55 protein-coding genes and 2 tRNA genes (2 of these 57 only partly in view) are annotated in these 56,871 nt (G+C 56.5%); 36 read left to right on the top strand and 21 right to left on the bottom strand.

Annotation, left to right across the window (positions count from 1 at the left end):
* The 6 genes from mlaE to murA all read left to right on the top strand — a co-directional run.
* Window positions 1-121 carry the final stretch of a lipid asymmetry maintenance ABC transporter permease subunit MlaE gene (mlaE, locus tag FA92_RS00515; protein ID WP_013359885.1) on the top strand. It extends 662 nt beyond the left edge of the window, so only the last 121 of its 783 coding nucleotides appear in the window; the start codon falls outside the window, past its left edge; it ends in the stop codon at window positions 119-121.
* Between the two features lie 4 nt (window positions 122-125).
* Complete coding sequence (gene mlaD, locus FA92_RS00520; protein ID WP_013359886.1) at window positions 126-671, top strand: outer membrane lipid asymmetry maintenance protein MlaD; 546 nt, start codon at window positions 126-128, stop codon at window positions 669-671.
* 15 nt (window positions 672-686) lie between these two features.
* Window positions 687-1,322: a phospholipid-binding protein MlaC gene (gene mlaC, locus FA92_RS00525; RefSeq protein WP_010251887.1), complete on the top strand. Its 636-nt coding sequence runs from the start codon at window positions 687-689 to the stop codon at window positions 1,320-1,322.
* Entirely contained in the window at window positions 1,322-1,627 is a 306-nt protein-coding gene (mlaB, locus tag FA92_RS00530) for a lipid asymmetry maintenance protein MlaB (protein WP_010251883.1), read from the top strand. Before mlaC ends, mlaB begins: the two co-directional genes overlap by 1 nt.
* 113 nt (window positions 1,628-1,740) lie before the next feature.
* Window positions 1,741-1,998, top strand: coding sequence for a BolA family iron metabolism protein IbaG (ibaG, locus tag FA92_RS00535; RefSeq protein ID WP_003851098.1), 258 nt, complete (start codon window positions 1,741-1,743; stop codon window positions 1,996-1,998).
* 67 nt (window positions 1,999-2,065) lie between these two features.
* On the top strand, window positions 2,066-3,325 hold the full coding sequence (gene murA, locus FA92_RS00540) for a UDP-N-acetylglucosamine 1-carboxyvinyltransferase (RefSeq protein WP_013359888.1): 1,260 nt from the start codon (window positions 2,066-2,068) through the stop codon (window positions 3,323-3,325).
* 71 nt (window positions 3,326-3,396) lie between these two features.
* Here murA and FA92_RS00545 read toward each other — a convergent pair whose 3' ends face one another.
* Both FA92_RS00545 and ispB read right to left on the bottom strand, forming a co-directional pair.
* The gene (locus tag FA92_RS00545; RefSeq protein WP_033781628.1) at window positions 3,397-3,681 is read right to left on the bottom strand and encodes a helix-turn-helix transcriptional regulator; all 285 of its coding nucleotides are present in this window, start codon (window positions 3,679-3,681) and stop codon (window positions 3,397-3,399) included.
* A gap of 237 nt (window positions 3,682-3,918) precedes the next feature.
* Window positions 3,919-4,890, bottom strand: a complete 972-nt coding sequence (gene ispB, locus FA92_RS00550) for an octaprenyl diphosphate synthase (RefSeq protein ID WP_008925415.1) — start codon at window positions 4,888-4,890, stop codon at window positions 3,919-3,921.
* 256 nt (window positions 4,891-5,146) lie between these two features.
* Between ispB and rplU the strand changes: the two genes are divergently transcribed.
* From rplU to cgtA, 3 genes are all read left to right on the top strand, one after another.
* Complete coding sequence (gene rplU, locus FA92_RS00555; RefSeq protein WP_008925416.1) at window positions 5,147-5,458, top strand: 50S ribosomal protein L21; 312 nt, start codon at window positions 5,147-5,149, stop codon at window positions 5,456-5,458.
* A 15-nt stretch (window positions 5,459-5,473) separates the two neighbouring features.
* The gene (rpmA, locus tag FA92_RS00560; RefSeq protein WP_003851093.1) at window positions 5,474-5,731 is read left to right on the top strand and encodes a 50S ribosomal protein L27; all 258 of its coding nucleotides are present in this window, start codon (window positions 5,474-5,476) and stop codon (window positions 5,729-5,731) included.
* A gap of 243 nt (window positions 5,732-5,974) precedes the next feature.
* Window positions 5,975-7,147, top strand: a complete 1,173-nt coding sequence (gene cgtA, locus FA92_RS00565) for an Obg family GTPase CgtA (RefSeq protein ID WP_033781631.1) — start codon at window positions 5,975-5,977, stop codon at window positions 7,145-7,147.
* A 71-nt stretch (window positions 7,148-7,218) separates the two neighbouring features.
* On the opposite strand, the gene FA92_RS00570 is transcribed toward cgtA, so the two are convergent.
* From FA92_RS00570 to FA92_RS00590, 5 genes are read right to left on the bottom strand one after another with little or no spacing between them, the layout of a single operon-like run.
* Complete coding sequence (locus FA92_RS00570) at window positions 7,219-7,638, bottom strand: hotdog fold thioesterase (RefSeq protein WP_033731990.1); 420 nt, start codon at window positions 7,636-7,638, stop codon at window positions 7,219-7,221.
* A 2-nt stretch (window positions 7,639-7,640) separates the two neighbouring features.
* A complete protein-coding gene (dhbA, locus tag FA92_RS00575; RefSeq protein WP_033781632.1) occupies window positions 7,641-8,399 on the bottom strand; it encodes a 2,3-dihydro-2,3-dihydroxybenzoate dehydrogenase in 759 nt (252 codons plus the stop codon).
* Window positions 8,396-9,250, bottom strand: coding sequence for an isochorismatase (locus FA92_RS00580; protein WP_033781634.1), 855 nt, complete (start codon window positions 9,248-9,250; stop codon window positions 8,396-8,398). The genes dhbA and FA92_RS00580 overlap by 4 nt, the downstream gene beginning before the upstream one ends.
* Before the next feature lie 18 nt (window positions 9,251-9,268).
* Entirely contained in the window at window positions 9,269-10,885 is a 1,617-nt protein-coding gene (locus tag FA92_RS00585) for a (2,3-dihydroxybenzoyl)adenylate synthase (RefSeq protein WP_033781636.1), read from the bottom strand.
* A 10-nt stretch (window positions 10,886-10,895) separates the two neighbouring features.
* Window positions 10,896-12,074, bottom strand: coding sequence for an isochorismate synthase (locus FA92_RS00590; RefSeq protein ID WP_013359895.1), 1,179 nt, complete (start codon window positions 12,072-12,074; stop codon window positions 10,896-10,898).
* 176 nt (window positions 12,075-12,250) lie between these two features.
* Here FA92_RS00590 and fepB point away from each other — a divergent pair, with 176 nt between their 5' ends.
* Complete coding sequence (gene fepB / locus FA92_RS00595) at window positions 12,251-13,219, top strand: Fe2+-enterobactin ABC transporter substrate-binding protein (protein ID WP_033781638.1); 969 nt, start codon at window positions 12,251-12,253, stop codon at window positions 13,217-13,219.
* On the opposite strand, the gene entS is transcribed toward fepB, so the two are convergent.
* Window positions 13,214-14,458 carry an enterobactin transporter EntS gene (gene entS, locus FA92_RS00600; RefSeq protein WP_033781640.1) on the bottom strand — a complete coding sequence of 415 codons (1,245 nt, stop codon included), beginning with the start codon at window positions 14,456-14,458 and terminating at the stop codon, window positions 13,214-13,216. The genes fepB and entS overlap by 6 nt on opposite strands.
* A gap of 147 nt (window positions 14,459-14,605) precedes the next feature.
* Here entS and fepD point away from each other — a divergent pair, with 147 nt between their 5' ends.
* The 3 genes from fepD to FA92_RS00615 are packed head-to-tail and all read left to right on the top strand — an operon-like array spanning window position 14,606 to window position 17,357.
* On the top strand, window positions 14,606-15,595 hold the full coding sequence (fepD, locus tag FA92_RS00605; RefSeq protein ID WP_033781642.1) for a Fe(3+)-siderophore ABC transporter permease: 990 nt from the start codon (window positions 14,606-14,608) through the stop codon (window positions 15,593-15,595).
* Entirely contained in the window at window positions 15,592-16,569 is a 978-nt protein-coding gene (gene fepG / locus FA92_RS00610; protein WP_033781644.1) for an iron-enterobactin ABC transporter permease, read from the top strand. The genes fepD and fepG overlap by 4 nt, the downstream gene beginning before the upstream one ends.
* The gene (locus tag FA92_RS00615) at window positions 16,566-17,357 is read left to right on the top strand and encodes an ATP-binding cassette domain-containing protein (protein WP_033781646.1); all 792 of its coding nucleotides are present in this window, start codon (window positions 16,566-16,568) and stop codon (window positions 17,355-17,357) included. The genes fepG and FA92_RS00615 overlap by 4 nt, the downstream gene beginning before the upstream one ends.
* A gap of 42 nt (window positions 17,358-17,399) precedes the next feature.
* On the opposite strand, the gene FA92_RS00620 is transcribed toward FA92_RS00615, so the two are convergent.
* The 3 genes from FA92_RS00620 to fes form a co-directional block, all read right to left on the bottom strand.
* Window positions 17,400-21,329, bottom strand: a complete 3,930-nt coding sequence (locus FA92_RS00620) for an enterobactin synthase subunit F (protein WP_033781648.1) — start codon at window positions 21,327-21,329, stop codon at window positions 17,400-17,402.
* A complete protein-coding gene (locus FA92_RS00625) occupies window positions 21,322-21,543 on the bottom strand; it encodes an MbtH family protein (protein ID WP_033781651.1) in 222 nt (73 codons plus the stop codon). The genes FA92_RS00620 and FA92_RS00625 overlap by 8 nt, the downstream gene beginning before the upstream one ends.
* A gap of 100 nt (window positions 21,544-21,643) precedes the next feature.
* Complete coding sequence (fes, locus tag FA92_RS00630) at window positions 21,644-22,855, bottom strand: enterochelin esterase (protein WP_081917096.1); 1,212 nt, start codon at window positions 22,853-22,855, stop codon at window positions 21,644-21,646.
* Window positions 22,856-23,105: 250 nt separating this feature from the next.
* On the opposite strand from fes, the gene FA92_RS00635 reads away from it, so the two are divergent.
* Entirely contained in the window at window positions 23,106-25,370 is a 2,265-nt protein-coding gene (locus tag FA92_RS00635) for a TonB-dependent siderophore receptor (RefSeq protein ID WP_033781655.1), read from the top strand.
* 63 nt (window positions 25,371-25,433) lie between these two features.
* Here FA92_RS00635 and dacB read toward each other — a convergent pair whose 3' ends face one another.
* Entirely contained in the window at window positions 25,434-26,867 is a 1,434-nt protein-coding gene (gene dacB / locus FA92_RS00640; RefSeq protein ID WP_010251813.1) for a serine-type D-Ala-D-Ala carboxypeptidase, read from the bottom strand.
* Window positions 26,868-27,116: 249 nt separating this feature from the next.
* Between dacB and greA the strand changes: the two genes are divergently transcribed.
* Window positions 27,117-27,593, top strand: coding sequence for a transcription elongation factor GreA (greA, locus tag FA92_RS00645; RefSeq protein WP_010251811.1), 477 nt, complete (start codon window positions 27,117-27,119; stop codon window positions 27,591-27,593).
* Between the two features lie 106 nt (window positions 27,594-27,699).
* Here the strand turns inward: greA and yhbY are convergent, their stop codons facing one another.
* Window positions 27,700-27,993 carry a ribosome assembly RNA-binding protein YhbY gene (gene yhbY, locus FA92_RS00650; protein ID WP_010251809.1) on the bottom strand — a complete coding sequence of 98 codons (294 nt, stop codon included), beginning with the start codon at window positions 27,991-27,993 and terminating at the stop codon, window positions 27,700-27,702.
* Window positions 27,994-28,120: 127 nt separating this feature from the next.
* Here yhbY and rlmE point away from each other — a divergent pair, with 127 nt between their 5' ends.
* The 16 genes from rlmE (at window position 28,121) to FA92_RS00730 (ending at window position 46,113) form a co-directional block, all read left to right on the top strand.
* Window positions 28,121-28,750, top strand: coding sequence for a 23S rRNA (uridine(2552)-2'-O)-methyltransferase RlmE (rlmE, locus tag FA92_RS00655; RefSeq protein WP_013359905.1), 630 nt, complete (start codon window positions 28,121-28,123; stop codon window positions 28,748-28,750).
* A gap of 113 nt (window positions 28,751-28,863) precedes the next feature.
* Window positions 28,864-30,789: an ATP-dependent zinc metalloprotease FtsH gene (ftsH, locus tag FA92_RS00660; RefSeq protein WP_033781657.1), complete on the top strand. Its 1,926-nt coding sequence runs from the start codon at window positions 28,864-28,866 to the stop codon at window positions 30,787-30,789.
* 79 nt (window positions 30,790-30,868) lie between these two features.
* Window positions 30,869-31,708 (top strand): dihydropteroate synthase, encoded by an 840-nt coding sequence (folP, locus tag FA92_RS00665; RefSeq protein WP_013359907.1) that lies wholly within the window; start codon window positions 30,869-30,871, stop codon window positions 31,706-31,708.
* Complete coding sequence (gene glmM, locus FA92_RS00670) at window positions 31,705-33,039, top strand: phosphoglucosamine mutase (RefSeq protein WP_033781660.1); 1,335 nt, start codon at window positions 31,705-31,707, stop codon at window positions 33,037-33,039. The genes folP and glmM overlap by 4 nt, the downstream gene beginning before the upstream one ends.
* A 217-nt stretch (window positions 33,040-33,256) precedes the next feature.
* Entirely contained in the window at window positions 33,257-33,595 is a 339-nt protein-coding gene (secG, locus tag FA92_RS00675) for a preprotein translocase subunit SecG (protein ID WP_003851074.1), read from the top strand.
* Window positions 33,596-33,632: 37 nt separating this feature from the next.
* A tRNA-Leu gene (locus FA92_RS00680) sits at window positions 33,633-33,719 on the top strand.
* Window positions 33,720-33,778: 59 nt separating this feature from the next.
* Window positions 33,779-33,855, top strand: a tRNA-Met gene (locus tag FA92_RS00685).
* A 212-nt stretch (window positions 33,856-34,067) separates the two neighbouring features.
* The gene (gene rimP / locus FA92_RS00690; RefSeq protein ID WP_010251795.1) at window positions 34,068-34,520 is read left to right on the top strand and encodes a ribosome maturation factor RimP; all 453 of its coding nucleotides are present in this window, start codon (window positions 34,068-34,070) and stop codon (window positions 34,518-34,520) included.
* 24 nt (window positions 34,521-34,544) lie between these two features.
* On the top strand, window positions 34,545-36,032 hold the full coding sequence (nusA, locus tag FA92_RS00695) for a transcription termination factor NusA (RefSeq protein ID WP_010251792.1): 1,488 nt from the start codon (window positions 34,545-34,547) through the stop codon (window positions 36,030-36,032).
* 17 nt (window positions 36,033-36,049) lie between these two features.
* On the top strand, window positions 36,050-38,743 hold the full coding sequence (gene infB / locus FA92_RS00700; protein WP_013359910.1) for a translation initiation factor IF-2: 2,694 nt from the start codon (window positions 36,050-36,052) through the stop codon (window positions 38,741-38,743).
* 65 nt (window positions 38,744-38,808) lie between these two features.
* Window positions 38,809-39,216: a 30S ribosome-binding factor RbfA gene (rbfA, locus tag FA92_RS00705; RefSeq protein WP_033731320.1), complete on the top strand. Its 408-nt coding sequence runs from the start codon at window positions 38,809-38,811 to the stop codon at window positions 39,214-39,216.
* Window positions 39,216-40,160 (top strand): tRNA pseudouridine(55) synthase TruB, encoded by a 945-nt coding sequence (gene truB, locus FA92_RS00710; protein ID WP_033781661.1) that lies wholly within the window; start codon window positions 39,216-39,218, stop codon window positions 40,158-40,160. Before rbfA ends, truB begins: the two co-directional genes overlap by 1 nt.
* Window positions 40,161-40,291: 131 nt before the next feature.
* The gene (rpsO, locus tag FA92_RS00715; protein WP_003851063.1) at window positions 40,292-40,561 is read left to right on the top strand and encodes a 30S ribosomal protein S15; all 270 of its coding nucleotides are present in this window, start codon (window positions 40,292-40,294) and stop codon (window positions 40,559-40,561) included.
* A gap of 310 nt (window positions 40,562-40,871) precedes the next feature.
* Window positions 40,872-43,007: a polyribonucleotide nucleotidyltransferase gene (gene pnp / locus FA92_RS00720; protein WP_033781662.1), complete on the top strand. Its 2,136-nt coding sequence runs from the start codon at window positions 40,872-40,874 to the stop codon at window positions 43,005-43,007.
* A 129-nt stretch (window positions 43,008-43,136) separates the two neighbouring features.
* The gene (nlpI, locus tag FA92_RS00725) at window positions 43,137-44,021 is read left to right on the top strand and encodes a lipoprotein NlpI (RefSeq protein WP_010251765.1); all 885 of its coding nucleotides are present in this window, start codon (window positions 43,137-43,139) and stop codon (window positions 44,019-44,021) included.
* Between the two features lie 178 nt (window positions 44,022-44,199).
* Entirely contained in the window at window positions 44,200-46,113 is a 1,914-nt protein-coding gene (locus FA92_RS00730; RefSeq protein ID WP_033781663.1) for a DEAD/DEAH family ATP-dependent RNA helicase, read from the top strand.
* Between the two features lie 55 nt (window positions 46,114-46,168).
* Here FA92_RS00730 and FA92_RS00735 read toward each other — a convergent pair whose 3' ends face one another.
* Window positions 46,169-46,915, bottom strand: a complete 747-nt coding sequence (locus tag FA92_RS00735; RefSeq protein WP_033781664.1) for a glucose 1-dehydrogenase — start codon at window positions 46,913-46,915, stop codon at window positions 46,169-46,171.
* Window positions 46,916-47,089: 174 nt separating this feature from the next.
* On the opposite strand from FA92_RS00735, the gene FA92_RS00740 reads away from it, so the two are divergent.
* Window positions 47,090-48,010 carry an AraC family transcriptional regulator gene (locus tag FA92_RS00740; protein ID WP_013359915.1) on the top strand — a complete coding sequence of 307 codons (921 nt, stop codon included), beginning with the start codon at window positions 47,090-47,092 and terminating at the stop codon, window positions 48,008-48,010.
* On the opposite strand, the gene FA92_RS00745 is transcribed toward FA92_RS00740, so the two are convergent.
* From FA92_RS00745 to FA92_RS00755, 3 genes are all read right to left on the bottom strand, one after another.
* A complete protein-coding gene (locus FA92_RS00745; protein WP_033781665.1) occupies window positions 48,011-49,021 on the bottom strand; it encodes a luciferase-like monooxygenase in 1,011 nt (336 codons plus the stop codon).
* 115 nt (window positions 49,022-49,136) lie between these two features.
* Window positions 49,137-50,015: a U32 family peptidase gene (locus tag FA92_RS00750; RefSeq protein ID WP_033781667.1), complete on the bottom strand. Its 879-nt coding sequence runs from the start codon at window positions 50,013-50,015 to the stop codon at window positions 49,137-49,139.
* Window positions 50,016-50,024: 9 nt separating this feature from the next.
* The gene (locus FA92_RS00755) at window positions 50,025-51,020 is read right to left on the bottom strand and encodes a peptidase U32 family protein (RefSeq protein ID WP_013359918.1); all 996 of its coding nucleotides are present in this window, start codon (window positions 51,018-51,020) and stop codon (window positions 50,025-50,027) included.
* A 204-nt stretch (window positions 51,021-51,224) separates the two neighbouring features.
* On the opposite strand from FA92_RS00755, the gene FA92_RS00760 reads away from it, so the two are divergent.
* Window positions 51,225-51,749, top strand: a complete 525-nt coding sequence (locus FA92_RS00760) for an SCP2 sterol-binding domain-containing protein (protein WP_013359919.1) — start codon at window positions 51,225-51,227, stop codon at window positions 51,747-51,749.
* On the top strand, window positions 51,743-52,249 hold the full coding sequence (locus FA92_RS00765; RefSeq protein WP_013359920.1) for an N-acetyltransferase: 507 nt from the start codon (window positions 51,743-51,745) through the stop codon (window positions 52,247-52,249). Before FA92_RS00760 ends, FA92_RS00765 begins: the two co-directional genes overlap by 7 nt.
* On the opposite strand, the gene FA92_RS00770 is transcribed toward FA92_RS00765, so the two are convergent.
* On the bottom strand, window positions 52,233-52,526 hold the full coding sequence (locus FA92_RS00770) for a GIY-YIG nuclease family protein (RefSeq protein WP_013359921.1): 294 nt from the start codon (window positions 52,524-52,526) through the stop codon (window positions 52,233-52,235). The genes FA92_RS00765 and FA92_RS00770 overlap by 17 nt on opposite strands.
* A gap of 76 nt (window positions 52,527-52,602) precedes the next feature.
* Between FA92_RS00770 and FA92_RS00775 the strand changes: the two genes are divergently transcribed.
* Window positions 52,603-53,031 (top strand): YhbP family protein, encoded by a 429-nt coding sequence (locus FA92_RS00775; protein ID WP_033781669.1) that lies wholly within the window; start codon window positions 52,603-52,605, stop codon window positions 53,029-53,031.
* Between the two features lie 35 nt (window positions 53,032-53,066).
* On the opposite strand, the gene FA92_RS00780 is transcribed toward FA92_RS00775, so the two are convergent.
* Entirely contained in the window at window positions 53,067-53,588 is a 522-nt protein-coding gene (locus tag FA92_RS00780) for a type 1 glutamine amidotransferase domain-containing protein (RefSeq protein ID WP_033731332.1), read from the bottom strand.
* 146 nt (window positions 53,589-53,734) lie between these two features.
* On the opposite strand from FA92_RS00780, the gene FA92_RS00785 reads away from it, so the two are divergent.
* Complete coding sequence (locus FA92_RS00785; protein WP_033781671.1) at window positions 53,735-54,370, top strand: NAD-dependent epimerase/dehydratase family protein; 636 nt, start codon at window positions 53,735-53,737, stop codon at window positions 54,368-54,370.
* Here the strand turns inward: FA92_RS00785 and nrdG are convergent.
* Both nrdG and nrdD read right to left on the bottom strand, forming a co-directional pair.
* The gene (gene nrdG / locus FA92_RS00790; RefSeq protein WP_013359926.1) at window positions 54,362-54,829 is read right to left on the bottom strand and encodes an anaerobic ribonucleoside-triphosphate reductase-activating protein; all 468 of its coding nucleotides are present in this window, start codon (window positions 54,827-54,829) and stop codon (window positions 54,362-54,364) included. The genes FA92_RS00785 and nrdG overlap by 9 nt on opposite strands.
* Window positions 54,826-56,871, bottom strand: partial view of an anaerobic ribonucleoside-triphosphate reductase gene (gene nrdD / locus FA92_RS00795; RefSeq protein ID WP_033781672.1) — the 3' portion only. Its footprint extends 93 nt past the window's final position; 2,046 of the gene's 2,139 nt are visible here — the last part of the coding sequence; the start codon falls outside the window, past its right edge; its stop codon occupies window positions 54,826-54,828. Before nrdD ends, nrdG begins: the two co-directional genes overlap by 4 nt.

Consider the following 56,871-nt stretch of genomic DNA (forward strand, 5'->3'; position numbering starts at 1 on the left):
CTATGACGCGATTCCCACTTCTGAAGGGATCAGTCGCGCGACAACGCGTACCGTAGTACATGCTTCACTGGCGGTGCTCGGGTTGGATTTTGTGCTGACAGCACTGATGTTTGGGAATTGATGCAATGCAAAGCAAAAAAAGCGAAATCTGGGTTGGCATTTTTATGATTATGGCGTTACTGGCGGCGCTGTTTCTCGCGCTGCGTGTCGCCGATTTAAAGTCGATGGGCACGGAGCCGACGTGGAAACTCTACGCCACCTTTGACAATATCGGCGGCCTGAAGGCCAGTTCGCCGGTCAAAATCGGCGGTGTGGTGATTGGCCGGGTGACCGACATCGAGCTGGAGCCGAAAACGCTGCTGCCGCGTGTCACCATGGAGATCAGCGATCAGTATGCGAATAAAATTTCAGACACCAGCTCGCTGGCTGTCCGTACTCAGGGCCTGCTGGGTGAGCAATTCCTGGCGCTGAACTTAGGCTTTGACGATCCTGAACTCGGTTCGGCGATGCTGAAAGATGGCGATACGCTGCGCGATACGAAGTCAGCGATGGTGCTTGAAGATCTGATCGGCCAGTTCCTTTATAAGAGCGGCGATAACAAACAAAAAAATGACAACAAGGATGCGCAGGAAGGCGACAGTGCTGCACCTGCGGTACCGGCTCAACCTTAAAGAAGAGGGTATACCATGTTTAAACGTTTACTGATGATTGCTATGCTGGTGGTTGCAGTACCGCTGACGGCGACCGCAGCCGATCAGAGCAATCCCTACAAACTGATGAACGAAGCGGCGCAGAAGACGTTCACCCGTCTGAAAAATGAGCAGCCGAAAATCAAGCAGGATCCGAACTACCTGCGTCAGATTGTTCGTCAGGAGCTGCTGCCCTATGTACAGATTAAATATGCAGGCGCATTAGTGCTGGGCCGCTACTACCGTGATTCAACACCGGCTCAGCGCGAAGCTTACTTCAGCGCCTTTGGTGACTATCTGGCGCAGGCTTATGGTCAGGCGCTGGCGCTCTATAATGGCCAGAGCTATCAGATTCAGCCTGAGCAGCCGTTAGGCGATGCCCAGATCGTCGCTATTCGTGTTTCCATTATTGACCCAAATGGCCGTCCGCCAGTTCGCCTTGATTTCCAGTGGCGTAAAAACAGCCAGAGCGGTAACTGGCAGGCTTATGACATGATCGCTGAAGGCGTCAGCATGATCACCACCAAACAAAATGAGTGGAGCGATCTGTTACGTACTAAAGGTATCGACGGTCTGACAGCGCAACTGAAATCCTCTGCGGCACAGCCGATCACGCTGGATAAACAACAATAATGCACGAATCGTTACGCTGGGAGCGGGAAGCCAGCACGCTATTACTGAAAGGCGAACTGGATCGCGACACGTTGATGAGCCTGTGGCAGCAACGTGAGACGCTGATTAAAGATGTCGATACCATCGATGTTGCGGCGCTTGAGCGTGTTGACTCTTCCGGTCTCGCCCTGCTGGTGCACCTGCGGGAAATCGCCCGGGCACAGGGCATTACTCCACGCTTTACGGGTATCAGCGACAAACTGCACTCGCTGATTACGCTTTACAATCTGCAACAGATTATTGTTTCTGCGGATAAAAGCGCCTGATTTCCGGTTGTTATGCTAAGCCCCTGTTTTCAACAGGGGCTTTTGCGTATTTAAGAGTCAGCCGCTTTCCTCTACTATGTCAGCCTTATTATTATTAAGTGAAGTTAAGCCCAATGGAAAACAGTGAAATTCAGGCCGTGCTGATGGCCGCATTGCCTTTAGACGAAGTTCATGTGATGAGCAACGATGGCAGCCATTTTCAGGTGATCGCCGTAGGCGAACTGTTTGGCGAACTGAGCCGCGTGAAAAAGCAGCAGGCTGTCTATGCGCCGCTGATGGAGTTCATCGCGGATAACCGCATGCATGCTGTCTCTATCAAAACCTATACTCCCGCTGAATGGGCGCGTGACCGTAAACTCAACGGTTTCTGATCCCGCAGCGTAGTGAACTCGCCGTGGGCGAGTCCAATCTTTAGCTAGTTAATTGAGAGCCGTGTTAATGGAAAAATTTCGTGTGCAAGGCCCCACCCGCTTAAGTGGTGAAGTCACCATTTCCGGGGCGAAGAACGCCGCACTTCCTATTCTGTTTGCTGCCCTGCTGGCCGAAGAGCCGGTAGAGATCCAGAATGTGCCAAAGCTGCGCGACATTGATACCACCATGAAGCTGCTGAGCCAGCTGGGTGCGAAGGTGGAACGCAACGGTTCTGTGCATGTCGATGCCAGCGCGGTAGATGTCTTTTGTGCCCCTTACGATCTGGTCAAAACCATGCGAGCCTCAATCTGGGCGCTGGGCCCGCTGGTGGCACGTTTTGGTCAGGGTCAGGTTTCCCTGCCGGGTGGCTGTGCGATTGGTGCGCGTCCGGTTGACCTGCATATCACCGGTCTGGAACAGCTGGGTGCCGAGATCAAGCTGGAAGAGGGCTATGTCAAAGCGTCAGTCAATGGCCGTCTGAAAGGCGCGCTGATTGTCATGGACAAAATCAGCGTTGGCGCAACCGTGACCATCATGAGTGCTGCGACGCTGGCGACCGGTACTACCGTGATTGAAAATGCGGCCCGCGAGCCGGAAATTGTGGATACCGCCAACTTCCTTAACACCCTGGGCGCTAAAATTAGTGGCGCAGGCAGCGATAAAATCACCATCGAAGGCGTAGAGCGCCTGGGTGGCGGTGTTTATACCGTCCTGCCCGATCGTATCGAAACCGGTACCTTCCTGGTGGCTGCCGCGATTTCGGGCGGCAAAGTGATGTGTCACAAAACTCAGCCCGATACGCTGGATGCAGTGCTGGCGAAGCTGCGTGATGCGGGTGCCGATATCGAAACCGGTGAAGACTGGATCAGTCTGGATATGCACGGCAAGCGACCAAAAGCGGTCAACGTGCGCACCGCACCGCATCCGGGGTTCCCGACCGATATGCAGGCGCAGTTCACTCTGTTAAACATGGTTGCGGAAGGCACGGGCGTGATTACCGAAACCATCTTTGAAAACCGTTTCATGCATATCCCGGAACTGATTCGTATGGGTGGACATGCTGAGATTGAGAGCAACACGGCGATCTGTCACGGGGTTGAAACCCTGTCAGGTGCGCAGGTGATGGCGACCGATTTGCGTGCGTCTGCCAGTCTGGTTCTGGCGGGTTGCATTGCGGAAGGCACGACGTTCGTTGATCGCATTTATCACATCGATCGTGGCTATGAGCACATTGAAGATAAGCTGAAGGCGATGGGCGCGAACATCGAGCGCGTCAGCGAAGAGTAATCCTGCAAATGCACTGAAATAGCCAGCCCCCGCGGGGGCTGGTTTTTTTCGCCTGAGGATCGTCAGAGATCTCAGGGGTTATCCGTCTGATCGGCAGGCGTCCGGATGCGTTTTCTGCGATCCAGCAGGCAGTTTGTATCGGGATCGTAATAGCGGCTGGGCCAGATCTCACTGGGGTGAACCTTGATCGCGTCGGCGATCAGCCATTCACCTTTGGGCCATGGACGCGTCAGTGCATTCGCCAGCGTGGATGAACTCAGGCCTGCTGCGCGTGACAGCGCTGCCAGCGTCATACCACGCTTATGCAGTGCCGCGATAATGTCAGCCGGGTGCCAGTCTTCCTTTATTTTTTGCATAACCTGTTCTCCTTTTCCTTGTCATTGCATCATCCAGCGAGACGCTGGCTTTCCTTTTACCATTATCTGGAAATAGTCAGAATTTTATAGCAAATGTTTCCTGTTAGTTTCCAGTAATATTTGGATCCCGCGTCTGGTCTGTGTGGTGGCACGCAACAGGAGTGCAATAGCTAAGAGGGAACAAAAAGAAATGAGAGCAGGGTCGTAAAAACGGAGCCCGGCAGGCTCCGTGAGGGATCAGAAGTCGCGCTGAACAGACATGTGTGCCAGCGACTCCAGCGCGCTGCGCCAGGGGGATTCAGGCAGAATCCGCAAGGCTTCAATCGCTTTATCCGCTTCCTGTTCCGCGCGACTGCGCGTCCATTCCAGCGAACCACACTGATTCATCGCTTCCAGCACTGGCTCCAGCAGATGGCGGCCATTTCCCTGCTCGATGGCTTCACGGATCATCTTCGCCTGTTCAGGCGAGCCGTGCTGCATGGCATGCAGCAGCGGCAGCGTCGGTTTGCCTTCGCTCAGGTCATCGCCGGTATTTTTACCCAGCGTCTCGCCGTCAGCACTGTAATCCAGCAAATCGTCAATTAACTGGAAAGCGGTACCCAGATAGCGCCCATAATCCTGCAGCGCTTTTTCCTCTTCAGGCGTCGCTTCAGCCAGTATCGCCGAGGCCTGTGAGGCCGCTTCAAACAGGCGCGCGGTCTTACTGTAAATCACGCGCATGTAGCTCTCTTCGGTGATGTCCGGGTCGTTGACGTTCATTAGCTGCAGGACTTCGCCTTCAGCAATCACGTTTACCGCCTCTGACATCAGCGCCAGGATACGCAGCGACCCCATGCTGGTCATCATCTGGAAGGCGCGGGTGTAAATAAAATCACCGACCAGCACGCTTGCCGCATTGCCAAACGCCGCGTTCGCGGTCGCTTTGCCACGACGCATATCGGATTCATCCACGACATCGTCATGCAGCAGCGTGGCGGTGTGGATAAATTCGATCAGCGCCGCATTGGTCACGTGCAGGTCGCCCTTGTAGCCCATGGCACGTGCAGATAGCACGGCAATCATGGGACGGATACGCTTGCCCCCGCCACTGATGATGTAGTAGCCCAACTGGTTGATGAGCGAGACATCCGAATTCAGCTGGTCGAGGATGGTCTGGTTAACGGCAGCCATATCCTGTGCGGTTAATTCATTAATCTGTTCTAAGTTCATTCGTCTTTTCAGCTATGACTCGTTATCTCTGCCATGGTAAGTGGTTTACCCAGCCAGCGTTCAGGTAATCTGTTACTGATTGTACTTGAATTTTGTGCCTGAGAAACGGTTGCATTCAGCCTGTGTTTTTTTTCTGCAAGAGTGTGCAAAGTGCTCTTGTCTTCTTCTGGAGTTTTGCGTAGAATTCGCGCCCTATTGTGAATATTTAGCGCGCCGCCTGATGAACTAAAAGGCAAGCGCAGAAGCGGAGTTTTATATGTACGCGGTTTTCCAAAGTGGTGGTAAACAACACCGAGTAAGCGAAGGTCAGACCGTTCGCCTGGAAAAGCTGGACATCGCAACCGGTGAAACGATTGAGTTTGACCAGGTTCTGATGATTGCTAATGGCGAAGACGTGAAAATCGGCGCGCCACTGGTTTCAGGCGGAATGATCAAGGCAGAAGTTGTTGCTCACGGTCGTGGCGAGAAAATTAAGATTGTTAAGTTTCGTCGTCGTAAGCACTACCGTAAGCAAGCAGGCCATCGCCAGTGGTTCACTGATGTGAAAATCACTGGTATCACGGCGTAAGAGGAGATCTGACAAATGGCACATAAAAAGGCTGGTGGTTCGACTCGAAATGGTCGTGACTCCAATGCAAAACGTCTGGGTGTAAAACGTTTCGGTGGCGAATCTGTTCTGGCAGGTAGCATCATCGTTCGTCAGCGTGGCACCAAATTCCACGCCGGTACCAATGTAGGTTGTGGTCGTGACCACACCCTGTTTGCTACCGCAGACGGTAAAGTACAGTTCGAAGTTAAAGGTCCGAACAACCGTAAATACATCAGCATCGTTGCTGAGTAAGGTTGTCGTGACGCAGACGTCGGACGTCTGAACGCACGAATTGAAGGCCCCGCAGCTCCTGCGGGGCTTTTTACATTCTGCGGTCTGTCGCGGTAAAAGCGACGCATCACAAAAGTTTGCTGTACACTTTGTGTACGCACTGGCGAAAGCCAATCCTGATTTATCCGCCGCTGGTCAGCGCAGAAGACCCTGGCGGACCCGTCTGCAGAGTGCTGCAGGCGATTGTGTGACGGAGATTTAAAAATGAAGTTTGTTGATGAAGCGACAATTCTGGTCGTCGCCGGTGATGGCGGTAATGGTTGCGTCAGCTTCCGCCGCGAAAAATATATTCCGAGAGGCGGCCCTGATGGGGGTGATGGTGGTGACGGCGGTGACGTTTATCTGATCGCTGATGAAAACCTCAATACCCTTATCGATTATCGTTTCGAAAAATCTTTCCGCGCCGAACGTGGGCAGAACGGCCAGAGCCGCGACTGTACCGGTAAACGCGGTAAGGATATCGAAGTTAAAGTGCCGGTCGGCACCCGGGTTATCGACCAGGGTACCGGTGAGACACTCGGCGACATGACGCGCCACGGCCAGAAATTGATGGTCGGTAAAGGCGGCTGGCATGGCCTGGGCAACACCCGTTTCAAATCGTCAGTGAACCGCAGTCCGCGCCAGAAAACCATGGGTACCCCAGGTGAAAAGCGTGACCTGCAGCTGGAGCTGATGCTGCTGGCGGACGTCGGGATGCTGGGCTTACCGAATGCCGGTAAATCGACCTTTATTCGTGCCGTCTCGGCAGCCAAACCTAAAGTAGCGGACTATCCGTTTACCACCCTGGTGCCAAGCCTGGGCGTGGTGCGTATGGACAGCGAGCAGAGCTTCGTCGTGGCCGATATCCCGGGTCTGATTGAAGGCGCAGCAGAGGGCGCAGGCCTCGGCATTCGCTTCCTGAAGCATCTGGAACGCTGCCGCGTATTGCTTCACCTGATCGACATCGACCCCATTGATGAAAGCGATCCGGTTGAAAATGCCCGTATCATCCTCGGCGAGCTGGAAAAATACAGCGAGAAGCTGTTCAACAAACCACGCTGGCTGGTCTTCAACAAAATTGATCTGATCAGTGAAGAAGAAGCGCAGTCACGGGCGAAAGCGGTTGCTGAAGCGCTGGGCTGGAAAGATAAGTATTACCTGATCTCTGCCGCAAGCCAGACCGGCGTCAAAGAACTCTGCTGGGACGTGATGAGCTTCATCAACGCTAACCCGAAAGAAGCGGAGCTTGAAGAGAAGCAGCCGGAGAAAGTGGAATTCATGTGGGATGATTACCACAAAGAAACCATTGAAAACACGGTCGAAGTGGAAGATGAAGAGTGGGATGACGACTGGGATGATGAAGACGACGAAGGCGTTGAAATTATCTATCAGCGTTAACAGAACGCCTGCTACAGCGTAATATGTGATGCCCTCTTTCAGTATGAAAGGGGGCATCGTTCTTTCTGCCGCTAGCTCATGACCGCTACGCTCAGTCGCGCACTGCAGCACAGCTGATCCCGACTGTTCCGAATCTCAATCTGCCAGCTCTGACTGCGTTTACCCAGATGCAGTGGACGGCAGGTCCCCCGCACCCGTCCCGCTGACACCGCGCGATGATGGCTGGCGTTAACTTCAACACCGACCACGCTGCTGCCTTCTTCAACCGCCATATACCCGGCAATTGAACCCATCGACTCCGCCAGTACCACGGAGGCGCCACCATGCAACAACCCGAACGGCTGCTGCGTCCGGGCATCGACCGGCATCGTCGCTTCCAGATAATCATCACCTATCGCAGTAAAAACGATCCCCAGATGCGCCACCAGTGAGTGCTCACCCAGCGCGTTCAGTGCAGGAAGATCAAGGGATCGTTTCCAGATCGCTGTCATCATCAGGCTCCCAGGGTTGCGCCGCCATCGACCACAATATCCTGCAGCGTCACATGGCTGGCAAGATCCGACGCGAGAAACAGGACGGTGGCCGCAATTTCCTGCGGCTGCGCGATCTTGCCCAGCGGAATACCCAGCTTAAACTGATCCGGGAAGCCCGCAATCATCTCCTGCTCGCCGGTCGGTGTATGCCACAGGCTGCGCTGCATATCGGTGTCAGTGGAGCCAGGCGAAACAATATTACAGCGCACACCGTAAGGCGCCATTTCCAGACCCACGGTCAGACAGAGGCTGCGCAGCGCGGCTTTTGACGCACCATAAGCGGACATACCAATACGCGGTGCATGCGCTGAATTCGATGCGACAGTAACGATGGCACCGGCGCGCTGTTCGCGAAAACGCGGCAGCGTCTGCTGGAACAGGTTAAACGCACCGCCCGCATTGACGTTAAGACAGGCCTGCCAGTCAGCAAATGAGAGCGCATCGGTGGCACCAGTACGCAGAATACCGGCTGCGTTGACCAGCACATCGATGCGCGGCTGGGCGGCCAGCACCCGCTGACACACGGATGTTACCTGCGCCGGATCGGCTACATCCATAATGTGACAGGAAAACGGATAGTCATGACCCTGGAACCGCAGATCAAAGGCCTCTACCTGCGCGCCTGCCTGGTGAAAGGCCAGCGCTGTGTGGTAGCCAATGCCCTGACCGGCACCGGTCACCCAGACGATTTTACCGCTGAAATCGGATAGATGGCTCATTCAGCAGGCTCCCGCGACAGCAGCGCCCACCAGCCGTCGATGCTAGGATTTCTGGCCAGGCTGACAAAATCAATGTCACGATGTACCTGACGCCAGCGTGCCGCCAGCGCCATCACGCGTACCGAATCCAGCCCGTAGTCGATCAGGTTTTCATCATCGTCCGGCACCTCATCATCTTCCAGCAGCGGCAGGATCAGCATGCGCAGTTCGTCTTTGCTGAGCGGTACAGGCATCAGATCGGCGGTCATCACCACTTTTCCGCTGCGACCCGCGGTGTAGGTCAGCGCCATCATATGTTCCTCACGGCTGAAGTCAGCCAGCGCATCGGCCACCATAAACGGCTGGATATTACGCATAAACGCATCCGTGGCGGTGGTCAGGCAGCCGATATGGGCATAGACGCCGGTAATAATCAGCTGATCGCGGCCCATCTCCTGCAGGATCGCCTCCAGCGGCGATCGGTGAAACGCACTGTAGCGCCACTTGGTCAGGACCTGATCGTGCTCATCCGGTGCCAGCGCCTCCACGATCTTCTGCTGATCGGGATGTTTATTCAGGCCGGGTCCCCACATATCATTGAGCAGCGCACGATCTTCATCGCTCTGCGCGTTAGGCTGAGCGGTGTAAAACACCGGAATGCCCTGCGCTTTGCAGTAGCGTCGCAGGCGGACAATATTGTCAACGACCTGCTCAACCAGCGGGCTGTTATCGCCCCAGAAGTTAAGGAAATAGCGCTGCATATCGTGGATCAGCAGGGCAGCACGGCCCGGCTCCAGCGTCCATTTCACCTTGTTGTTCGGCAACTCAGTGGCGTCAGGTAGCGGATAAGAGGTCAGTTGTGGAATAGCCATTAAAATTCTCCGGACAGATCAGGCTTGCGCACGTTGATCGGCAAGTTGTTGGCGCAGACGTTTTTTGTCTACCTTGCCGACCGCGGTCAGCGGCAGGGCATCTACGCAGGTAATACGGTCGGGCAGCTTAAATTCGGCGACGCCCAGTTCACGCAGGTGACGACGCAGCGCCACCGGTTTCACCGGCTGACGGGTGACAATAAACGCACAGCTCTTTTCACCCATCAGTTCGTCGCTCATAGAGACCAGCGCCGCGTGGATCACATCCGCATGGCGCTGCAGCAGGTTTTCAATCTCTTCAGCTGCGATCTTTTCGCCGCCCCGGTTGATCTGATCTTTCTCACGACCCTGCACAATGATGTTGCCAGCGGGGGTGATCTCAACCAGATCGCCAGAGCAGTAAAAGCCCTGGTCATCAAAGCTGGCGGCGTTATGTTCCGGGCTGTTGTAGTAGCCACGGAACGTATAAGGACCGCGTGTCATCAGGCGCCCAATGGCACCGACCGGCAGCGGATGCCCCTGTTCGTCTGCGACCCACACCTCGTCATCCGGTGAGATCGGACGGCCCTGCGTGGTGAGAATGGTCTGTTCATCGTCATCCAGCCGGGTGTAGTTCACCAGACCCTCCGCCATCCCAAACACCTGCTGAAGGGTACAGCCCATCTCGTTCTGGATGCGCGCAGCCAGCGTTTCACCCAGCTTTGCGCCACCGACCTGAATACGTTGCAGTGAGGCCAGCGCGGCATTGCTGCCCCATTCCTGAATCGCCTGCAGCCAGAGACTGGCTGCGGGTGGAACCAGGCCGGTATCAGTAACCTGATGTTTTTCAATCAGCGGGAAACAGAGGGTCGCGCTGGGATCGGCCGCTAAGATCACCTGGCCGCCCGCGTAAAAGACGCCCAGCGCGCCCGGAGAACTCATCGGGAAATTATGTGCAGCGGGCAGAGCAATCAGGTAACGGGTATCTGCGTTGACCCCGCAGATCACGTCACTTTCCCGGATGCTGTAGTAGTAATCATTGTGGGTACGCGGGATCAGCTTCGGAGTGCCGGTACTGCCGCCCGACAGCTGGAAAAAAGCGACGTCATCGCCTGCGGTCGGGGTTGCCCTGAAGTCACCTGCGGGTTCTGCCAGCAGGGCGTCGAGACTGTTTTCCGCATGAGCGTCATTACGCAGGATCACCTGCTGCAGTGAATGCTGTTCCCGGCGAAGCTGCGTGATAAAGGCGTCATCGGCGAACAGGGGATGGCTGCGATCGGCAATCAACAGGCACGGCGCGATCTGACTGGCATAGGCGACCAGTTCGGTACGTTGATGGCTGAAAAGAGCGTTAACCGGGGCGGCGCCGATTTTGAACAGCGCAAACAGCGTCAGATAAAATTCCGCCACGTTGCCAAGCTGCACCAGCGCCGTATCACCGGGTTTCAGGCCACGATGCTGCAGGGCCGCTGCCAGATTGTCACTCAGTGAGGCCATCTGGCGATAGGTAAATTGCCGGTCGCCATCAATCACCGCCACGCATTCGCTGTCGCGGTGACGTTCCAGGATGTCGGTCATCGGCAGATCCAGCCAGTACCCTTTTTCACGGTAACGTGCAGCCAGATCGTCCGGCCAGCGGCTGTAAGCAATCGTCATACAGGTTCCTTTAGTGCAATCCAAAAGCGCGAAGCATGGTGTCGAGTTTGACGCCGGTTTCGCGCCACTCGGATTCAGGTTGTGAGTCCGCCACGATGCCCGCACCAGCAAACAGCCGGACCCGCGGACCATTCACCGTGCCGCAGCGGATGGTGACGACCCATTCGCCGTTGCCCTGATCGTCACACCAGCCGACGATGCCGCCAAACAGCTGACGCTCAAACGGTTCAAGTTGCTGAATCAGCGCCTGAGCACGCTGATGCGGAAAGCCGCTGAGCGCCGGTGTCGGATGCAGCAGGCAGGCCAGTGACAGCGCATTTTCGCGGTCGTCCAGCACTTCGCCCCGAATCTGCGTAGCGAGGTGCCACAGTGTCGGGGTGGTCAGCAGGGAAGGGATTTCCGGGACTGACAGCAGGCGACTGCGCGGCTGCAGCGTCATGCGCATCGCGTCCGTCACCAGTTTATGTTCATGCCGGTCTTTAGCTGACCGCATCAGGCTGTCACCTGAGGCCTGGTCACGCTGTGGATCGCTGTTGCGCGGCGCTGAACCGGCCAGCGGACAGGAGCTGAACTGACGGCCCTGCTTACGGATCATCAGTTCAGGGCTGGCACCCACCAGCGCGCCGCCATCAGGCAGCGGCAGATGAAAATGATAGCTGTCAGGGTTCTGCGCCAGGATGCGCTGCATCAGGGCGGCCGTATCGACCGGCTGTTCCGCCACGATCTCCATCAGCCGCGACAGCACCACTTTATCCGGATCGCCGCGCTGCGTGGCCGTTACGGCCTGCGCAACCATGTCAGTGAAGGTGGCGTGATCCGGCAGCGCCGTACGGCGACGAACTTTTGGCAGATTGCTTTCAGCCAATGAGGCGTGGGCTTTCAGATCGTCACGTTGAAAGGTCTGATACGACTCAGGGATAAACAGTGCAGCGGGCTGATCCACATCGAACGGGATCGCACCCACCAGAATGGGATGGGCTATGCCCTGTTTTCTGGCCGAGGCAAAATGATGCTGCAGTTGTTGCTGAAACTCTCCGGTCAGCTGCTCACCCTGGTTTACCGGAGCAGTGAGTGTCGTAAAACAGCCCTGAGTCGTCAGGCTTCGCCAGGGAGAAGTAAACAGGAAGCCACGGCAGAGTGCCGGAAAATCCTGCAGCAGGGGATGTTCAAATGCCAGTGATTCCACCATAATTTCACCTATAAATGATAAGATAACTAATAATGATTATCATTTGTATTATGGTGCAGTAACCTACGTCGAATAGCCAAAGGTGTCAATAAATATGCGGTGATTCAGCTGGTTTTGTTGGTTAAATCAGCACAAGTTGTCGCCCGGATTACCAGAGAGAAATAGGATGAAAACAAATGACTAAACAGGGAGTAACGTCGGCATTAGCGCTGTTTTTGCTGAGTATCACTCTGTTCAGCGTGACCGCTGTTGCACAGACCGGCTGGCCGCGCACCTTCGCGGGGGCAAAAGGTCAGGTCACCCTGGCTCAGGCACCGACCCGCATTGTCTCGACCAGTGTCACCCTGACTGGCTCGCTGCTGGCGATTGATGCGCCAGTAGTTGCCAGTGGCGCAACCGCACCCGGCAGCCGGCTGGCTGATGAGCAGGGATTCTTCCGGCAGTGGGGGCGTGTGGCGAAACAGCGTGGCGTAAAGCGGCTCTATATTGGTGAACCTAATGCGGAAGCGATCGCTGCGGAAGCGCCAGACCTGATTGTGGTCAGCGCCACCGGTAATGATTCAGCGATCAAACTGGCCGATCAGCTCTCGGCGATTGCACCGGTACTGGTCGTTAACTATGACGATAAAAGCTGGCAGCAGCTGGTGACGCTGCTGGGTGAGGCGACCGGGCATGAGGCGGATGCCGCTGCCCGGATAAGCGAGTTCGACGCGCGTGAAAAGGCGCTGAAGGCAAAGCTGACCCTGCCTCCGCAGCCGGTTTCTGCAATGGTGTGGAACGGAGATGGCCGGGCTGTGAATCTCTGGACGGAGGCATCGGCACAGGGGAAGTTACTGCAGGAGCTGGGCTTCACGCTGGCAACGCCACCGGCGACGCTTCAGTCTGCTCACAGCATGGGACAGCGTAAAGATATTCTTCAGCTGTCAGGCGAAAATCTGGCGGAAGGCTTGAATGGACAGACTTATCTGCTGTTTGCCGCCGAAGATAACACGGCTGCGCAGGTAATGAGCAATGCTTTTCTGGCGCAGACCCCAGCGGTGCGCGCTAAAGCGGTCTATGCGCTGGGGCTGGATAGCTTTCGTCTCGACTACTACAGCGCCAGTCATTTACTGACGCGGCTGGAAGCGCTGTTCGTGAAATCATGATGTGGCATCGTCGGAGGCAGGCCGTTGATAGCGTCGCAGGCGGGCCATCAGCAGCCACATGATGAGACCCAGCACGGTGGCTGCCAGGCCAGAGAGGGCGGCGGCCTGCTGCGGCAACAGCAGTGAACCCATCGCGCCAATTATTGCTGCACCTATCGCATCGCCGGTGACATTCTGCGCTGTCCAGAGGCTGTTGATCCTGCCAAGCAGCGCATCGGGCGTCAGCGTCTGAATCATCGCGTACTGCACCAGGCTGCTGATGGCACTGAAATAACCAAAGGCTACGAGGCAGATCAGACTCAGGCTGAACCACGGCATCAGGCTGAACAGAGCCAGTGCGACGAATGCCGCGATGGCACTGACCAGAATCAGGCGGCCCGGCTGTGGCGACTGTGCCAGCCGTCCGCTGGTCAGCGCGCCTGTCGCAGCACCCAACGGCACGGCGGCGTACATCAGTCCCAGCGCCGTCAGACCGACCTGCCAGTGAGGGGCCAGCGCCGGATAGAGCACACGCACCGCGCTGGCTAGCGTTACCAGCGCGCCAGTCAGCGCCGCCATACCTACAATTGGCGTATCGAACAGGAAGCGGACGCCGCTGCTTAGTGCCTTTATGGGATGTTCACGCGGCTGCGGCGGTGGCGCAAGCGGCGGCAATCGCAACAGGGTTAACACCGTCAGCAGCGTGCCGAACGCGGCCAGCCCGTAGTTCCACGCCACACCGCCCTGAGCAATCACCATACCCGCAATCGCGGGTGACAGAATCGCGCCAAAGCGCACCGTCAGCATAGTAATGGCACCCGCCTTCATCAGATTCTCACGCCCGACCAGCGCCGGCGTGGCCGCCAGCAGCGCCGTGACGCCTATCGCGCCGAAAAAACCATCCCAGAGTCCCAGCACGAAGACGGCGATGACCGACGGTGAAGGGAGCAGGGCATTAATGCACAACGCGGCAAAGCCCAGGCCACAGGTGGATCGGGCAAACAGGATCAGGCGACGACGCTCATAGCGATCGGCCAGCACGCCGCCGGTCAGCAGACCGATAAACATACCGGCTCCGGCCAGCGTCACCGCCAGTCCTACCAGCAATGGTGATTGCGTCAGTTGCTGAATCTGAACCGGGACCGCCACCGCCAGCATGCCGAGAGCGACAATCGAGATAAAGCGGGCGATAAACAGGGCGCGAAAGGCGGGATGGGTTCTCAGCAGAGTGAGATCGATAAAATGGGAGGGTTTGTTCATAGCGTCGCTTTTTAGCACCCATTTTCCTCATTATTGAATCTGAGAGTCATGGTAACATACAAAAAATAGTTAATAACGATAACAACTATCATTATCATAAACACTCGCAATTGCGAGCCATGTTGAATTCGTGAAGGTTTAAACGTTATGCGTCAACTCCGTGCAATAGCCGGTTCAGGGATGCTGCTATTGTTGCTTATTGCGCTCAGCCTGATGCTGGGAGCCAGACCTGTACCCTTTCATGATGTCACACATGCCTTACTCTCCGACTGCAGCCGCATCGATTGCGTGATCGTGCGCGATGCCCGGCTGCCGCGAACCCTTGCGGGACTGCTGGCCGGGATCAGTTTAGGTCTGGCGGGCGCACTGATGCAGAGCCTGACGCGCAATCCCCTGGCCGATCCAGGCATTCTTGGTGTGAATGCCGGAGCGGGTTTTGCGGTGGTGCTTGGCATCGCCCTCTCTGGCGCCGATTCTCCTGCGGAATGGCTGGGTTTTGCTTTTACGGGTGCACTGCTGGCGTCGCTGCTGGTGGCCATGACGGGTGCGATCGGCGGCGGCCGCGTGAATCCGCTGCGTCTGACGCTGGCAGGCGTGGCGCTGGGTGCGGTGCTGGAGGGTTTAACATCTGGCCTGTCGCTGCTTAATCCCGATATTTACGATCATCTGCGTTTCTGGCACAGCGGCTCGCTGGATATCCGCAATTTCGCCATTCTGCGCACTGTCTTTCCGGCGGTCGTAGCCGGGAGCCTGCTGGCGTTGCTGCTGGCACGTTCGCTCAACAGCCTGAGTATGGGCGGAGATATGGCAACCGCGCTGGGCACCCGTGTGATGCGTACTCAACTGGTGGGATTGCTGGCGATTGCACTGCTGAGCGGTGCGGCGACGGCGGCAGTCGGCCCCATCGCCTTTATCGGGTTAATGACACCGCATCTGGCCCGCTGGCTGCTGGGCAACGATCATCGCTGGATGCTGCCGGGAACCCTGGTGATCACTCCCTGTCTGCTGCTGGCGGCCGATATTCTGGGACGGCTGCTGGTGCCGGGTGAACTGCGCGTGTCAATTGTCACGGCCATTCTCGGTGCGCCGATGCTGATTGTGCTGGTGCGCCGTAAGCTGGGAAGAGGGCAGATATGACACGGACGATGATCAATGCGCTGCTGCTGATGGCCTGCGGGGCGCTGGCTTTTCTGGGCGTCACGCGCGGCACCTTACCGATCTCCGCCAGCCAGTTATGGGCACTTCTCAACGGCGAGGCAGCGCGCAATGTTCAGCTGATTGTACTGGAGTGGCGTCTGCCGCGCGTCATGATGGCGCTGCTGATTGGTGCGGCGCTGGGCGTCAGCGGGGCGATTTTCCAGTCGCTGCTGCGCAACCCGCTGGGCAGTCCCGATATTCTGGGTTTCAACACTGGCGCTTACAGCGGTGTGCTGGTGGCGCTGGTGCTGTTCCAGCAAAACATGGAAGGGATGACGCTGGCGGCGCTGGCAGGCGGGCTGCTCACTGCAGGTGTGGTCTGGCTGTTCAGCTGGCGCAACGGCGTGGAGACCTTCCGGCTGATTATTGTGGGCATCAGCGTGCGGGCACTGCTGATGGCGCTGAACAGCTGGCTGATTATCAGTGCTTCACTGGAGGCGGCACTGAGTGCCGGGCTCTGGAGCGCCGGTTCACTTAACGGCATTACCTGGGCAAAAACCACGCCGGTGATCACCGTGCTGCTGCTGGCGCTGCTGGCAACAGGCATGCTGGCCCGCCGCATGCGACTGCTGGAGATGGGTGACGACACGGCCTGCGCGCTGGGCGTTCCGGTTGAGCGCAGCCGCATCATGCTGATGCTGACGGGCGTTATCCTCACCGCCGCCTCGACGGCGCTGGCCGGTCCGATCTCTTTTATTGCGTTGCTGGCACCGCAGATTGCGCGGCGGCTCAGTGGTGGTACTAAAGGCGCGCTGCCGCTGGCTGCCTTGTGTGGCGCGCTGCTGTTAATCGCCGCGGATTACGCCGCGCAGCACTTTTTCCTGCCTTATCAGCTGCCGGTTGGCGTGATCACGGTCAGTCTGGGCGGACTCTATCTGATTGCGCTACTGGTGCGGGAGGCACGACGTCAATGAAAGTGACAACACGTTTGCAGGGTGACGCGCTGACGCTGGGCTATGACAAAAAAATCGTGGCGGAGAATCTCTCTGTGGCGATCCCTGACGGTGAGCTGACCGTGATCATCGGTCCCAACGCCTGCGGAAAATCGACGCTGCTGCGTACCTTAAGCCGCCTGGTCTCGCCGCTACAGGGCGAGGTGCTGCTGGATGGCAATACGATTGCTCACTACGCTACCAAAGAGGTGGCACGCCGGCTGGGGCTGCTGCCGCAAAGCTCGAACGCGCCTGCGGGTATCAGCGTCAGCGAACTGGTGGCGCGCGGGCGTTATCCGCACCAGTCGCTGTTCGGGCGCTGGCGACAGGAAGATGAGGCAGCGGTGCAGCAGGCCATGCAGGCCACCGGCGTGGCCGGTTTAGCGCAGCAGCAGGTTGATACGCTCTCTGGCGGTCAGCGGCAGCGGGTGTGGATTGCGATGGTGCTGGCTCAGCAGACACCGCTATTGCTGCTGGATGAACCGACCACCTGGCTGGATATCGCCCATCAGATTGAACTGCTGGAATTAATGCAGGATCTCAATCAGCAGCATGGCCGAACGCTGGTGGTGGTGCTGCACGATCTTAATCAGGCGTGCCGCTACGCCAGCCACCTGATAGCGATGCGCGACGGGAAAATCGTTGCCGAAGGGAAACCGGCGGAGATTGTGACGCCGGAACTGATAGAAGCGATCTACGGCCTGCGCTGCATCATCATTAACGATCCCGTGGCCGGTACGCCGATGATTGTGCCGCTGGGCAGAGGCTGACCCGCGCTTTCTCCGGTGAAGAAAGCGCGAGGTCAGGACGGCTCAGGAAATCAGCGCCGCCAGACACTGCTGCAGTCGTGGGCCAATCTGCTCGAACATGCGTGGTGAGATGATCTCGACGTGCGCACAGTCCAGCGGCCAGACGGTCAGCCCGCCAATCCAGGGCGCCCAGGCGCGACGCACATCCTGACCGGGCTGCTGCGTCTGTTGCGCCAGGAACAGCGTGGCGTGTCCCCCGAAGCGGGCGCTGCGTGCCGTCGCCAGCAGGCGCACCGAACTGGCGTAGTTGGCTTCAATGGTGGTGAACAGCGCCGCCATCCCTTCACCGGCCTGCTCGCGCTGTGCCGCGATAAACTGCTCGCGCTCCCGATTCACTTCTTCCAGCACCGCCGGGTCCAGCACGTTTTCGCCGCGCCGTTCATCCCAGTTCTGCGTCTCTGGCGGCCAGGTATCCAGCAGCCCGAGGAAGGCGACCGTTTCACCTTCGGCCTCCAGCCGCGCAGCGATACCCTGTGCCAGCGTGCCGCCCAGTGAGTAGCCAAGGAAATAGTAGGGCCCCTCTGGCTGCTGCTGGCGCACCGTCGCCAGATGTGCGTCACACACCGCATCAAGGTGCTGCGCCTGATTCAGCGGGCTGGTAATGTCGGGTGACTGAATACCGAGCAGCGACCAGCGGGCATCCAGATAGCGCTGCAACACGCTGAACTGCCAGGCAAAACCGGAGGCGGGATGGAAGCAGAACAGCGTCGGGCCGGTAGTGCGCCGCAGCGGCAAGACCGCCTCAAATCCGGCGCGGGCTGTCTCCGCGGATTCGCTACTGAGCAGGGCGGCCAGCTTTTCTGCCGTAGCTGCCACCATAATCTGGCCCACTGACACCGGCTGATTCAGCGTCCGCCGCAGATGCGCCGCCAGCCGCATCGCCAGCAGCGAATGGCCACCCAGCGCAAAAAAATCATCCTGTGCGCTGACGGACTCACGTTCCAGCAGCGTGGCGAACGCCTGCGCCAGCGTGGTTTCCAGACCAGGGTGCGGCGCACGACCGGCAGCCGCTGTCCGGGTCTGTGGCAGCGGCAGCGCTTTACGATCCAGCTTGCCGTTGCTGCTGAGCGGTAATGCCGCCAGCTGAACAATCGCCACCGGCACCATATGCGCGGGCAACTGTGTCGCCAGCGTCTGGCGCATGACGACGGCATCAATCGGGCCATCTGCCACTACATAGCCGACCAGCTGGCGGGCATCACCCTGCTGGTCGCTGCTGCTGCCCAGTACCACCGCATGCGTCACGGCCTGCACAATGCCAGGCAGCGCAGCCATGGCATGGTCGATCTCATTCAGCTCGATGCGCTGTCCGCGGATTTTAAGCTGATCGTCGCTGCGGCCCAGATACTCCACCGCACCATCCGGCAGCCAGCGCGCCACATCGCCGGTGCGGTACATGCGGGAGCCGTGACCCCACGGATCTGCCACAAACCGGCTGGCCGTGAGGTCGGGGCGATCCAGATAACCCTGTGCCAGCTGCACGCCGGTCAGCCAGAGATCGCCCGCCACGCCTGGCGGCACCGGCTGCAGACGCGCATCCAGAATCCGTAAGCCGGTGTTCCAGACCGGGAAGCCAATCGGCACGCTGGCACCGTCGACGGCTGCCAGCGCGGGTCCGAACGCCGGGTAGAAGCTGACATCCACTGCCGCTTCGGTCGGGCCATACAGGTTATGCAAGGGTACCCGGGTCAGCGTCTGCCACTGGCGCGACAGCTCAGCGGGCAGCGCTTCGCCACTGCAGAACACCTGCCGCAGGGTGGTGCACCTTTCTATCGCATTGTCATCCTGCAGCGAGGCAACAAAGGCCGCCAGCATCGAGGGAACAAAATGGGTGGTGGTCACGCGGTAGCGGGCAAACAGCTGCTGCAGGGCTTCCGGGTCGCGGTGGGCATCAGGCGGTGCCATCACCAGCTGTGCGCCAGCAATCAAGGGCCAGAAGAACTCCCACACCGAGACATCAAAGCTGCTCGGCGTTTTCTGCAGCACGACATCATCACCGCCGAGCGGATAACAATCCTGCATCCACAGCAGTCGGTTGACGATTGCCTCATGACTGACCAGCACGCCTTTTGGCCGACCGGTCGAACCAGAGGTATAGATGAGGTAAGCGCCATCATGCGGACGCGGAGCCTGTGTCAGCACGCGATCAACCGGTGTTAACAGCGCGTCGTAAAACAGCGGCGCAACCGGTGAGAGATCCGCCAGCCGGTCTGCCAGTTCGCGGCAGGTGATCAGCGTTTTCGGCGCGGCATCTTCCAGCATCATCTTCAGCCGATCGTCCGGGTAGCCGGTATCAAGCGGCAGCCAGGTTGCGCCTGTGCTGACAATCGCCTGCAGTGCCAGCGATAAAAAGACCGAGCGCGGCAGCGCCACGGCGACGATGTCGCCCCGTGTCACTCCCTGCGCAATCAGCTGTTGTCCCAGCGCGGCGACCTGCTGCTGCATCTGCTGATAATTAAGCTGATGCGCCTCATCCGCCAGCGCCACGGCGTGCGGCGTACGCTGCGCCTGCTGCAGCAGCAGGCTGCTTAGCGTCTCTGCAGGCAGCATCACGGCGGTCTGATTGATCGCTGCCAACTGCTGATGTTCTTCCGGCATCAGCATATCCAGCTCGCCACAGGCGCACGCTGGCCGGACGGCAAGCTGCTGAAGCAGCAGACTAAAACGGCTGGCATGTTGCTTCAGCACGGTTTCGCTGTAGCGCGCTGCATTAGCCAGTAATTCCAGCGTCAGGTCGCCCTGTTCGCTGAGGTAGATAGCAATCTCCAGATCGCGAACCGGGCCTGACGCCAGCTGATGAGTGATGCCTTCAATGCCGGCGAAATCGAGCTGATAGTCGAACATCTTCAGGTTAATCACCGGCCCATAGAGCGGAGCACTGTCACCCAATCGCCCCAGATCGCGCTGCACCTGCTCAGCGTCGTAACGCTGATGACGGCGCATTTTTCTGACCTCACCCGCCAGCCGCGCGGCCAGTGCCGTCAGCGGCTGTGCCGGATCGTAATGGATCGCCATAGGCAATACGTTGATCACCGGACCGGTGGCGCAGAGCGCGGCCGAGCCGATGCGGCGCATAAAGATGAAACCGGCGGCAAAGTCGTCCTGACCGGTGAGGCGCGCCAGCCACAGCGCCACCAGCGCAAAGGCGGTGTCCGCCGCGCTGAGATTCTGCTGCTGAGTATGCGCCAGCAACGCTTGAAAGGTGTGTCGCTCCACGGCAAATGTGTGTCGCAGCAGGTCGGTGCTGGCACTCTGACCCGCCAGCGGCAGCGAGGATAACGAGGCGGGCGCAGGTAAATGCGCCCCTTTTTCCAGCCAGAAATGACGATCGCGCTGCCAGGTCGAAGAGTGCTGATAGCGCTGATACTCGTCGACGACCTCGCTGAACGGGACAAAGGGGCTCGGCTCCGGCGTGTCGCCGTGCCGCCAGGCGCTGTAGAGATGGGCGATACGGCGGGTCAGGGCGGTAAAGCTGAAACCATCGACCACCAGATGATGGTAGCGCTGATACCAGTACCAGTGATCCTCGCCCAGCCGAAGCAGGCTGTGATGATAGAGCGGCGCACCGCTCAGCACCCGCAGATCGCCGGACATATCCTGCTGCATCAGCGTCCGTGCGGCAGCCGCCGGATCGGCGGCATCGCGCAGATCGATTATTTCAGGCTCGCGAAAATGCTGGGGGGCAGGCCACTGCAGCGGTTCACCCTCCTGCTCGCCAAAGGCCATATTTAGCGTGTCCGCTTCCTGCATGCCGGCAATGATGGCGCGAGACAGCAGCGCGCTGTTCAGCGCACCACGCAGTTCAACGAAATGCGCCACGGCGTAGGCATTGGAATAGGGGGATAACTGGTCAGCGATCCAGATGCCGGGCTGAGCGGCCACCAGCGGCAATGTTTTTTGCTCTGTCAGCGGGTTCAGAGTGGTCTCAGACATTGCGGCTCCCACTATCCTGCGTCATAACCGGACGGATATCGTGCCAGTTTTCATTCAGCCAGATCAGGCAGCGAACCTGTGGTTCGGGCCCATAAACAGGCTGCCATCCTGGCGGAACCGCACAAAAGGCGGGCCATAAGCTGTATTGCTGCTGATCGTTTTTCAGCACCTGACAATCCTGCTGGGGATCGTCGAAAGGATTGAGTTGTTGCATGTTGGTCTCCTGTCCGAAGTCGTCGGGCGCGTTAACGCCGCTCTCCTGCGTATCCTTTTTCTTTCTTTTAATGGCGCACAAGCGGCGGGAGTTCAGCGGGTTATGACGATTGCCACATAGCTTTGAGGCCCGCCAGCAGCCCGCCGCGCCAGCACAGCGCATCGTGACCACCTTCAACCGGGTGATAGCTGACCTGATGTCCTGCCACAGTCAGATCGCGCTGAAACTGCTCGTTTGCCGCCAGAATCAGTCGTTCGCGCCGTCCCGCCTCCAGATAAAAGCGCCGGGAGGGCGCCTGCAGCAAACCCTGCTGTAACTGCTGCGGCAGCCAGCCATTCGGGTCGCCGCGCGCGGGCCACCAGAACGAACCGGAAAGACTGACGGCACCCGCAAAGGTTTCCGGCCAGGTCAGGGTGGCGTAAGCGGCAGAAAGGCCGCCAAAACTCTGTCCGGCCACCAGCGTACTGTCGGCCCGGAACGGTGCCCACTGCTGAATTTGTGGTAACAGCTCATGCTGAATCGCCAGCCAGAAATCGGGATTACAGGTCAGTTCACGCGTGCGGTGTTCGCGGTCAATGATGTCGATCATGACATAGACCGCAGGAGGCAGTTCGCCTGCCTCAGTGAGTTCCTGAAGCGGACCGGCAACCGGCATGCTGTGCGCCCAGAACTGACCATCCAGCAGCAGTGCCAGCGGACGATCGGCAGCGTCTGCCTCGCCGGTGACATAAAGCCAGACCTGACGTTGATTGCCCAGCCGCTGGCTGCGCCACAGATGCTGCTGCAGCGGAATCCTGGCGGCGCGACCTTCATCAACTGCACGCCAGACCTGCTGCTCAGGCGCAAGCGGCAGATGCAGCGGTGAGACGCTCATGCCGCGCCCGGCCGACCAGCTCCGCAGCGGATTGAGCGGATCGCTTTGTGCGTGCCGGAATTTCTGACCCCACCACTGGCGCAGCGCCTGCATATCAGTCTGCCCGGTAAACGTCTCTGTCTGGTTGTCAGGGATCAGGCAGTAACTGCCGCGCCAGTCAGCGGGCAGAGTGGTTTGCCACCACCAGACATCGGTATCAGGAACAGGTGTTAAGGAAGAAGGTGAGGCTGTGTGATGATGATCGGTTACACCGGTAATGTTGATCCAGACGCGCCGGGTATCAGAGTGCAGCGGATCACCCTGCGGATCACGCCAGAAAAAAGTGACCTGACAGGTCCCCTTTTCAGCGGGTTCAATCAGGGGAATGCCCTGTTGCTGCTGATGATGCCACCAGCGTTCGCTGCCGGTCTCTTCGTTTAACCACGCCATTCGCGCCATGATTCAATCACACTTGCTTAGGGTCATGCATGTTACAGATAATAGTATTGATAATTATTTGCATTTGCAATAGGGTGTTTCCGCTCGACAGGGAGCGCGCGCATTCTCTCTGTCGCATCGGATTTCAGACGGACGTAACGCGGTTCTGAAGCAGGTGTGGCGGGAGGGTTAATGCGTTGCAGGCAAGGTTATGACCTTTTTACCGGTACGCCGGCAGTGGCATGCTCGCTGGCACTCCAGGAACAGAAAAATGAAAAAGTTATCCCGGCTTTCGTTAGCCATTATGATTGAACTGGGTTTTACTGCCTCTCTCATTTCTGCTGGCGCAGTGGCTGCCCAAGCCCACAGCGACCCGGCGATCAACAACACGTCAGATACGATCCACGACGGCACCATGACGGTCACCGCCGCTGAGCAGACGCTGCAGGCACCTGGCGTATCGACGATTACCGCCGACGAAATAAAAAAACATCCCCCTGCGCGCGACGTTGCCGAAATTATCCGCACCATGCCGGGTGTCAACCTGACCGGTAACTCCACCAGCGGCCAGCGCGGAAACAACCGTCAGATCGATATCCGTGGCATGGGGCCGGAAAACACCCTGATTCTGATCGATGGGCTGCCGGTAACCAGCCGTAATTCCGTGCGGCTTGGCTGGCGTGGCGAGCGCGACACACGCGGCGACACGAACTGGGTACCGCCAGAGATCATTGACCGCATTGACGTCATCCGTGGTCCGGCAGCGGCCCGTTACGGCAATGGTGCGGCGGGTGGTGTAGTTAATATCATCACCAAAAAAGAGATGGATAATCAGTGGCACGGCTCGTGGAGCGCCTATTACAACGTGCCGCAACACAAGGAGGAGGGCGCGACGCGGCGTACCAACTTCAGTCTTGAAGGACCGCTGGGCGATGATGTCAGTTTCCGGCTCTATGGCGGTCTGGCAAAAACGCAGGCCGACGCTTACGAGATTAATGAAGGTCACGCCGCTGACCGCACTGGCAGTTATGCAGGATCCTACCCGTCGGGCCGGGAAGGTTCAGTCAATAAAGATATTCATGGCCTGCTGCGCTGGGCGTTTGCACCAATGCAGGCGCTGGAAGTGGGGGCCGGTTACAGCCGGCAGGGCAACCTCTATGCTGGCGACACCCAGAACACCAATACCAACGCGCTTGTGAAAAGCAAATATGGTGACGAGACCAACCGGCTCTATCGGCAGAACTTTTCGGTTAAGTGGACCGGCGCCTGGGATAATGGCCTCAGCACCAATACCTATGCGCAGTATGAAAACACCCGTAACTCGCGCCTGAATGAAGGGCTGACGGGCGGCACTGAAGGTATCTTTTCCAACAGCAACTTCAACACCATCCAACTGGATGATGTGTTGCTGCACAGCGAGATCAGCGTGCCATTTGAGTGGCTGGTGAATCAGACCGCAACCTTTGGCACGGAATGGAATCAGCAGCGGATGAAGGATCCGTCCTCGACGACGCAGGCCGCCAGCTACGGTTCGATTCCCGGTATCGCCTCCACCGGACGCTCTCCCTATTCGCAGGCGGAGATCTTCTCACTGTTTGCGGAAGACAATATTGAGCTGACCGACAGCACCATGCTGACGCCAGGCCTGCGCTTCGATCACCATTCGATTGTCGGCGATAACTGGAGCCCGTCGCTCAACCTCTCACAGGGATTAGGCGATGAGGTCACCCTGAAAATGGGCATTGCGCGCGCTTATAAAGCGCCGAGCCTCTACCAGACCAACCCGAACTATCTGCTTTACAGCAATGGTCAGGGCTGCGCGGCCAGTACCGGTGCCTGTTATCTGATGGGTAATGATGACCTGAAAGCGGAAAACAGCATCAACAAAGAGATTGGACTGGAATGGAAGCGCGACGGCTATCAGGCGGGTCTGACCTGGTTCCGCAACGACTATCGCAACAAGATTGAGGCAGGCACGGCTCCCACCGGCACCGCGTCTAACGGCAAAACCGACATCTACAAATGGGAAAATGTGCCAAAAGCGGTGGTTGAGGGGCTGGAAGGTACGGTTAACGTCCCGTTCTCCGACAGCATAACGTGGAACAACAACTTCACGTATATGCTGCAAAGCAAAAATAAAGAGACTGGCGATCGTCTGTCAATTATTCCGGCGTATACGCTCAATTCGACGCTGAGCTGGCAGGCGACGCAGGATCTCTCCCTCCAGACAACCCTGACCTGGTACGGTAAACAGGTGCCGAAGAAGTATGACTATAAGGGTAACGCCGTAACCGGCAGCGCGACCGATCAGGTCAGCCCCTATTCGGTGGTGGGGATGAGCGGCACCTATGATGTTAATCAGTATGCCAGCCTCACGGTCGGTATCGACAACCTGTTCGACAAGCGTCATTTCCGTCAGGGCAATGCGCAGACTACCGGCAATGCCACCACCGGCGCTTACCTCTACGGCGCGGGAGCCAATACCTTTAACGAATCGGGCCGCACATTTTATATGAGCGTGAACACCCGCTTCTGATCGGTTCAGCCATAAAAAAACGCAGCAGGGTGATCGCCCGCTGCGTTTTTTATCTCTGCTTTATCAGTTGTTCTGATTGATATCGCGGTAGAGTCGGCTCTCAAAACGTACCAGTGGAATACGGCGGGTACGTTGATCTTCCGGCGGCACTGCATAACCGGAAAGGAACTGAACAAAGGCGACACGGGCACCACTGGAGGTGGTAATAAAGCCCGCCAGATTATAGACGCCCTGCAGTGAACCGGTTTTCGCCGAGACCTTGCCATCCAGTCCCGCCTCATGCAGCCCGCCGCGATACTGTAGCGTGCCGTCATAGCCCGCCAGCGGCAGCATCGAAATATAATCCAGCGTGTTGTCATTCTTCGCAATGAACTGCAACACCTGCATCATGGTTTGCGGCGAAATCAGATCGTGGCGCGACAGACCGGAACCATCGACCTGAATGCTGTTGCCCATATCCACATTGGCTTTGGCTTTCAGGATCCGGCGGACAGCATCCTGTCCGGCGCGGAATGTACCTGGCACGTTGAAGTAGTGATGACCAATGGTGCGGAAGACCGTGTCGGCTATCATGTTGTCTGACTTCTTCAGCATGGTGTGCAGCAGCGTGTGCAGCGGCGCAGACTGGGTCGATGCCAGTACAGTACCTGGCTCCGTGACCTGCGTCTGGCGTACCAGATGGCCACTGTAGTCAATCTCTGATGACCGCAGCTCTGCCTTCAGGATTTCACCCGCCCACGCCGCGCCATCCTGCACCGCAAAGGCCAGCGGCAGCGGTTCGGCACGCTGGCGCATACAGCCTGTCAGGGTGTAGCGGTTCAGCTCACCCGGCACCACATCCAGTTCACAATATTGCCCTTCACCGCTGTTACGGCCGATGGTGCGGACCTGGCTGTACATATGCGCCGGATAATAGGAAGCGATGCGCACAAACGCATTTTCACCCGGCGTATTAGCGCTGTAGAGCGACACCGAGAAGCAGTTTTTATCCACAATCGCGGCACCCGGCGGGGCGCTGAAGCACTGGGTCATATCGTTCCACGGCCAGCCCGGTGCCATGTCATGACTGGCAAAAACCGAGGTGTCAATAACCAGGTTGCCTTTGATATGATTAATGCCCTGCTTCTTTATCGCCGCGACCATGTTGCGCAGATCCTGACGGCTTAACGTCGGATCACCGCCGAAACGTGCGACTAAATCGCCGTTCAGGGTGCCATCTATAATGGCACCCCGGGTCTCAAACGTGGTCTGAAAACGGAAGTCGCCACCCAGTTCCAGTAGTGCCGCCAGCGCTGTCACCACTTTCATGGTACTGGCGGGCAGGGCCATCTGTTTGCCGTGGTAATCAATGATTGGTGTTGATGCACCCACTTTCTGAACCATCAGCGCCAGATTGGCGCCATCTGGCAGGTACTGCATGTATTCATCAACTGGCGCTGCGTGTGCCTGCAGCATAAATGCGCAGCTTAATCCGGTAACAAGTCGTGAAAATCGCATAATCTCGCGGTAACTGGCAGGTGAGGGCGTCAATACTACGTCGCTGGGCGGTGCAAAGTAAACGATGACCCGCAGGGAACTCTGGGGTAAAATACGTATCAAATTGCAAAACTCTTTTCTGGCCTGGAGGCATCTCCGGGTCAGGATTCTTTTATTTGCAAAAACGGGCTAATGCGCCGCAGAGCGCTTTTTTCTGCGGTCACCGGTCAGGATGACATCGTTAAACAGGAAAGAGGGCGAGGAGCTTAAATGAATCAGATTCCGATGACGTTAAGAGGCGCTGAAAGATTGCGCGAAGAGCTGAACGAGCTGAAAACCGTGAAGCGCCCGCGCATTATCGCCTCTATCGCTGATGCACGCGAACATGGCGATTTAAAAGAGAACGCGGAATATCACGCTGCGCGTGAAGAGCAGGGCTTTTGTGAAGGCCGTATCCAGGAGATTGAAGCCAAACTCTCCAATGCGCAGGTTATCGATGTCACGCAGATGCCGAAAACCGGCCGCGTGATCTTCGGTGCCACGGTGACCGTGCTGAACGTCGAGACCGACGAAGAAGCCACGTATCGCATCGTGGGCGATGACGAAGCGGACTTTAAGCAAAATCTGATTTCGGTCAATTCGCCAATGGCGCGTGGCCTGGTGGGTAAAGAGGCCGATGATGTGGCTATCGTAAAAACCCCGGGCGGCGACGTTGAGTATGAGATCCTGAAGGTGGAATACCTTTAAGATGTTGCTACGCTTTGAAAAGCGTTTAAGCACAATGTAAAGAAAGGAAAAAGGCCGCATTGCGGCCTTTTATCTGAGGTAAGAGCATGTCACTTTCTTTGCCCACTTAGCGTGGCAGAGAAATTTTGCTCTCTTTAGAGGGGCGATACAGCACCAGCGTTTTGCCGATCACCTGTACGTTGCTGGCACCGGTCTCACGCACGATAGCCTCGACGATCAGCTGTTTCGTTTCACGATCTTCAGAGGCGATTTTTACCTTGATCAGTTCGTGATGCGACAGAGCCTGCTCGATTTCGGCCAGCACGCCTTCAGTCAGGCCATTGCCACCCAGCATAACCACTGGCTTGAGCGGATGGGCGAGGCCCTTGAGGTGCTGTTTTTGTTTGGTACTTAGATTCATCGTAGTTTTTTACTTACTCAGGGATTGAAAACGGTTCATTCTACCGCCATCTCGGGTATATCACCAAATCGACGCAACCCATTGCGTGCAGGTTTATCGCTACGATGACGATTTAACTGGAATTATTATGACGGGTAAAAAGCGTTCGGCCAGCTCCAGCCGCTGGCTTCAGGAACACTTTAGCGATAAATATGTGCTTCAGGCGCAGAAAAAAGGGTTGCGCTCGCGCGCCTGGTTTAAACTTGATGAAATACAACAGGGTGACAAGCTTTTCAAACCCGGCATGACCGTGGTAGATCTGGGTGCTGCACCTGGTGGCTGGTCGCAGTATGTGGTTCAGCAAATCGGGAATAAAGGGCGCATCATTGCCTGTGATATCCTGCCAATGGATCCGATAGTCGGTGTCGATTTCCTTCAGGGCGATTTTCGTGAAGAATCGGTGATCAATGCGCTGCTTGAGCGCGTTGGCGATCAGAAAGTTCAGGTTGTCATGTCCGATATGGCGCCGAATATGAGTGGTACACCTGCCGTAGATATTCCCCGGTCGATGTATTTAGTGGAGCTGGCGCTGGAGATGTGTCGGGATATTCTGGCACCTGGCGGCAGTTTCGTAGTGAAAGTGTTTCAGGGAGATGGCTTCGATGAATACCTGCGGGAAATTCGCTCCCTGTTTACGAAAGTAAAAATTCGTAAGCCGGACGCTTCACGGTCTCGTTCACGTGAAGTGTACATTGTGGCGACTGGGCGCAAACTATAACCAAATTGCTGGAGATGTCCGCAGCTTTGCTGCGATTCCATGTATGCAGGAACTATAGTACCCTACGCTATCTGTTAACACCGATGTAATATGAGGTTAATCCCTTGAGTGACATGGCGAAAAACCTGATTCTCTGGTTAGTCATCGCGGTCGTGCTGATGTCAGTATTCCAGAGCTTTGGGCCCAGCGAGTCGAATGGCCGTCGGGTTGATTATTCAACCTTCCTGTCGGAAGTGAACCAGGATCAGGTCCGCGAGGCACGTATTAACGGGCGTGAAATTAACGTTGTCAAAAAAGACAGCAATAAATATACCACCTACATTCCTGTCAACGATCCCAAGTTGCTCGATAACCTCTTGACCAAAAACGTCAAAGTGGTTGGCGAACCGCCGGAAGAACCGAGCCTGCTGGCTTCCATCTTCATTTCGTGGTTCCCGATGCTGCTGCTGATCGGTGTGTGGATCTTCTTTATGCGTCAGATGCAGGGCGGCGGCGGTAAGGGCGCGATGTCCTTCGGCAAAAGCAAAGCCCGCATGTTGACAGAAGACCAGATTAAAACCACTTTCGCCGACGTTGCGGGTTGTGACGAAGCGAAAGATGAAGTGGCTGAGCTGGTGGAATATCTGCGTGAGCCGAGCCGTTTCCAGAAGCTGGGCGGTAAAATTCCAAAAGGCGTTCTGATGGTGGGGCCGCCGGGTACCGGTAAAACCCTGCTGGCAAAAGCGATTGCCGGTGAAGCCAAAGTGCCTTTCTTCACTATCTCCGGTTCTGACTTTGTGGAAATGTTTGTCGGTGTCGGTGCATCCCGTGTGCGCGACATGTTCGAACAGGCCAAGAAAGCCGCACCGTGCATCATCTTCATCGATGAGATTGACGCCGTCGGTCGTCAGCGTGGCGCTGGTTTAGGCGGTGGTCATGATGAACGTGAGCAGACGCTGAACCAGATGCTGGTTGAGATGGATGGTTTCGAAGGTAACGAAGGAATTATCGTTATTGCCGCGACTAACCGTCCTGACGTACTGGACCCTGCGCTGCTACGTCCAGGCCGCTTTGACCGTCAGGTTGTGGTCGGTCTGCCAGACGTACGTGGTCGTGAGCAGATCCTGAAAGTGCATATGCGTCGTGTGCCACTGGCAACCGACATTGATGCCGCAATCATTGCACGTGGTACGCCAGGCTTCTCAGGTGCCGATCTGGCTAACCTGGTGAACGAAGCAGCGCTGTTCGCCGCTCGTTCGAACAAGCGTGTGGTGTCGATGGTTGAGTTCGAGAAAGCGAAAGACAAAATCATGATGGGTGCGGAACGTCGCTCCATGGTGATGACGGAATCGCAGAAAGAGTCCACTGCCTATCACGAAGCGGGCCACGCCATTATTGGCCGCCTGGTGCCAGAGCATGATCCGGTGCATAAAGTCACGATTATCCCGCGCGGCCGTGCGCTGGGTGTGACCTTCTTCCTGCCTGAAGGCGACGCGATTAGTGCCAGCCGTCAGAAACTGGAAAGCCAGATCTCAACGCTGTATGGCGGTCGCCTGGCAGAAGAGATCATCTATGGTGTTGAGCGTGTTTCTACCGGCGCGTCCAACGACATTAAAGTCGCGACGAATCTGGCACGTAACATGGTGACGCAGTGGGGCTTCTCTGAAAAACTGGGTCCGTTGCTCTATGCAGAAGAAGAGGGTGAAGTGTTCCTTGGACGTTCTGTCGCGAAAGCGAAACATATGTCTGATGAAACAGCCCGCATCATCGACCAGGAAGTTAAACACCTGATCGACAGCAACTACCAGCGTGCTCGCCGCATTCTGGGTGAGAACATGGACATCCTTCACGCGATGAAAGACGCGCTGATGAAGTATGAAACCATCGATGCACCACAGATCGACGACCTGATGGCACGCCGCGAAGTGCGTCCGCCAGCGGGCTGGGAAGATCCAGGCAGTAACTCAGACAGCAACGGTACGCCAAAAGCGCCACGTCCGGTTGATGAACCGCGTACGCCGAACCCAGGCAATACCATGTCAGAGCAGTACAACAAATAAGACGCATCATCGTCAGACAAAACCCCGGCTGGTCCGGGGTTTTTTACATCCAGATATTGATCAGCAAGGAGTTTTCACCATGAAGTTGTTTGCCCGTGATTCCCATCTCGATTTATCGTTTCCTCATGTGATGGGCATTCTGAATGTCACGCCGGACTCCTTTTCAGATGGTGGTAAACATAACGCGCTGGTCGATGCGCTGACGCATACCAATGAGATGGTCAACGCCGGCGCAACCATTATCGATGTAGGCGGCGAATCAACCCGTCCTGGCGCTGATGAGGTCAGTGTGGAGGAGGAGCTGGAGCGGGTCATTCCGGTGATCGATGCCATTGCCCAGCGTTTCGAAGTCTGGATTTCAGTAGACACCTCTAAAGCGGACGTGATCCGGGAAGCCGCGCGAGTGGGTGCTCACATCATTAACGATGTCCGCTCACTCTCCGAACCGGGGGCGCTGGAAGCCGCCGCCGCAACCGGACTGCCTGTCTGTTTAATGCATATGCAGGGCGAACCGCGCACCATGCAGCAGGCACCGGTTTACGAAAACATCTTAAGCGAAGTGGACACTTACTTCGCTCAGCAGATTGCGCGTTGCGAAGCGGCGGGAATGAAAAAAGAGCAGCTGATACTCGACCCGGGCTTCGGTTTCGGTAAAAATCTCAGCCACAATTATGAACTGCTGGCTCATCTCAGCGATTTTCACCACTTTGGTCTGCCACTGCTGGTGGGGATGTCGCGTAAATCGATGATTGGCCAGTTGTTAAATGTCGGCCCGTCACAGCGTTTAACCGGCAGCCTGAGCTGCGCGGTGATTGCTGCCATGCAGGGCGCGCAGATTATTCGCGCCCATGACGTAAAAGAGACGGCCGAAGCGATGCGCGTGGTCGAAGCGACCCGAAGAGCAAAAGGAACATCATGAGTAATCGTAAATATTTCGGTACAGACGGCATTCGCGGCAAAGTCGGTGAAACACCTATCACGCCAGATTTCGTCCTGAAGCTGGGCTGGGCCGCGGGTAAAGTACTGGCGCGCCACGGTTCCAAAAAGATCATCATTGGCAAAGATACCCGTATCTCTGGCTATATGCTGGAGTCTGCGCTGGAAGCGGGTCTCGCCGCCGCGGGCCTGACCGCTGCGTTTACCGGTCCGATGCCGACCCCCGCCATCGCCTATCTGACCCGAACCTTCCGCGCTGAGGCGGGCATCGTTATATCAGCGTCGCACAATCCATTTGACGATAACGGCATTAAATTCTTCTCGTCCGAAGGCACCAAACTGCCTGATGACGTTGAAGAAGCGATTGAGCTGGAGATGGAAAAGCCGATTACCTGCGTGGAGTCCGCGCAGTTAGGCCGCGCCAGCCGCATTGTTGATGCAGCAGGGCGTTACATTGAGTTTTGCAAAGGGACTTTCCCCAGCGAACTCAATCTGAATGGCCTGAAAATTGTGGTCGACTGTGCCAATGGCGCGACTTACCACATTGCGCCGAATGTCCTGCGCGAGCTGGGCGCAACCGTCATCGCAATCGGTGTGCAGCCAGACGGCATGAACATCAACAAAGAGTGCGGTGCGACCGATCTTAAACTGCTGCAGCAGCGCGTACTGGCAGAGAAGGCGGATATCGGTCTGGCCTATGATGGCGACGGCGACCGCATCATGATGATTGACCATCTGGGTGACAAAGTTGACGGCGACCAGATCCTTTACATCATTGCACGTGAAGCGCTGCGTCAGGGGCAGTTACGTGGCGGTGTAGTGGGTACGCTGATGAGCAACATGGGCCTGGAATTAGCGCTGAAACAGCTCGGCATTCCGTTTACCCGTGCCAAAGTCGGTGACCGTTATGTGCTGGAGAAGATGCAGGAGAAGGGCTGGCGTCTCGGCGCGGAGAACTCCGGTCATGTGATCCTGTTGGATAAAACCACCACCGGAGACGGTATCGTTGCAAGTTTGCAAGTGCTTACTGCGATGGTGCGTAACCACATGAGCCTGCACGATCTCTGCAGTGGCATGAAGATGCTGCCGCAGGTGCTGGTCAACGTACGCTTCGCGGGCGAGCATGACCCGCTGCAAAGCGACGCCGTGAAAACGGTTACCGCCGAAGTGGAGAAAGCGCTGGCGGGTCGCGGGCGCGTTCTGTTGCGTAAGTCAGGCACTGAGCCGCTGATTCGTGTGATGGTCGAAGGCGAAAATGAGGCGCAGGTCACCGAACTGGCTAATCGTATTGCCGATCAGGTCAAAGCGGTTTAAACCTCTTAAAGGCGGTGCTCAGAATGCTGAACCGCCTGTAAAATCACCGGGATGGCGCTTTTTTCTGCAATCAGTTTGCGTAAGAGAAATTGCACTTGCAGAGATATGCGCCTTTGGTTAGTATTCACACCCGCTTCTGATGGGTGATGACGAGACGCCCCATCAATACTGGTTGAAGCTTTAACTGTACGGTTATCGTGCAAGGAACAGGTTGAATATGTACGAAGCTCTTTTAGTTGTTTTCCTTATTGTAGCTATCGCCCTCGTGGGTATGATCATGCTGCAGCAAGGCAAAGGCGCTGATATGGGAGCCTCATTCGGTGCAGGCGCATCCGGTACGGTGTTTGGTTCTTCGGGTTCAGGTAATTTCATGACCCGTACCACTGGCATCTTAGCGGCACTGTTCTTCATCATCAGCCTGGTTCTGGGTAATCTGAACAGCAATAAAGCCTCGAAAGGAAGCGAGTGGGAAAATCTTTCTGCGCCGGCGCAGTCTTCTCAACAGACTGAAAAGCCAGCTCAACCGGTTACACCGGGCAGCGATATTCCTAAGTAAGGTCGTCAGCACAACGAATCGTTGTGGTCAGTGCAGTGCCGTGGTGGTGGAATTGGTAGACACGCTACCTTGAGGTGGTAGTGCCCGATTGGGCTTACGGGTTCAAGTCCCGTCCTCGGTACCAAATAGCAGTATCTCTTGCATTTTATGCAGGTCTGGCGTATTATTCGCCACGTTTTCGGACGCGGGGTGGAGCAGCCTGGTAGCTCGTCGGGCTCATAACCCGAAGGTCGTCGGTTCAAATCCGGCCCCCGCAACCAATTTTCCCTTTGAGTTCTTTTTCAAATATACTGTATGCATCGACGGACGCATTCACGGCTATTTTTTGAAAGAAAATTCTTTGGATGGAGTCCGGGCCGCATTGCGGCATACAGGGTCCAGTGACTAAAAGCCCCGAATATTCGGGGTTTTTTGTTATTAGCGAATCGTAATACTGGGCTATAGGCCCTTTTTTTATGTCTTGGGGGTGGGCTTGTCCACATTAGAGCAAAAATTGACAGAGTTGGTATCGGCTCCCGTAGAAGCGCTGGGTTACGAACTGGTTGGAATTGAATTCGTTCGTAGTCGCACATCTATCCTGCGCATCTATATTGATAGTGAAGATGGCATCAATGTCGATGATTGCGCCGATGTCAGCCACCAGGTAAGTGCGGTAATGGATGTTGAAGATCCGATTACGGTACCTTACAACCTTGAAGTCTCTTCACCGGGACTCGATCGTCCTCTGTTCACCGCAGAACACTACACCCGTTTTATGGGTGAAGAAGTGAGTCTGGTGTTGCGTATGGCCGTTCAGAACCGCCGTAAATGGCAGGGAACCATCAAGTCAGTTGATGGCGAGATGATCACGGTGCACGTTGAGGGTAGCGATGAAGTGTTCGCGCTGAGTAATATTCAGAAAGCGAACCTGGTCCCCCACTTTTAAAAGTCCGGATTGAGGCTAACCAGGATGAACAAAGAGATCTTAGCTGTTGTAGAAGCCGTTTCTAACGAAAAAGCCCTGCCGCGTGAGAAAATCTTCGAAGCGCTGGAGAGCGCGCTGGCGACTGCGACCAAGAAAAAGTACGAGCAGGAAATTGAAGTACGCGTCAGCATTGATCGCCGCAGTGGCGATTTCGATACTTTCCGCCGCTGGGAAATCGTAGAAGAGGTGACACAGCCGACGCGCGAGATCACGCTGGATGCGGCCCGCTTCGAAGATGAAGCATTCAATCTGGGCGAATATGTCGAAGATCAGATTGAATCGGTCACCTTTGACCGTATCACCACTCAGACCGCTAAGCAGGTTATCGTGCAAAAAGTGCGCGAAGCTGAGCGCGCGATGGTGGTTGATCAGTTCCGTGAGCAGGAAGGCGAAATCATCACCGGTGTGGTGAAAAAAGTTAACCGCGACAACATTTCCCTCGACCTTGGCAGTAATGCCGAAGCGGTCATTCTGCGCGAAGATATGCTGCCGCGTGAAAACTTCCGTCCAGGCGACCGTATTCGTGGCGTACTCTACTCGGTACGTCCGGAAGCGCGTGGCGCGCAGCTGTTCGTGACGCGTTCCAAACCGGAAATGCTGATTGAACTGTTCCGCATTGAGGTGCCAGAAATTGGCGAAGAACTGATTGAAATTAAAGCTGCTGCCCGTGATCCGGGTTCGCGCGCTAAAATTGCAGTCAAAACTAACGACAAACGTATCGATCCGGTGGGTGCCTGTGTGGGCATGCGCGGCGCGCGCGTTCAGGCTGTTTCCAGTGAACTGGGCGGCGAGCGTATCGATATCGTGCTGTGGGACGATAACCCGGCGCAGTTTGTTATTAACGCCATGGCTCCGGCCGATGTGGCGTCAATCGTGGTTGATGAAGATAATCACACCATGGATATCGCCGTAGAAGCTGGCAATCTGGCTCAGGCGATCGGCCGTAACGGCCAAAACGTGCGTCTCGCTTCGCAGCTGAGTGGCTGGGAGCTGAACGTGATGACCGTCGATGATCTGCAGGCTAAGCATCAGGCTGAAGCGCATGCAGCGATCGATATGTTCACTAAACATCTCGACATCGACGAAGAGTTCGCCACCGTACTGGTGGAAGAGGGCTTCTCCTCGCTGGAAGAGCTGGCATACGTGCCAATCAACGAGCTGCTGGAAGTCGACGGCCTCGATGAAGAGACCATTGAAGCCCTGCGTGAACGAGCAAAAAATGCGTTAACCACCCTGGCACTGGCGAAAGAAGAGAGTCTTGGAAATCAGGAGCCCGCTGAGGACCTTCTGAATCTTGAAGGCCTCGATCGTGCGCTGGCGTTCCGCCTGGCGTCAAAAGGCGTTTGCACGCTGGAAGATCTCGCTGAGCAAGGTGTTGACGATCTGACGGATATTGAAGGCATGTCTGATGAACAGGCCGGCGCGCTGATTATGGCCGCACGTAATATCTGCTGGTTCGGCGATGACGCGTAATAACAGGAAGGAACAGCATGACAGATGTAACCGTAAAATCGCTGGCCGCAGAAATTCAGACTCCGGTCGATCGCCTGGTACAGCAATTTGCTGATGCGGGGATCCCTAAGTCTGAAAATGACGCGGTGACCCAGCAAGAGAAAGAAACCTTACTATCTCATCTGAACCGTGAACACGGTCAGGTCGGTTCAGCTAAGCTGACGCTGCAGCGTAAAACGCGCAGCACCTTGAATATTCCAGGCACCGGGGGTAAAAGTAAGTCGGTGCAAATTGAAGTCCGCAAAAAGCGTACCTATGTGAAAGGTGATGCAGAGTCTGAGCAAGCTCAGGCAGAAGCTGAAGCCCAGGCGCAGCGTGAAGCGGAAGAGCAGGCGCAACGCGAGGCTGAAGAAAAAGCCCGTCGCGAAGCTGAACAGAAAGCGCAACGTGAAGCCGAAGATAAAGCAAGGCGCGAAGCCGCTGATAAGGCCAAACGTGCAGCAGCGGAAAATGACAAAGTGACAAATCAACCTACCGACGAAGTGACCAGGGCTGCGCAATCAGACAAAGCCCGTCGCGAAGCTGAAGCTGCTGAACTGAAGCGTAAAGCTGAAGAAGAAGCCCGCCGTAAGCTTGAAGAGGCTGCCCGCCTCGTAGCCGAAGAAGCCCGCCGTCTGGCTGAAGAGAAATCAGCTGAATGGGAAAAACCGGAAGAAGAGGATAAAGGCGACTATCACGTCACCACTTCGACCCATGCCCGTCAGGCAGAAGACGAAAACGACCGTCAGGTTGAAGCAGGCCGTGCGCGTGCGCGTACGACTGCTAAAGCTGCGCGTCCGGCGAAAAAAGGCAACAAACATTCTGAAGCCAAAACTGACCGTGAAGAAGCGCGTGCGCAGGTTCGTGGCGGTAAAGGCGGTAAGCATCGCAAACCTAGCGCACTGCAGCAGGGCTTCAACAAGCCAGCGCAGGCCGTTAACCGCGATGTTGTGATTGGCGAAACCATCACCGTAGCCGAACTGGCGAACAAAATGGCGGTGAAAGGTTCTCTGGTCATCAAAGCGATGATGAAGATGGGCGCCATGGCGACTATCAACCAGGTCATCGATCAGGAAACTGCACAGCTCGTAGCCGAAGAGATGGGCCACAAAGTGACCCTGCGTCGTGAGAACGAGCTGGAAGAAGCGGTAATGGATGATCGTGATACCGATGCGGCACAGGAATCTCGTGCGCCGGTTGTGACCATCATGGGCCACGTCGACCACGGTAAAACCTCTCTGCTGGACTATATCCGCTCCACTAAAATCGCCTCTGGCGAAGCGGGCGGTATTACACAGCACATCGGTGCTTACCACGTTGAAACCGACAACGGTATGGTCACCTTCCTGGATACCCCGGGCCACGCCGCGTTTACCGCGATGCGTGCACGTGGTGCGCAGGCGACCGATATCGTTATCCTGGTCGTTGCCGCAGACGATGGCGTGATGCCACAGACTGTCGAAGCTATTCAGCATGCTAAAGCCGCTAAAGTGCCGGTTGTGGTTGCCGTGAACAAGTGCGATAAGCCAGAAGCGGATCCGGATCGCGTTAAAAACGAACTGACTCAGTACGGTATCATCCCGGAAGAGTGGGGCGGCGAAAACATGTTCGTGAATGTCTCTGCGAAAGCAGGCACCGGCATTGATGACCTGTTAAATGCTATCCTGCTGCAGGCGGAAGTGCTGGAATTGACCGCTATCCGTGAAGGTATGGCGAGCGGCGTAGTGATTGAATCGTTCCTCGACAAAGGTCGTGGTCCGGTTGCTACCGTGCTGGTTCGTGAAGGTACGCTCAACAAAGGCGACATCGTTCTTTGTGGTTTCGAATATGGCCGTGTTCGTGCAATGCGTGACGAACTGGGTCGCGAAGTTCTGGAAGCGGGTCCTTCTATCCCGGTTGAGATTCTGGGTCTGTCCGGCGTGCCGGCTGCAGGTGATGAAGCGACCGTGGTACGTGACGAGAAGAAAGCACGTGAAGTTGCGCTCTATCGTCAGGGCAAATTCCGCGAAGTTAAACTGGCTCGCCAGCAGAAATCTAAGCTCGAGAACATGTTTGCTAACATGACCGAAGGCGAAGTGTCTGAACTGAACATCGTTCTGAAAGCTGACGTTCAGGGTTCTGTGGAAGCCATCTCTGATTCCCTGCAGAAACTCTCCACCGACGAAGTGAAGGTGAAGATTGTGGGTTCAGGCGTAGGCGGGATTACCGAAACCGATGCAACCCTGGCGGCTGCTTCTAACGCCATCCTCCTTGGCTTCAACGTTCGTGCCGATGCCTCTGCGCGTCGCGTCATTGACGCAGAAAGCCTGGATCTGCGCTACTACTCTGTCATCTATAACCTGATTGACGAAGTTAAAGCGGCGATGAGCGGCATGCTGGCACCAGAGTACAAACAGCAGATCATTGGTCTGGCTGCAGTGCGCGACGTGTTTAAATCACCGAAGTTTGGCGCGATTGCCGGTTGTATGGTGACGGAAGGTAACATCAAACGTCACAATCCAATCCGTGTCCTGCGTGACAACGTGGTGATTTACGAAGGCGAGCTGGAATCTCTGCGTCGCTTTAAAGATGACGTCAACGAAGTGCGTAATGGCATGGAGTGCGGTATCGGCGTGAAGAACTACAACGACGTTCGCGTTGGCGATATGATCGAAGTGTTTGAAATCATCGAAATTAAACGCACCATCGAGTAATAGACTGCTGATGTGTTGCAATTTGGGAGGCCTCTGGCCTCCCGAATTATTTGGGAGAAATAATGATGGCGAAAGAATTTGGTCGCCCGCAGCGCGTGTCACAAGAGCTGCAAAAAGAGATTGCGATGATCCTGCAGCGTGAGATTAAAGATCCGCGCCTTGGCATGATGGTCACCGTATCCGGCGTTGAAGTGTCACGCGATCTTGCTTACGCAAAAGTGTTCGTGACGTTCCTCAACGACAAAGATGAAGATGCGATTAAGCATGGCCTGAAAGCGCTGAAAGAAGCCTCAGGCTACATTCGCATTCTGCTTGGCAAAGCGATGCGCCTGCGTATCGTGCCTGAGCTGACGTTCTTCTACGACAACTCGTTAGTCGAAGGGATGCGCATGTCTAACCTCGTCACCAGCGTCGTGAAGAACGATGCAGAGCGCCGTGGTCCGGATGCCACCGGCGATGACGAGGAGGCGTAATGAGTCGTCCGCGTCGTCGCGGTCGCGACGTCCATGGCGTGTTGTTGCTGGATAAGCCACAAGGCGTTTCGTCGAATGATGTCCTGCAGAAAGTGAAGCGTATCTTCAACGCCAATCGCGCAGGCCATACCGGCGCGCTTGATCCACTGGCCACCGGCATGTTGCCAATCTGCCTGGGTGAAGCGACCAAGTTTTCGCAGTATCTGCTCGATTCCGACAAACGCTACCGTGTGATTGCCCGACTGGGCGAGCGCACTGACACGTCAGACGCCGATGGCAACATCGTGCAGACGCGTCCGGTCAGCTTCAGTCAGGCCGATCTGGATAGCGCCCTTGAGAGCTTCCGCGGCGACACGCTGCAGGTGCCATCAATGTTTTCAGCGCTGAAGCATCAGGGTCGTCCGCTGTATGAATATGCGCGTCAGGGCATTGTGATTGAGCGTGAACCGCGCCCGATCACGGTCTATGAGCTGCAGTTTATTCGCTGGCAGGATAATGAGCTGGAGCTAGAAATTCACTGCTCCAAAGGTACCTATATCCGTACCATCATCGATGATCTGGGCGAAAAGCTGGGATGCGGTGCGCATGTCATCATGCTGCGTCGTGTACAGGTTGCTCGTTATCCGTATGAAAGGATGGTAACGCTGGAACAGCTCAATACCCTACTGGCGGAAGCCACAGAAGCGGGCATCCCACTGGAAACGCAGCTCGATCCGCTGTTGTTGCCGATGGACAGCCCCGCTTCTGATTTCCCTGAAGTGAATATCCCGCCCGCTGTGGCAGATTTTTTCCGCCAGGGACAGCCGGTGCAGGCCAGCAATGCGCCTGCGCACGGGCTGGTGAGGGTATCGGAAGGCGAAGCACGTAAGTTTATCGGTATGGCAGAAATTGCCGATGATGGCCGTCTTGCGCCACGTCGTTTAGTGGTTGAGTATCAGGATTAAGCCAGGCGTTCACTTTTCGCTGATGGGGCATTTGCGTTGCTATCGGGCGCAGAGTAGAATAGCGCGGCTTTAAAGCGGGATGCTGAATTAGAGATCGGCACCCATACATTCATTTATTACTGGAGTTTATTATGTCTCTAAGCGTAGAAGCTAAAGCAGAGATCGTTGCTAAATATGGCCGTGGTGCTAACGACAGCGGTTCAACTGAAGTTCAGGTTGCCCTGTTGACCGCGCAGATTACCCATCTGCAGGGTCACTTCTCTGAGCACAAAAAAGACCACCACAGCCGCCGCGGTCTGCTGCGCATGGTATCTCAGCGTCGTAAGCTGCTGGACTACCTGAAGCGTAAAGACGTTGCACGCTACAGCAGCCTGATCGAAAGTCTCGGTCTGCGTCGCTAAGTCTGAAGAATCTGATCGTCGGGGCATTATGCGAGCTTTTGCACTGTGTGCAGCTTACGATCAGATTTGTGCGAGTTTCGTGAAGAGGGGGCCTTTATGGCCCCTTTTTTCGAGCAATCGGCAGCAATCCGGGCCAAACTGATGTATTGTTGCTTAGTGTGATCTTTAGTTTGCAGAATTTCGCGCGGCTAATGAGAGGCTTTACCGCAGGGGCGGTCGAGGGTTGTCATTAGTCGCGAGGATGCAGCTGAAGATTGGTAATCAATGGCGGGCTACAGATAGCCCAGCCCCGAAGTTAAGGACTTTGATTTTGCTGAATCCGATCGTACGCAAATTCCAATATGGTCAACATACCGTCACGCTGGAAACCGGCATGATGGCTCGCCAGGCGACAGCCGCTGTGATGGTGAGCATGGACGATACTGCAGTGTTCGTCACTGTCGTAGGTCAGAAAAAATCTAAACCAGGTCAGGACTTCTTCCCACTGACCGTGAACTATCAGGAGCGTACTTACGCTGCTGGTCGTATCCCAGGCAGCTTTTTCCGTCGTGAAGGCCGTCCAAGCGAAGGCGAAACCCTGATTTCGCGTCTGATTGACCGCCCGATTCGCCCGCTGTTCCCGGAAGGCTTTGTTAACGAAGTTCAGGTTATTGCGACCGTGGTGTCTGTTAACCCACAGGTTCATCCGGACATCGTTGCAATGATTGGTGCCTCTGCTGCACTGGCGCTTTCTGGTCTGCCGTTTAATGGCCCGATTGGTGCTGCGCGTGTCGGTTACATCAACGATCAATATGTTCTGAACCCAACCGCAGATGAGCTGAAACAGTCTCGTCTGGATCTGGTCGTTGCCGGTACGCAGAATGCCGTACTGATGGTTGAATCTGAAGCTGAGATCCTGTCAGAAGAGCAGATGCTGGGTGCCGTGGTCTTTGGCCATGACCAGCAGCAGATCGTTATCGAAAACATCAATGCTCTGGTGGCTGAAGCCGGCAAACCACGCTGGGACTGGCAACCAGAAGCGGCTAACACCCCGCTGATTTCTCGTGTTGCTGCCCTGGCAGAAGCGCGCATCAGCGATGCTTACCGCATCACTGACAAGCAGGAGCGTTACGCGCAGGTTGGCGTCATCAAAGACGAAACCATTGCTGCGCTGCTGGCTGAAGATGAAACGCTGGATGGTTCAGAAATCGGCGACATCGTGCATAGCCTCGAAAAAACCGTCGTTCGTACCCGCATCCTGAATGGCGAGCCACGTATCGATGGCCGTGAAAAAGATATGATCCGCGGTCTGGACGTGCGTACTGGCGTATTGCCACGTACTCACGGTTCATCACTGTTTACCCGTGGTGAGACACAGGCACTGGTTACGGCAACGCTGGGTACTACCCGTGATGCGCAGAACCTGGATGAGCTGATGGGCGAACGTACCGACAGCTTCCTGTTCCATTACAACTTCCCTCCATACTCTGTCGGTGAAACCGGCATGGTCGGTTCGCCGAAGCGTCGTGAGATTGGTCACGGTCGTCTGGCGAAGCGCGGTGTGTTAGCGGTAATGCCTAAAGCGGAAGATTTCCCTTACACCGTGCGTGTGGTGTCTGAAATCACTGAATCTAATGGCTCCTCTTCAATGGCCTCTGTCTGCGGTGCCTCACTGGCGCTGATGGATGCAGGTGTGCCAATCAAAGCCGCCGTTGCCGGTATCGCAATGGGTCTGGTAAAAGAAGATGAGAAGTTTGTCGTTCTGTCAGACATTCTGGGCGACGAAGATCACCTGGGCGACATGGACTTCAAAGTAGCCGGTAGCCGTGAAGGTATCACCGCGCTGCAGATGGACATCAAAATCGAAGGCATCACGCGTGAAATCATGCAGGAAGCCCTGAACCAGGCCAAGGGTGCGCGTCTGCACATTCTGGGCGTCATGGAACAGGCTATCAGCACACCGCGTACTGAGATTTCTGAATTCGCTCCACGCATTTACACCATCAAAATCAGCTCTGACAAGATCAAAGATGTGATCGGTAAAGGCGGCTCAGTGATTCGTGCACTGACCGAAGAGACCGGCACGACGATTGAAATCGAAGATGACGGCACCGTGAAAATCGCTGCGACCGATGGTCTGAAAGCGAAAGAAGCGATTCGTCGTATCGAAGAGATCACTGCAGAAATCGAAGTGGGCCGCATTTACAGTGGTAAAGTGACCCGTATCGTTGACTTCGGTGCCTTCGTTGCTATCGGCGGCGGTAAAGAAGGTCTGGTTCACATTTCACAAATCGCTGACAAGCGCGTTGAGAAAGTGACTGACTATCTGCAGATGGGTCAGGAAGTGCCGGTTAAGGTGATGGAAGTTGATCGCCAGGGTCGCGTACGTCTGAGCATCAAAGAAGCGACAGAATCTAAGCCGCAGACTGAAGAAGCTGCAGCGGTGACCACGCCTGACGCTGAATAAGTCGTTGCTGATTTGCCCCTCTTTGCCTGGCAGAGAGGGGCGTTTGTATCATCGCGAGGGCGGGAATCCTTGTGCACAGCAGGCGGATGACAGGATGGTTATCCCAATGTTTGTATTCGGGAGTGGGAAATGAAGCCTTTTCTGCGCTGGTGTTTTGTTGCGACAGCTTTGACGCTGGCAGGATGCAGCAACTCCAATTGGCGTAAGAACGAAGTTCTTGCAGTGCCTTTACAGCCCACACTGCAGCAGGAAGTGATACTGGCGCGCATGGAACAAATTCTTGCCAGTCGCGCTCTCACCGATGATGAACGCGCACAGCTGTTATATGAGCGCGGAGTGTTGTATGATAGTTTAGGTCTGCGGGCATTAGCGCGGAACGATTTTTCGCAAGCGCTGTCTATAAGACCAGATATGCCCGAAGTGTTTAACTACTTAGGCATATATTTAACGCAGGCGGGCAACTTTGATGCCGCCTATGAAGCGTTCGATTCTGTACTTGAGCTTGATCCAACTTACAACTATGCGCATTTAAACCGTGGTATCGCCCTCTATTACGGCGGTCGATACAAGTTAGCGCAAGATGATCTGCTGGCGTTTTATCAAGACGATCCTAACGATCCTTTCCGCAGTCTGTGGCTCTATCTCGTTGAACGTGAGATGGATGTCGACAAGGCAAAAGTCGCGCTTCAACAGCGTCACGACAAAGCGGTTAGAGACCAATGGGGATGGAATATTGTCGAGTTCTACCTTGGAGATATCAACGAGAAAACGTTGATGGAAAGTCTCAAGGCGGACGCAACGGATAACACCTCGCTCGCTGAACATCTCAGTGAAACCAACTTCTATTTAGGTAAGTACTACCTAAGTCTGGGGGAGAAGGACGACGCGAAAGCGTTGTTCAAACTGGCGGTCGCCAACAACGTTAACAACTTTGTTGAACACCGATACGCATTGTTGGAACTGGCGCAACTCGGCCAGGCACAAGACGATTTATCAGAATCTGACCAGCAATAGCTGACGAACTTAATTTGCCTGTAAAACCTGTTAAGTCATCATCTTAAGGGATGAAGGCTTTTCTGTTCGTCAAAACTTCTAATTTGAGCCGGTTCACACTTTTTGATGAAAATGACTGAAAGTTTTCACGACGAGTTATGTAGACTGGCCGCCGCAATCTAAGAGGCACGTGTACTACATGACTGATATTCAAACCACTTTTGCTGACCTTGGCCTGAACGCCGACATCCTTGAATCACTGAATGGCATGGGCTACGTAAAGCCATCCCCAATCCAGGCTGAGTGTATTCCTCACCTGCTGGCGGGCCGTGACGTGTTAGGCATGGCGCAGACCGGGAGTGGTAAAACTGCGGCGTTCTCTCTGCCGCTGTTAAACAACATCGACCCGACTGTTAAAGCACCACAGATTCTGGTGCTGGCACCGACCCGCGAACTGGCGGTACAGGTTGCTGAAGCAATCACTGAATTCTCTAAGCACATGCGTGGCCTGAACGTGGTTGCCCTTTACGGCGGCCAGCGTTATGACGTGCAGCTGCGCGCTCTGCGTCAGGGACCACAGGTTGTTGTGGGTACCCCTGGCCGTCTGCTTGACCACCTGAAACGCGGCACGTTAGAACTCTCTAACCTGCGCGGTCTGGTGCTGGATGAAGCTGATGAAATGCTGCGTATGGGCTTCATCGAAGACGTTGAAACCATCATGGCTCAGATTCCAGCCGGTCATCAGACTGCGCTGTTCTCTGCAACCATGCCGGAAGCGATTCGTCGCATCACCAAACGCTTCATGAAAGATCCACAGGAAGTGCGTATTCAGTCAAGCATGACAACGCGTCCTGACATCAGCCAGAGTTATTGGACCGCTTACGGTCGTAAAACAGACGCACTGGTTCGCTTCCTGGAAGCAGAAGACTTTGATGCTGCCATCATCTTCGTGCGTACTAAAAACGCAACGCTGGAAGTGGCAGAAGCGCTGGAGCGTAGTGGCTATAACAGCGCCGCGCTGAACGGTGATATGAACCAGGCACTGCGTGAGCAGACGCTGGAGCGCCTGAAAGATGGTCGTCTGGACATCCTGATTGCAACCGACGTTGCGGCCCGTGGCCTAGACGTTGAGCGTATCAGCCTGGTTGTAAACTACGACATCCCGATGGATGCAGAATCATACGTTCACCGTATCGGCCGTACCGGTCGTGCCGGTCGTGCTGGCCGTGCGCTGCTGTTCGTTGAGAACCGCGAGCGTCGTCTGCTGCGCAACATCGAACGTACCATGAAGCTGACTATTCCTGAAGTCGAGCTGCCTAACGCAGAACTGCTGGGTGAGCGTCGTCTGGCCAAGTTTGCCGCTAAAGTTCAGCAGCAGCTGGAAAGCAGCGATCTGGATCAGTACCGTGCTCTGCTGACTAAAATGCAGCCGGAAGATGAACTGGATCTGGAAACTCTGGCAGCCGCACTGCTGAAGATGGCACAGGGCGAACGTCCTCTGATTCTGCCACCAGAAGCACCACGTCCTGCACGTCGCGAATACCGCGATCGTGACGAGCGTGATGGCCGTCGTGACAGCCGCGAAGCGCGTAGCGATCGTGGCCCACGTGAAAGCCGTGATGGCGATCGTCCACGCCGCGAACGTCGTGACGTTGGCGAAATGCAGCTGTACCGCATCGAAGTGGGCCGTGATGATGGTGTTGAAGTTCGTCACATCGTTGGCGCTATCGCTAACGAAGGCGACATCAGCAGCCGTTACATCGGTAACATCAAGCTGTTCGGTAACCACTCGACTATCGAGCTGCCGAAAGGCATGCCAGGCGATGTGCTGCAGCACTTCACCCGTACGCGTATTCTGAACAAACCGATGAATATGCAGCTGCTGGGTGATGCACAGCCAAACGAAGGCCGTGGCGATCGTCGTCCAGCCGGTGCTGGCGGTGAGCGTCGCAGCGGCCCTGGCGCAGCCAACCGTGAAGGTGGTCGTCGCTTCTCTTCAGAGCGCCGTGAAGGTGGTCGTGAAGGCGGTGGACGTACTTTCAACCGTGAAGGTAGCCGTGGTCCACGTCGTGAAGAAGGCGCAGCTGCCGCTCCACGTCGTCGTGATGCATAACGATTTAACGTCGTAACGAAAAGGGAAGCCGCTGGCTTCCCTTTTTTTATGCCTGTCAGGCACCGCCGCTGATCATGACGCGCTCGCCGCTGACATAAGCGGACTCCTCAGACGCCAGAAACAATGCAACCTGCGCCACATCCTCCGGCAGACCAAAACGCCCCAGCGGGGTAGCCGCCAGCAGCTGTGCCTTGAGCTGCGGGCTCATCCTCTTCGCGGCCAGCAATCCTTCGGTCAGAATCATGCCCGGTGCCAGCGCGTTAACCCGGATATTTTTTGCGCCCAGCTCGCGCGCCAGCCCCTGAGTCAGCGTATCCACTGCACCTTTGGTGGCCGCCCAGAGCACGGAACCTGGCGTACTGTTTTTACTGTTCAGGGCGCTGAGATTAATAATGCTGCCGCCGTGCGCGGGAAAGTGACGAATTGCTTGCTGACAGACCAGCAGCGTGCCGAGCAGGTTAACGTTAATCTGCTGCTGCATCTCCTCTGGCGTCAGCGCCGCAAACTCGCCATGATGAAAACTGCCCGCATTATTCACCACAATATCGGGTGCGCCGAAACACTCTGCGGTGGTGGCAAACAGCCGTTCCACGTCCCGCAGATGAGAAATATCAGCCTGTACCGCCACGGCTTCACTGCCCAGCGTGACGATATCGCTGACCACGTCTGCTGCTCCCACCTCGTCCTGACGATAGTTGACCACGACCCTGGCGCCCGCTGCGGCGAACGCGATGGCAATCGCTGCACCAATCCCTTTTGAGGCGCCTGTCACCAGTGCGATTTTGTTCTGCAGTGCTTTCATTATGTCACTCTCCGCCGTAATGATTGCGTCGAAAGACTATGCGCGCTGGTGACGAAAAGCGGGTAGCGCAATCCTGCAAGCTTTTTGCACGATCCTGCAAAAGTGCGGCAGCAGGACAGGCATTTCGCCTGACGTCAGGTAATATCGGCACAGAGAGCGGAAGGGGAGAACGCAGTGACAGAGAGTGACAAGTGGCAGGCGCTGGCACAGTTAATTGCCCGTCATGCGCCGGAGGATGGCCGGCATTCCAGTGCCATCGATTGCCTGTTTTTTGGCCGGGTTTCAGCACCCACAGAGCCAATGCACTTTGCTCAATGGGCCAGTTTTGCGCTGGTGGCGCAGGGCAGCAAAGCACTACATATGGGTGATGAGGTGCTGCACTATGGACCGGGGGATCTGTTGCTGGTGACGCTGGATATGCCAGTGCGCGCCTGCGTCACTGTCGCCACGCCGGAAAAGCCGAATCTCGGGATAGGTATCGCGATTAATGAATCCCGGCTTATGCGCTACCTTGAACAGTTTCCGCCAGCGCTGCCGCTGTCAACCGCAGGCAATGAACGTGGTGTCACCGTGCATAAGGTTTCACCTTTGCTGGTGGATGCGGTCATCCGGCTGGTGCGTCTGCTTGACCATCCGGAAGATATTGAGGCGCTGGCCCCGCTGATTGAGCAGGAAATTTTCTACCGGCTGCTGACCGGGCCGGAGGGATCGCGCATCCTGAACATGGCGCTGGCTGAGCGGCCGGGTAACCGGGTGGCGCAGGCTGCCCGCTGGCTGCGGGAGAATTTTCATCAGCCGCTGAAGATAGACCAGCTCGCCAGCAGTGTCGGCATGAGTATCTCTTCGCTGCATCATCACTTCAAAGCCGTCACGGCCATGACGCCGATGCAATATCAGAAACAACTGCGGCTCAACGAGGCGCGACGTCTGATGATGGTGGAAAAGCTGGATGCCGGTACCGCAGGCTATCGGGTGGGCTACCAGAGCGCATCACAGTTCAGCCGCGAGTATCGCCGCCTGTATGGGCAATCTCCGGCCAGGGACAGTCGTCAGCTGGCGGTGAGCCCGGATACCCTGCGCCCACCGCAAAACTGATTACAGGCTGTTTGCCGCTTCCATCGCAATGGCAAAGGAGCGCAGGCGTGCCTCGCTGTCAAAAATCTGACCATTAACCATAATTTCATCCGCCTGCGTTTCACGCATCAGCGAGGCCAGGCCATGACGCACCTTGTCGGTATCGCCTACCAGCGACATGCTCAGCGCCTGCTGCACGCCATACTGCTCTGACGGCGACCAGAGGTTATCCATGTTCTCAACCGGTGCCGGCAACGGGCCAGGTTTGCCGCGGCGCAGGTTAATAAACTGCTGCTGCTGCGAGGTAAACAGGAAGCGCGCATCACGTTCATTATCAGCGGCAACCACGTTAATACAGACGGTGGCATACGGCTTGTCGAGACGCGCTGAAGGCTGGAAGTTCTCACGATACACGTGCAGCGCCTGGAACAGCTGGTCAGGCGCGAAATGGGAGGCAAAGGCAAATGGCAGGCCCATTTTCGCTGACAGCTGGGCGCTGTAAAGGCTGGAACCGAGCAGCCAGACCGGGATCTTCAGGCCCAGACCCGGCACTGGCTGAACCGGTAGTTGCGCATCCGGGTCAGCATCAAACCAGTGAATCAGCTCAGCCACATCTTCGGGAAAGGTGTCAGCGTGCATGCTGGCCTGGTGACGGCGCAGCGCCATCATGGTGCGCTGGTCAGAACCGGGCGCACGGCCTAAGCCGAGGTCGATACGGCCAGGATAGAGAGAGGCCAGGGTGCCAAACTGCTCGGCGATGACCAGTGGCGCATGGTTAGGCAGCATAATGCCGCCGGAACCCAGCTTCAGGGTCTCGGTGTTCGCCGCCAGATAGCCGATCAATACCGACGTCGCAGCGCTGGCAATCCCTGTCATGTTGTGATGTTCAGCCAGCCAGTAGCGTTCGAAGCCCAGTTTTTCAGCCTGACGCGCCAGCGCCAGTGAATTATGGAACGCATCCCGTGCGGTCGCGCCCTGTGGAATCGGCGCAAGATCCAGCACGGACAGGCGAAGAGGTTTTTTATCAGACATGACTACTCCCGTTGTATGGCGCAGGCGTCAAAACCTGCACCATTTAGTATTACGCATCATTCCTTATATTAAAACTGCTAACCTCAGCAGGAATATAGCCGGTATGTGCTTTTACTCAGGATGCCAGCGTCATACCTGCCAGTTTGCGCCAGTAACCGTTACAATCGCAGCCTTTCGCGACCATAAGCGGGGCCTGACCGTTTTCATTAGCGCGGAAACGGTCAATCTCCGCCAGCGTCGACGTATCCTGCGGCGAGAGTCTCACGCAATCGACCTGGCCACGCATTCCCGCCAGATCGTTACCCAGGTTATAGCAGTAGCCGCTCATGGTCTGAATGCCATTGAGGACGAACACCTGTTGTCCCTCCTGAGAATTGACGCGGCGGCCTGTCGGATAGTTGATGCAGCAGGTTTCGCAGTCATCTTTCGCGCGGTTTTCAGAGCGGGCGGTGAAGCAGCGCGCTGACAGCGCCAGCGGCAGATGACCGTAGCCCATCACCTCCACCTCAAACTGCTGCCGGATACCCCGTGCTTCGCACTGCGCCAGCAGCTGTAGCAGCCAGTCACGCGACATCTCCACCGGCATACACCAGCGCGTCATGCCCTCTTTGACCAATAGTTGCAGCGTGTCGGCGTTATAGACATTCAGCGTCGGCCCGGCAACAAACGGCAGATGGCGCTCAGCGGCCATATTGACCGTGCCGATATCATTGGCTTCAATCAGGAACTCGCCGTTTTCTACATAGCGCTGCAGCTCTTTCAGCTCAGAAGGGGATTGCAGCAGCGCCAGCGTGCTGAGTACGACCTGTTTGCCGCTGGACGCCACGTCACGCGCCAGCGCCATCCAGCGGGCATAGGGCGTGGCGCGGCGTTTACTGCACACCGCCTCGCCGAGATAAATAATATCCGCACTGCTGCGGGCAGCCTGCTGGTAGAAATCTTCCAGCGTATCGGTCGGCCAGTACCAGAGCACCGGCCCAAGGGCATATTGCATCATGACTCCTTATTGCCATTCACGGTGATAAGCACCCAGCGTGGTTTGCGTGCCTTCGGAGAGATCGCCCAGCGTCTGCATCCACTGTGGCGCGACGTCAAACTGTTCCGGCTGCGCCTTGCAGCGATCGATCGCCTGACGCCAGACGCGCGCCACATCAGCGACGTAGGCGGGACTGCGCTGGCGGCCTTCGATTTTCACCGAGGCAATGCCTGCCCGCAGCAGCTCCGGCAGCAGTTCCAGTGTGTTCAGACTGGCAGGCTCCTCCAGCACGTGATAACGCTGATTGTTAACCTCATAGCGTCCTTTGCAGAGCGTCGGGTAACCGGCGCTCTCATCGGGCGCGTAGCGATCGATTAGCACCTCATTCAGGCGTGACTCCATGCCCTGCGGCGTCTGCTGCCAGCGCACAAATTTAGCCGGGGAGCAGGCACCTGCGCTGTTAGGCGATTCGCCGGTCATCCAGGAGGAGAGATAGCAGCGGCCTTCCGCCATAATGCACAGGCTGCCAAAGGCGAACACCTCCAGCGGCACCGGCGTGCTGCGCGCCAGTTGTTTAACCTGATGAATCGACAACACCCGCGGCAGCACCACGCGCTGCAGATTGAAGTGGCGATGATAAAAGCGAATCGCCTCAAGATTGGTTGCCGAAGCCTGCACAGAGAGATGACGTTCAACCTGTGGATAATGCTTCGCGGCATACTCCAGCGTGGCAATATCGGCCAGAATCAGCGCGTCGGCTCCGTTTTGCGCCGCCACATCAATCGCCCGCTGCCAGCGTCCCATGCCATCCGGGTGGGCAAACGTGTTGATCGCCACATGCAGTTTGCGCCGATGCTGATGAAGATAGCGCGCCGCTTCAGCCAGCTTTTTATCGGTGAAGTTCAGGCCCGCAAAGTGACGGGCATTGGTGTCATCTTTCAGCCCCACATAGACCGCATCCGCGCCATTCTCTGTAGCGGTGCGCACTGCGGGTAAGTTTCCTGCCGGGCAGAGCAGTTCCATAGGTGTTCCTCTCAACATGCGATGGGCGTCGAGTCTAGGCATCTGGTCCGGCGAGCGTGTTGATTTGGGGCAGTGAAATTCCAGTTCATCCGGCCTGGCGGCGCTTTTTTTCCCTCTATAGCCGCGTTTTTTATTGATCCCGGATGAGGCGCGCAGAAAAGGATATGGCAATATACGTAAAATTTTCTGAAGGGAGTGACGAAAGTGTTAGAGCGGATACATGCCCATTGTGTGAAAAATGGTCCAAAAATCTTAGGGTTACCCGTAGCGCTTACCCCATTCCCGGTCAAAAAGTTGCTGCTGCAACAACTCTTAAACTGGCAATTTCGCCATGCTTTGGCTGAAGGTGAGTTAGACTTTCTGAACGGTCGCCTGCTGGGTATCGGGATTGCCGATCTCAATCTGCAATGGATAACCACGCTGCAGGATGGCCGACTGGCGGTATTGCAACAGTCCGAAGCGGATGTCTGGTTTCGGGGCAATGCCAATGATCTGTTGCTGGTGGCAGCACGTAAAGCAGATCCCGACATGCTGTTCTTTCAACGCCGTCTGGTGATTGAAGGCGACACAGAACTGGGACTTGAGGTGAAGAACGTAATGGATGCTATTGAACCCGAGGCTATGCCCACCGCGTTACGCACGGCTATTGAGCAGATGGCGGCATTTGTCGACGCCGGCATGAAACAGGACGCGAAGGCCGCACAGGCACGCGCGGGTGCCGCATGTTGATCCGTAGCGAAATTGGTGTTGATGCCGCAGGCATCGACGTACTGCTCAGACGCTGCTTCAGTACCTCCGCCGAGGCGGAACTGACTCAGGCGCTGCGTGAAGATGGCCTGCTGACCCTGGGCGTGGTCGCCACGGATGATGAGGGACAGGTGCTGGGTTATGCCGCATTCAGTCCGGTCAGCGTTCAGGGCGACGATCGCGGCTGGGTGGCGCTGGCACCGCTGGCCGTTGATGAGACGCTGCGCGGTCAGGGCATTGCCAGCAAGCTGATTTATGAGGGGCTGGATACGCTTAATGAATTTGGCTACAGCGCGGTCGTGGTGCTGGGCGATCCGGCGCTGTTCAGCCGGTTTGGTTTTGAATCGGCTGCACGCCATGGCCTGCGCAGTCGCTGGCCGGGAACAGAGACAACGTTCCAGGTCTACCGTCTGGCGGACAATGCTTTTGACGGCGCGGAAGGGCAGATCGACTACGCCGAACCTTTTAATCGCCAGCCGTAATACCCAGCCAGCTCTCCAGACTGATCGGCTGACCCGCCACCAGCAGTAACTTCTGCTGACGGGTCAGTTGTTTAACCTGATACTCCAGTCTGGAGGCGCTGGCGCGATCGCCCGCCTCACAGTGAAACACCAGGTCCAGCGGACCTTTGCCCCGTAGCGCGCGGGCGCCGCGTCCGCTCTGGTGCTGAGCAACCCGGCGCACCACATCCGTGGTAATGCCGGTGTACAGGCTCCCTTTCGCCGTCCGGACGATGTAGAGTTGCCACTGCTGAGCCATACGTAATCTATTCCCAAAAAAAGGTGCCGGGCAGTGTAGCGCGCTTCACGCTCCGGTGCACCGCCAGGAGTTTATCTTGTCCGAACACGCCCATCTTGTTCGCTACCTCCGAAAGCAGCATGTGCTTTCACTCTGCTGTACCGCCGACGATCAACTCTGGTGCGCTAACTGCTACTACGTCTTTGATGAGACGCGCATGGCCTTCTGGATCATGACCGAACCTGATACCCGCCACGGTGAACTCATGGTGCTGAATCCGCAGGTTGCAGGCACCGTAAATGGCCAGCCCAGAACTGTCCTGCTGATTAAAGGGGTGCAGTATCGTGGCCGGGTCACACGGCTGGATGAAGCATCAGAGCAGATCGCCAGAGCGGCTTACCAGAAACGTTTTCCGGTCTCACGCAAAGTGTCGGCCCCGCTGTGGGAGATTGAGCTGGATGAGGTGAAGATGACGGATAATGCGCTGGGATTCGGCAAGAAAATTGCCTGGCAGCGGGAGAAATAGATACGCCCCTTTCAGCAGAAAAGGGCGTGGCGGATTTACAGCGCTTCGAGGATCCGCAGGGATTCACGGTTAAAGGCCGGTAAATCGTCCGGCGTACGGCTGGTGACCAGCTTATCGCCATCCACGACCACTTCCTTATCATGGAAGTCAGCACCGGCATTGATCAGGTCAATGGCAACGGCTTTAACGGTAGTCATCTTGCGACCGCGCACGCCGTTCGCGCTAATCAGCAGCTGTGGACCGTGGCAGATGGCAAAGATCGGTTTGCCGCTGGCGACAAACTCTTTGGTAAAGGCAACAAAACGATCGTCGCCGCGCAGCGCGTCAGGCGAGTGGCCGCCTGGCAGCAGCAGGGCATCAAATTCCGCCGGGCTGACGTCATCAATGCTGCGGTCGATGGTCACTTCCGCTTCGCCTTTCTTGCCTTTAACGACATTACCGGCCTGTTTCTCAATGGTCACCACCTCAAAACCCGCGCCTTTGTAGGCTTCCGCAGGTGAGGTAAATTCTGAGTCTTCAAATTCATCGGTAATCAAAACCGCAACTTTCTTGCTCATCTTTTTTCCTCCTTAAATTTGTGGAGCGCGAGGCGCGCTATCCGGATAACGTTGTAAGCCTGGTCGCTGAGCGTGAGAACGCAAGCCAGCCCGTTAAGATCAGCTATCTTTTAAGCTGTCAGCAGTGAAATAAGGACGAATCTGAGATGAATCGCGTATTACTGACCGGTGCCACCGGCTTAGTCGGGTCGCATCTGCTGCGCTTACTGATTGAGGATCCGCGTGTTGATGAGATCATCGCGCCCACCCGCCGGCCACTGCCCGTAATGCACAAAGTGGTGAATCCGGTAGAGGCCGATCTCACCGATGTGCTGGGGCCGCTGCAGAGTTCGCTGGATACGGTGTTCTGCTGCCTGGGCACCACACGTAAGCAGGCGGGTAGCAAGCAGGCCTTTATTCACGTCGATTACACGCTGGTGGTGGACAGCGGGTTATGCGGATTACGTCTGGGGGCGAAGCAGATGCTGGTGGTTAGCGCGCACGGTGCCAGCCGTCACTCACCGTTTTTATACAATCGCGTCAAAGGCGAAATGGAGAATGCGCTGCGCCATCAGGGCTGGCCGCGCCTGACGCTGGTGCGGCCTTCACTGCTGCTGGGGGATCGCGCGCAGAAACGACAGGGCGAAAGCCTGGCGGGACCGCTGTTTTCGCTGCTGCCGGGCAACTGGCGGGCGGTTCACGCACGCGACGTGGCACGCTGTCTGCATCAGCAGGCATGCATGCCGGGTAGTGAGAGCGTCAGCATCATTGAGTCGGGCGACATCCCGCGTCACTCAGCGTAACTGCCAGACGATCTGATTTCGGCTGCCGCGCCATTGCAGCGTGGCATCCTTCTCCTCTTCGACAAAGCGGCCATCGATCAGCACGTCGAGATAGTCCAGCACGGCACGCTGTGCCGCATTCAGCTCCTGCATCCGGTAGCCGGTCCAGAGCCAGATATCTTTACCGGGGCATGTCTTTCGCACCCGTTTCACCAGACGGCGAATGTGCGGCACGTTATGCGGATGAAGGGGATCGCCACCGCTCAGCGACAATCCCTGGCGCGGAATGCGTGTGTCCTGCAAATCCGCCAGCAGTTGCTCTTCCATCGCCAGCGTAAAGGGCACGCCGGAGTCAGTGCGCCACGTACTCTGGTTGTAGCAGCCGCGACACTGATGTTCGCAACCGGCGACAAACAGCGTGCAGCGGGTGCCGGGGCCATTCACGATATCCACATCGTAGTAGCGGTGAATATGCATCATCCCAGCGGCCCTTCGGCCAGATGCTTAACGCGACGCTGCACTTCCTGCTGCTTACCGGCGTTAAAAGGTCGCGCATCCGGGCTGCCCAGATAGCCACAGACCCGCCGTGTCACAGAGACGCGTGCCGGATCGTGATTGCCGCAGTTCGGACAGGTAAATCCACGGCTGGTACAGGTGAACTCGCCGTTGAAGCCGCACTCGTAGCACTCATCAATCGGCGTATTGGTACCGTAATAGGGCACGCGGTCGTAGCTGTAATCCCAGACATCCTCCAGCGCTTTGAGGTTGTGCTGTACGTTCGGGTATTCGCCGTAACAGATGAATCCACCATTCGCCAGCGGCGGATAGGGCGCTTCAAAGTCGATTTTATCGTAAGGATTCACCTTCTTCTCGACGTCAAGATGGAAGCTGTTGGTGTAATAACCCTTGTCGGTAACGCCCGGTACCACGCCAAACTGTGCCGCATCCAGTCGGCAGAAGCGGTCGCACAGATTCTCACTCGGCGTGCTATAAAGGCTGAAGCCGTAGCCTGTTTCCGCTTTCCAGCGGTCAGTGGCGGCGCGCAGATAGGCGATGATCGCTACGCCTTTGGCGCGCAGTGCCGCGTCATCGTAAGGGTGCTGGTGGCCGCCGCTGAGGGCATTCAGGGTTTCGTGCAGGCCGATGTAGCCCAGCGACAGTGACGCCCGGCCATTACGGAAAATAGGGCCGACATCATCATCCGCGTTCAGCCGGACGCCGCAGGCCCCTTCCATATAGAGGATGGGCGCGACGCGTGCTTTGGTCTTCTCCAGACGCGCCACCCGCGTCATCAGCGCCCGCTTAGCCAGCAGCAGGCGGGCATCAAGCAACGTCCAGAAGCGGGCTTCATCCCCAGCCGCCTCCAGCGCAATGCGCGGCAGGTTCAGGCTGATCACGCCGATGTTGTTGCGGCCCTCATGAATCTGCTCGCCATTCTCTTCATAAACGCCCAGGAAGCTGCGGCAGCCCATGGGCGTTTTGAACGAGCCGGTGACTTTCACCACCTGATCGTAATTGAGGATGTCGGGATACATCCGCTTGCTGGCACACTCCAGCGCCAGCTGCTTGATATCGTAGTTAACGTCGCCCGTCCGGCGGTTGACGCCTTCACGAATGCTGAACACCAGTTTAGGGAATACCGCAGTTTTACGATTTTTGCCCAGTCCGGCCAGCCGGTTGCGCAGAATCGACTGCTGAATCAGCCGCGCCGCCCAGTCCGTTCCCAGGCCGAAACCAAAGGTGACAAACGGCGTCTGGCCGTTGGCGGTGTGCAGGGTATTCACCTCGTACTCCAGCGACTGAAAGGCGTCGTAGCACTCTTTCTCCGTACGCTGACGTGCATACTGTTCAGCCTGCGGAATCTGCCACTGTTCAGCGATCGCCAGATGCCGGGCATAGCTCTGCTCAACAAACGGGGCCAGCACTTCATCAATGCGGTTAATGGTGGTGCCGCCGTAAATGTGGCTTGCGACCTGGGCGATGATCTGCGCCGTCACAGCAGTGGCGGTGGCGATCGATTTAGGCGGCTCGATCTCAGCGTTGCCCATTTTAAAGCCATTGGTCAGCATGCCTTTCAGATCGATCAGCATGCAGTTAAACATCGGGAAGAAGGGTGAATAGTCGAGATCGTGATAGTGGATCTCGCCGCGCTCGTGCGCCAGAACGATATCCCGCTGCAGGATCTGCTGCTGCGCGTAGTGCTTCGCCACGATCCCGGCCAGCAGATCGCGCTGTGTCGGGATCACTTTGCTGTCTTTGTTAGCATTTTCGTTCAGCAGCGCCGCGTTGGTCTGATCGACCAGACCGCGAATGGCGTGGTGTAACTGGCTCTGACGATCTCGGGCGACATCGCGATCGTGGCGATACTCAATGTAGGCGCGCGCCAGTTGTGGATAAGGGCCCGCCATCAGCGTCTCTTCTACCGCACACTGAATCTCACGAATATCCACTTCGGGACGATCCGCCAGCCGCAAAGCAACGCGCTCGGCGACCTGTGCGCACCAGGCCGCATCGTCGACCTC

Source organism: Pantoea sp. 9140 (assembly GCF_000745295.1).
Lineage (GTDB): Bacteria > Pseudomonadota > Gammaproteobacteria > Enterobacterales > Enterobacteriaceae > Pantoea > Pantoea vagans.

Coding starts and splice junctions, on each gene's coding strand:
- mlaD (WP_013359886.1), top strand. CDS start 126: ATGCAAAGCAAAAAAAGCGAAATCTGGGTTGGCATTTTTATGATTATG.
- mlaC (WP_010251887.1), top strand. CDS start 687: ATGTTTAAACGTTTACTGATGATTGCTATGCTGGTGGTTGCAGTACCG.
- mlaB (WP_010251883.1), top strand. CDS start 1,322: ATGCACGAATCGTTACGCTGGGAGCGGGAAGCCAGCACGCTATTACTG.
- ibaG (WP_003851098.1), top strand. CDS start 1,741: ATGGAAAACAGTGAAATTCAGGCCGTGCTGATGGCCGCATTGCCTTTA.
- murA (WP_013359888.1), top strand. CDS start 2,066: ATGGAAAAATTTCGTGTGCAAGGCCCCACCCGCTTAAGTGGTGAAGTC.
- FA92_RS00545 (WP_033781628.1), bottom strand. CDS start 3,681: ATGCAAAAAATAAAGGAAGACTGGCACCCGGCTGACATTATCGCGGCA.
- ispB (WP_008925415.1), bottom strand. CDS start 4,890: ATGAACTTAGAACAGATTAATGAATTAACCGCACAGGATATGGCTGCC.
- rplU (WP_008925416.1), top strand. CDS start 5,147: ATGTACGCGGTTTTCCAAAGTGGTGGTAAACAACACCGAGTAAGCGAA.
- rpmA (WP_003851093.1), top strand. CDS start 5,474: ATGGCACATAAAAAGGCTGGTGGTTCGACTCGAAATGGTCGTGACTCC.
- cgtA (WP_033781631.1), top strand. CDS start 5,975: ATGAAGTTTGTTGATGAAGCGACAATTCTGGTCGTCGCCGGTGATGGC.
- FA92_RS00570 (WP_033731990.1), bottom strand. CDS start 7,638: ATGACAGCGATCTGGAAACGATCCCTTGATCTTCCTGCACTGAACGCG.
- dhbA (WP_033781632.1), bottom strand. CDS start 8,399: ATGAGCCATCTATCCGATTTCAGCGGTAAAATCGTCTGGGTGACCGGT.
- FA92_RS00580 (WP_033781634.1), bottom strand. CDS start 9,250: ATGGCTATTCCACAACTGACCTCTTATCCGCTACCTGACGCCACTGAG.
- FA92_RS00585 (WP_033781636.1), bottom strand. CDS start 10,885: ATGACGATTGCTTACAGCCGCTGGCCGGACGATCTGGCTGCACGTTAC.
- FA92_RS00590 (WP_013359895.1), bottom strand. CDS start 12,074: ATGGTGGAATCACTGGCATTTGAACATCCCCTGCTGCAGGATTTTCCG.
- fepB (WP_033781638.1), top strand. CDS start 12,251: ATGACTAAACAGGGAGTAACGTCGGCATTAGCGCTGTTTTTGCTGAGT.
- entS (WP_033781640.1), bottom strand. CDS start 14,458: ATGAACAAACCCTCCCATTTTATCGATCTCACTCTGCTGAGAACCCAT.
- fepD (WP_033781642.1), top strand. CDS start 14,606: ATGCGTCAACTCCGTGCAATAGCCGGTTCAGGGATGCTGCTATTGTTG.
- fepG (WP_033781644.1), top strand. CDS start 15,592: ATGACACGGACGATGATCAATGCGCTGCTGCTGATGGCCTGCGGGGCG.
- FA92_RS00615 (WP_033781646.1), top strand. CDS start 16,566: ATGAAAGTGACAACACGTTTGCAGGGTGACGCGCTGACGCTGGGCTAT.
- FA92_RS00620 (WP_033781648.1), bottom strand. CDS start 21,329: ATGTCTGAGACCACTCTGAACCCGCTGACAGAGCAAAAAACATTGCCG.
- FA92_RS00625 (WP_033781651.1), bottom strand. CDS start 21,543: ATGCAACAACTCAATCCTTTCGACGATCCCCAGCAGGATTGTCAGGTG.
- fes (WP_081917096.1), bottom strand. CDS start 22,855: ATGGCGCGAATGGCGTGGTTAAACGAAGAGACCGGCAGCGAACGCTGG.
- FA92_RS00635 (WP_033781655.1), top strand. CDS start 23,106: ATGAAAAAGTTATCCCGGCTTTCGTTAGCCATTATGATTGAACTGGGT.
- dacB (WP_010251813.1), bottom strand. CDS start 26,867: ATGCGATTTTCACGACTTGTTACCGGATTAAGCTGCGCATTTATGCTG.
- greA (WP_010251811.1), top strand. CDS start 27,117: ATGAATCAGATTCCGATGACGTTAAGAGGCGCTGAAAGATTGCGCGAA.
- yhbY (WP_010251809.1), bottom strand. CDS start 27,993: ATGAATCTAAGTACCAAACAAAAACAGCACCTCAAGGGCCTCGCCCAT.
- rlmE (WP_013359905.1), top strand. CDS start 28,121: ATGACGGGTAAAAAGCGTTCGGCCAGCTCCAGCCGCTGGCTTCAGGAA.
- ftsH (WP_033781657.1), top strand. CDS start 28,864: ATGGCGAAAAACCTGATTCTCTGGTTAGTCATCGCGGTCGTGCTGATG.
- folP (WP_013359907.1), top strand. CDS start 30,869: ATGAAGTTGTTTGCCCGTGATTCCCATCTCGATTTATCGTTTCCTCAT.
- glmM (WP_033781660.1), top strand. CDS start 31,705: ATGAGTAATCGTAAATATTTCGGTACAGACGGCATTCGCGGCAAAGTC.
- secG (WP_003851074.1), top strand. CDS start 33,257: ATGTACGAAGCTCTTTTAGTTGTTTTCCTTATTGTAGCTATCGCCCTC.
- nusA (WP_010251792.1), top strand. CDS start 34,545: ATGAACAAAGAGATCTTAGCTGTTGTAGAAGCCGTTTCTAACGAAAAA.
- infB (WP_013359910.1), top strand. CDS start 36,050: ATGACAGATGTAACCGTAAAATCGCTGGCCGCAGAAATTCAGACTCCG.
- rbfA (WP_033731320.1), top strand. CDS start 38,809: ATGGCGAAAGAATTTGGTCGCCCGCAGCGCGTGTCACAAGAGCTGCAA.
- truB (WP_033781661.1), top strand. CDS start 39,216: ATGAGTCGTCCGCGTCGTCGCGGTCGCGACGTCCATGGCGTGTTGTTG.
- rpsO (WP_003851063.1), top strand. CDS start 40,292: ATGTCTCTAAGCGTAGAAGCTAAAGCAGAGATCGTTGCTAAATATGGC.
- nlpI (WP_010251765.1), top strand. CDS start 43,137: ATGAAGCCTTTTCTGCGCTGGTGTTTTGTTGCGACAGCTTTGACGCTG.
- FA92_RS00730 (WP_033781663.1), top strand. CDS start 44,200: ATGACTGATATTCAAACCACTTTTGCTGACCTTGGCCTGAACGCCGAC.
- FA92_RS00735 (WP_033781664.1), bottom strand. CDS start 46,915: ATGAAAGCACTGCAGAACAAAATCGCACTGGTGACAGGCGCCTCAAAA.
- FA92_RS00745 (WP_033781665.1), bottom strand. CDS start 49,021: ATGTCTGATAAAAAACCTCTTCGCCTGTCCGTGCTGGATCTTGCGCCG.
- FA92_RS00750 (WP_033781667.1), bottom strand. CDS start 50,015: ATGCAATATGCCCTTGGGCCGGTGCTCTGGTACTGGCCGACCGATACG.
- FA92_RS00755 (WP_013359918.1), bottom strand. CDS start 51,020: ATGGAACTGCTCTGCCCGGCAGGAAACTTACCCGCAGTGCGCACCGCT.
- FA92_RS00765 (WP_013359920.1), top strand. CDS start 51,743: ATGTTGATCCGTAGCGAAATTGGTGTTGATGCCGCAGGCATCGACGTA.
- FA92_RS00770 (WP_013359921.1), bottom strand. CDS start 52,526: ATGGCTCAGCAGTGGCAACTCTACATCGTCCGGACGGCGAAAGGGAGC.
- FA92_RS00780 (WP_033731332.1), bottom strand. CDS start 53,588: ATGAGCAAGAAAGTTGCGGTTTTGATTACCGATGAATTTGAAGACTCA.
- FA92_RS00785 (WP_033781671.1), top strand. CDS start 53,735: ATGAATCGCGTATTACTGACCGGTGCCACCGGCTTAGTCGGGTCGCAT.
- nrdG (WP_013359926.1), bottom strand. CDS start 54,829: ATGATGCATATTCACCGCTACTACGATGTGGATATCGTGAATGGCCCC.